This window comes from Nostoc sp. (genome assembly GCF_036917315.1).
Taxonomy (GTDB): domain Bacteria; phylum Cyanobacteriota; class Cyanobacteriia; order Cyanobacteriales; family Nostocaceae; genus Nostoc.
Window position 1 is genome coordinate 230,687 of the sequence record NZ_JBALDR010000064.1, and the last position, 57,671, is coordinate 288,357.

General features: G+C 39.7%; 42 protein-coding genes and 1 pseudogene (1 of these 43 cut by a window edge). 29 read left to right on the plus strand and 14 right to left on the minus strand.

Translation table 11 applies throughout. The features are described from left to right. Window positions 1-1,720 carry the 5' portion of a putative bifunctional diguanylate cyclase/phosphodiesterase gene (locus tag V7K84_RS30280; RefSeq protein WP_334843675.1) on the minus strand. The gene continues 251 nt to the left of window position 1, outside the view, so the window shows 1,720 of its 1,971 coding nt (coding positions 1-1,720); the start codon lies at window positions 1,718-1,720; its stop codon lies off the left edge, out of view. A 235-nt stretch (window positions 1,721-1,955) separates the two neighbouring features. On the opposite strand from V7K84_RS30280, the gene V7K84_RS30285 reads away from it, so the two are divergent. Beyond that, window positions 1,956-3,680: an ABC transporter ATP-binding protein gene (locus tag V7K84_RS30285; RefSeq protein WP_334843677.1), complete on the plus strand. Its 1,725-nt coding sequence runs from the start codon at window positions 1,956-1,958 to the stop codon at window positions 3,678-3,680. Between the two features lie 92 nt (window positions 3,681-3,772). Here V7K84_RS30285 and V7K84_RS30290 read toward each other — a convergent pair whose 3' ends face one another. The 4 genes from V7K84_RS30290 to V7K84_RS30305 all read right to left on the minus strand — a co-directional run bounded on the left by V7K84_RS30290 (window position 3,773) and on the right by V7K84_RS30305 (window position 7,965). Continuing rightward, window positions 3,773-4,303 carry a pentapeptide repeat-containing protein gene (locus tag V7K84_RS30290; RefSeq protein WP_334843679.1) on the minus strand — a complete coding sequence of 177 codons (531 nt, stop codon included), beginning with the start codon at window positions 4,301-4,303 and terminating at the stop codon, window positions 3,773-3,775. 290 nt (window positions 4,304-4,593) lie between these two features. Then, complete coding sequence (locus tag V7K84_RS30295) at window positions 4,594-6,072, minus strand: protein adenylyltransferase SelO (RefSeq protein ID WP_334843681.1); 1,479 nt, start codon at window positions 6,070-6,072, stop codon at window positions 4,594-4,596. 472 nt (window positions 6,073-6,544) lie between these two features. Further along, window positions 6,545-7,000: a hypothetical protein gene (locus tag V7K84_RS30300; protein WP_334843683.1), complete on the minus strand. Its 456-nt coding sequence runs from the start codon at window positions 6,998-7,000 to the stop codon at window positions 6,545-6,547. 389 nt (window positions 7,001-7,389) lie between these two features. Then, a complete protein-coding gene (locus V7K84_RS30305) occupies window positions 7,390-7,965 on the minus strand; it encodes a GNAT family N-acetyltransferase (protein ID WP_334843686.1) in 576 nt (191 codons plus the stop codon). A gap of 561 nt (window positions 7,966-8,526) precedes the next feature. On the opposite strand from V7K84_RS30305, the gene bioB reads away from it, so the two are divergent. Next, window positions 8,527-9,534, plus strand: coding sequence for a biotin synthase BioB (bioB, locus tag V7K84_RS30310; RefSeq protein ID WP_099100553.1), 1,008 nt, complete (start codon window positions 8,527-8,529; stop codon window positions 9,532-9,534). Between the two features lie 70 nt (window positions 9,535-9,604). Here the strand turns inward: bioB and V7K84_RS30315 are convergent, their stop codons facing one another. Beyond that, the gene (locus V7K84_RS30315) at window positions 9,605-10,786 is read right to left on the minus strand and encodes a class I SAM-dependent methyltransferase (protein ID WP_334843688.1); all 1,182 of its coding nucleotides are present in this window, start codon (window positions 10,784-10,786) and stop codon (window positions 9,605-9,607) included. 512 nt (window positions 10,787-11,298) lie between these two features. On the opposite strand from V7K84_RS30315, the gene V7K84_RS30320 reads away from it, so the two are divergent. Both V7K84_RS30320 and V7K84_RS30325 read left to right on the plus strand, forming a co-directional pair. Beyond that, window positions 11,299-11,970, plus strand: coding sequence for a hypothetical protein (locus V7K84_RS30320; protein ID WP_334843691.1), 672 nt, complete (start codon window positions 11,299-11,301; stop codon window positions 11,968-11,970). Between the two features lie 126 nt (window positions 11,971-12,096). Beyond that, window positions 12,097-12,873 (plus strand): 2-phosphosulfolactate phosphatase, encoded by a 777-nt coding sequence (locus tag V7K84_RS30325; protein ID WP_334843693.1) that lies wholly within the window; start codon window positions 12,097-12,099, stop codon window positions 12,871-12,873. Between the two features lie 165 nt (window positions 12,874-13,038). Here V7K84_RS30325 and galE read toward each other — a convergent pair whose 3' ends face one another. Then, a complete protein-coding gene (galE, locus tag V7K84_RS30330) occupies window positions 13,039-14,055 on the minus strand; it encodes a UDP-glucose 4-epimerase GalE (protein ID WP_334843696.1) in 1,017 nt (338 codons plus the stop codon). A gap of 10 nt (window positions 14,056-14,065) precedes the next feature. Continuing rightward, a complete protein-coding gene (locus V7K84_RS30335) occupies window positions 14,066-15,478 on the minus strand; it encodes a sugar transferase (RefSeq protein ID WP_334843699.1) in 1,413 nt (470 codons plus the stop codon). 826 nt (window positions 15,479-16,304) lie between these two features. Between V7K84_RS30335 and V7K84_RS30340 the strand changes: the two genes are divergently transcribed. From V7K84_RS30340 to V7K84_RS30410, 15 genes are all read left to right on the plus strand, one after another. Continuing rightward, window positions 16,305-18,485, plus strand: a complete 2,181-nt coding sequence (locus V7K84_RS30340; protein WP_334843701.1) for a GumC family protein — start codon at window positions 16,305-16,307, stop codon at window positions 18,483-18,485. A gap of 48 nt (window positions 18,486-18,533) precedes the next feature. Beyond that, a complete protein-coding gene (locus V7K84_RS30345; protein ID WP_334843703.1) occupies window positions 18,534-19,379 on the plus strand; it encodes an ABC transporter permease in 846 nt (281 codons plus the stop codon). A gap of 41 nt (window positions 19,380-19,420) precedes the next feature. Next, complete coding sequence (locus tag V7K84_RS30350) at window positions 19,421-20,746, plus strand: ABC transporter ATP-binding protein (protein ID WP_334843705.1); 1,326 nt, start codon at window positions 19,421-19,423, stop codon at window positions 20,744-20,746. A gap of 97 nt (window positions 20,747-20,843) precedes the next feature. Continuing rightward, the gene (locus V7K84_RS30355; protein WP_334843707.1) at window positions 20,844-22,079 is read left to right on the plus strand and encodes a glycosyltransferase family 4 protein; all 1,236 of its coding nucleotides are present in this window, start codon (window positions 20,844-20,846) and stop codon (window positions 22,077-22,079) included. Between the two features lie 92 nt (window positions 22,080-22,171). Continuing rightward, window positions 22,172-23,107: an NAD-dependent epimerase/dehydratase family protein gene (locus tag V7K84_RS30360; protein WP_334843710.1), complete on the plus strand. Its 936-nt coding sequence runs from the start codon at window positions 22,172-22,174 to the stop codon at window positions 23,105-23,107. A gap of 42 nt (window positions 23,108-23,149) precedes the next feature. Next, on the plus strand, window positions 23,150-23,881 hold the full coding sequence (locus tag V7K84_RS30365; RefSeq protein WP_334843712.1) for a methyltransferase domain-containing protein: 732 nt from the start codon (window positions 23,150-23,152) through the stop codon (window positions 23,879-23,881). After that, a complete protein-coding gene (locus tag V7K84_RS30370; RefSeq protein WP_334843714.1) occupies window positions 23,878-24,915 on the plus strand; it encodes a polysaccharide deacetylase family protein in 1,038 nt (345 codons plus the stop codon). Before V7K84_RS30365 ends, V7K84_RS30370 begins: the two co-directional genes overlap by 4 nt. After that, complete coding sequence (locus V7K84_RS30375; RefSeq protein ID WP_334843717.1) at window positions 24,908-25,870, plus strand: glycosyltransferase family 2 protein; 963 nt, start codon at window positions 24,908-24,910, stop codon at window positions 25,868-25,870. The genes V7K84_RS30370 and V7K84_RS30375 overlap by 8 nt, the downstream gene beginning before the upstream one ends. 128 nt (window positions 25,871-25,998) lie before the next feature. Further along, entirely contained in the window at window positions 25,999-27,012 is a 1,014-nt protein-coding gene (locus V7K84_RS30380) for a glycosyltransferase family 2 protein (RefSeq protein ID WP_334843719.1), read from the plus strand. A 158-nt stretch (window positions 27,013-27,170) separates the two neighbouring features. Continuing rightward, window positions 27,171-28,088 (plus strand): glycosyltransferase family 2 protein, encoded by a 918-nt coding sequence (locus V7K84_RS30385; protein WP_334843720.1) that lies wholly within the window; start codon window positions 27,171-27,173, stop codon window positions 28,086-28,088. 38 nt (window positions 28,089-28,126) lie between these two features. Further along, on the plus strand, window positions 28,127-29,383 hold the full coding sequence (locus V7K84_RS30390; protein ID WP_334843722.1) for a glycosyltransferase family 4 protein: 1,257 nt from the start codon (window positions 28,127-28,129) through the stop codon (window positions 29,381-29,383). 178 nt (window positions 29,384-29,561) lie between these two features. After that, on the plus strand, window positions 29,562-30,920 hold the full coding sequence (locus tag V7K84_RS30395; RefSeq protein ID WP_334843723.1) for a hypothetical protein: 1,359 nt from the start codon (window positions 29,562-29,564) through the stop codon (window positions 30,918-30,920). A gap of 25 nt (window positions 30,921-30,945) precedes the next feature. Next, complete coding sequence (locus V7K84_RS30400) at window positions 30,946-31,686, plus strand: glycosyltransferase family 2 protein (RefSeq protein ID WP_334843724.1); 741 nt, start codon at window positions 30,946-30,948, stop codon at window positions 31,684-31,686. A 164-nt stretch (window positions 31,687-31,850) separates the two neighbouring features. Further along, window positions 31,851-32,831, plus strand: coding sequence for a glycosyltransferase (locus tag V7K84_RS30405; RefSeq protein WP_334843725.1), 981 nt, complete (start codon window positions 31,851-31,853; stop codon window positions 32,829-32,831). 50 nt (window positions 32,832-32,881) lie between these two features. After that, window positions 32,882-33,757, plus strand: coding sequence for a glycosyltransferase (locus tag V7K84_RS30410; protein ID WP_334843727.1), 876 nt, complete (start codon window positions 32,882-32,884; stop codon window positions 33,755-33,757). A gap of 268 nt (window positions 33,758-34,025) precedes the next feature. Here the strand turns inward: V7K84_RS30410 and V7K84_RS30415 are convergent, their stop codons facing one another. After that, on the minus strand, window positions 34,026-35,150 hold the full coding sequence (locus V7K84_RS30415; protein WP_334843729.1) for a glycoside hydrolase family 2 TIM barrel-domain containing protein: 1,125 nt from the start codon (window positions 35,148-35,150) through the stop codon (window positions 34,026-34,028). A 1,109-nt stretch (window positions 35,151-36,259) separates the two neighbouring features. On the opposite strand from V7K84_RS30415, the pseudogene V7K84_RS30420 reads away from it, so the two are divergent. The 4 genes and pseudogenes from V7K84_RS30420 to V7K84_RS30435 all read left to right on the plus strand — a co-directional run. After that, a pseudogene (locus V7K84_RS30420) lies at window positions 36,260-39,553 on the plus strand (phycobilisome rod-core linker polypeptide); the annotation flags it as partial. A gap of 397 nt (window positions 39,554-39,950) precedes the next feature. After that, window positions 39,951-40,439 carry an allophycocyanin subunit alpha gene (gene apcA, locus V7K84_RS30425; RefSeq protein ID WP_099100538.1) on the plus strand — a complete coding sequence of 163 codons (489 nt, stop codon included), beginning with the start codon at window positions 39,951-39,953 and terminating at the stop codon, window positions 40,437-40,439. 65 nt (window positions 40,440-40,504) lie between these two features. Continuing rightward, window positions 40,505-40,993, plus strand: a complete 489-nt coding sequence (apcB, locus tag V7K84_RS30430) for an allophycocyanin subunit beta (protein ID WP_069068902.1) — start codon at window positions 40,505-40,507, stop codon at window positions 40,991-40,993. A 222-nt stretch (window positions 40,994-41,215) separates the two neighbouring features. Continuing rightward, a complete protein-coding gene (locus V7K84_RS30435; RefSeq protein ID WP_094349821.1) occupies window positions 41,216-41,422 on the plus strand; it encodes a phycobilisome linker polypeptide in 207 nt (68 codons plus the stop codon). Window positions 41,423-41,502: 80 nt separating this feature from the next. Here the strand turns inward: V7K84_RS30435 and V7K84_RS30440 are convergent, their stop codons facing one another. Beyond that, on the minus strand, window positions 41,503-42,507 hold the full coding sequence (locus V7K84_RS30440) for a hypothetical protein (protein ID WP_334843732.1): 1,005 nt from the start codon (window positions 42,505-42,507) through the stop codon (window positions 41,503-41,505). A 499-nt stretch (window positions 42,508-43,006) separates the two neighbouring features. On the opposite strand from V7K84_RS30440, the gene V7K84_RS30445 reads away from it, so the two are divergent. The 5 genes from V7K84_RS30445 to V7K84_RS30465 all read left to right on the plus strand — a co-directional run bounded on the left by V7K84_RS30445 (window position 43,007) and on the right by V7K84_RS30465 (window position 48,266). Then, on the plus strand, window positions 43,007-43,777 hold the full coding sequence (locus tag V7K84_RS30445; RefSeq protein WP_334843734.1) for a class I SAM-dependent methyltransferase: 771 nt from the start codon (window positions 43,007-43,009) through the stop codon (window positions 43,775-43,777). Then, window positions 43,774-44,508, plus strand: a complete 735-nt coding sequence (locus tag V7K84_RS30450; RefSeq protein WP_334843736.1) for a TenA family transcriptional regulator — start codon at window positions 43,774-43,776, stop codon at window positions 44,506-44,508. The genes V7K84_RS30445 and V7K84_RS30450 overlap by 4 nt, the downstream gene beginning before the upstream one ends. Window positions 44,509-44,812: 304 nt before the next feature. Further along, window positions 44,813-45,364: a heme NO-binding domain-containing protein gene (locus V7K84_RS30455; protein WP_334843737.1), complete on the plus strand. Its 552-nt coding sequence runs from the start codon at window positions 44,813-44,815 to the stop codon at window positions 45,362-45,364. A gap of 10 nt (window positions 45,365-45,374) precedes the next feature. Beyond that, the gene (locus V7K84_RS30460; protein WP_334843738.1) at window positions 45,375-46,823 is read left to right on the plus strand and encodes a sensor histidine kinase; all 1,449 of its coding nucleotides are present in this window, start codon (window positions 45,375-45,377) and stop codon (window positions 46,821-46,823) included. 240 nt (window positions 46,824-47,063) lie between these two features. Next, window positions 47,064-48,266 (plus strand): FtsW/RodA/SpoVE family cell cycle protein, encoded by a 1,203-nt coding sequence (locus V7K84_RS30465; RefSeq protein WP_334843739.1) that lies wholly within the window; start codon window positions 47,064-47,066, stop codon window positions 48,264-48,266. A gap of 20 nt (window positions 48,267-48,286) precedes the next feature. On the opposite strand, the gene V7K84_RS30470 is transcribed toward V7K84_RS30465, so the two are convergent. From V7K84_RS30470 to V7K84_RS30480, 3 genes are all read right to left on the minus strand, one after another. Further along, window positions 48,287-50,599, minus strand: a complete 2,313-nt coding sequence (locus V7K84_RS30470; protein ID WP_334843740.1) for a COG1470 family protein — start codon at window positions 50,597-50,599, stop codon at window positions 48,287-48,289. A gap of 13 nt (window positions 50,600-50,612) precedes the next feature. Next, window positions 50,613-52,847 (minus strand): hypothetical protein, encoded by a 2,235-nt coding sequence (locus V7K84_RS30475; RefSeq protein ID WP_334843741.1) that lies wholly within the window; start codon window positions 52,845-52,847, stop codon window positions 50,613-50,615. Window positions 52,848-53,139: 292 nt separating this feature from the next. After that, window positions 53,140-55,215 carry an outer membrane protein assembly factor gene (locus tag V7K84_RS30480; protein WP_334843743.1) on the minus strand — a complete coding sequence of 692 codons (2,076 nt, stop codon included), beginning with the start codon at window positions 55,213-55,215 and terminating at the stop codon, window positions 53,140-53,142. A gap of 139 nt (window positions 55,216-55,354) precedes the next feature. Between V7K84_RS30480 and V7K84_RS30485 the strand changes: the two genes are divergently transcribed. Then, the gene (locus V7K84_RS30485; protein ID WP_334843746.1) at window positions 55,355-56,719 is read left to right on the plus strand and encodes a lipid-A-disaccharide synthase-related protein; all 1,365 of its coding nucleotides are present in this window, start codon (window positions 55,355-55,357) and stop codon (window positions 56,717-56,719) included. 79 nt (window positions 56,720-56,798) lie between these two features. Here V7K84_RS30485 and V7K84_RS30490 read toward each other — a convergent pair whose 3' ends face one another. Then, window positions 56,799-57,524, minus strand: coding sequence for a response regulator transcription factor (locus tag V7K84_RS30490; RefSeq protein WP_094349814.1), 726 nt, complete (start codon window positions 57,522-57,524; stop codon window positions 56,799-56,801). Window positions 57,525-57,671: the final 147 nt, after the last annotated feature.

Genomic DNA, 57,671 nt, shown 5'->3' on the forward strand with positions numbered 1-57,671 from the left:
TAATTGGAAAGTGGTGGAGACGACCTAATGAGGAATAGCCCGTACCAAAGTCGTCAATTGCCAACTTAATTCCTAAATTTCTCAGTTGCTTTAGCCTGATGATAGCTTTATCGTTGTTTTCCATAATTACGCTTTCTGTAATCTCCAGTGTCAAACTCGGTGCGTCTAGTCCAGTGTCTTGTAAAACTTTATTGATGTGCGACAGCAAGTTTTCTTCACTGAACCTAGTACTACAAAGATTGATACTAATGCTCAAGGGAGACTCAGGCAGATCGTCCCCACAGCTAGAGGATAATTGCTCTTGCCACTGCTGTATCTGACCACATGCTTCATATAAGACCCACTGCTCAATAAGGATTATTAGCCCGGTTTCTTGGGCAGTTGACATGAAATACTCTGGCAAAACAATGCCGTGTTTTGGATGTAGCCAGCGCACAAGCGCTTCAAAACCAGTTATTCTACCGCGACTGAGTGACACTATCGGTTGATAATAAACCCGAAACTCTTGAAGCTCAATGGCTCGGCGTAGCTCGTTAACCAACTCCAAGTGTGCCATTGCTTGAATATGCATATCAGTGTTAAAAATCTCATAGCACGCCCTGCCTTGTGCCTTAGCTCGGTACATCGCTATATCGGCGTCACGCAAGTAATCTTCTGGTTGTTTATAAACTGTTGTGCTTAAAGCAATGCCAATACTCGCTGTAGTAGAAACTTCGTGCCCGTCTAGAACCACAGGAAGTGCCAGATTCTTTTGTATTCGCTCAACAACCCCTATCACTTCTAATACATCTTTAATTCCCACCAGCAAGATGATAAACTCGTCTCCTCCCAGCCGTGCAGCTATATCTGTAGAGCGCAAGCATTCTTGAAGCCTTTGAGCAACGATAAGCAGTAATTGATCTCCAAATGTGTGTCCCAGGCTGTCATTGATCGTCTTGAAGCGATCTAGGTCTAGAAACAAGACAGCAAATAGATAATCTGGATGCCGTTTAGAATAATTGACCGCATCTTCTAAGCGGTTCATAAATAAAGCGCGGTTTGGGAGTCCCGTCAGTATATCGTGAAATGCAAGATGTACCAGTTGTGACTTGGCTCGTTTATGTTCTGTAATTTCACTCAGCAACTGCTGATTTGCTTCTGCCAGTTCCACTGTGCGTTTTGTCACTCGTTCTTCAGCTTGTTTTGCTTCGCTGATATTACGCAGCAACCAACGCCAGCCGATCAACTTTTCTTGTGAGTCATACACTGGAGATACCCTGATACTTGCAGGAAAGGGTGTACCCAAGCGTGGCTTTAGCTCAATTATGCAGTCCTGTATCTGCTGTGAATTATTGATTAGGGAGCGAAATATCTGACGGTCTTGTTGAGCAATAAATACAATTAATGGTTTACCTATAAGATATTTTTGTTGCATAGAGAGCATAATTGCTGCTGCATAGTTAGCCTCTAGGATCTTCCCTACGGTATCAGTTACTAAGTAACCATCCGGCGCAAAATCGAATAATTCTTGGTAACGCTGGCGTTCTCTCTCTGCTCCCGCTCTTGTTACCTCTAACTCCTCGGAGGCAGCCAATAGTTCTTCCACTGCCATTTGGAGTTCATCGAAAGCTTCTATTATTAGATCGTGTTGTGAGTTTGGTTGAGTTGCGGTGCGCTGCCATATTCCTCTTACCCGCGATCGCAATTCCTCTATCTGCTGGCTAAAGTTATCTACATCCATGTTGCTCGAGCTGCAAAACTATGAAGCGTGGGTGTAAGCAATACAAGTATCAAGAAATACTAATATACTGTCATCTATAGCAGGGTATACTTTTAATACTTAATATTAATTATCTGTGTGCATATCATTTTGACTTGAACGCTAAAACAGTTTGTAACTAATTAGTGAACTAGTCAGAAACTCCGCAAAACTGCTAGCGTCAAACAAAGTAAAATAGCGTTGTGGATCTTCAAGCTTGAAAACCCGTTCTAATTACTGGCAACTGCTGCCTTATATCCGACTCCAGTGGCAAACCATTACCAAGGGACTTATTGGTATCTTGGGATACGTGCTGGCGACTTTAATATTAATTAATCTTGCGGGTAAATTGGCAATTCCCTTTGCTGAAGGTAATGTAGTCGCGATCGCTCAAATAACTGGCAGTTGTGCTTTAGTATTTCTTGTTAGAGGCTTGTTTCAGTCTATACAAGATATGTACATGGCGAAAGCTGCTTTAAGAGTTGCTTTTCATCTCCGCCAGCAAGTCTACGCACATCTTCAAAAGCTAAATCTCAGCTATTTTGAAACGGCAAAAGCTGGTGATTTATCTTACCGCCTCACCGAAGATGTTGACCGCGTTGGCGAAGTGGTAAATAAAGTATTTCACGACTTTATCCCCTGTATTTTACAGTTGCTAGCAATTCCGATTTACATGATTTATCTGAATTGGCAACTGACATTAGCAACAGTGATAGTTGCACCACTCATGGGTATTTTAGTTGGCTGGTTTGGCGAACGTTTACGCAAGTATTCCTTAAAAAGTCAAAATCGCGTGTCGGGTTTATCAGCCATTCTCGCGGAAGTTTTCAACGGTATTCGTTTAGTACAGGCTTTTGCTGCCGAAAATTACGAAATTGCCCGCTTTGGCCATGAAGCAGAACGCAGTCTCAAAGCAAAATACTCAGCCGAACGCCTGAAAGCGATTCAGATTCCTATTATCGGATTTCTGGAAGCCTTAAGTGCGTTATCGTTACTAATTGTGGGAGCTTGGCAAATTTCCCAAGGTAACTTGACAGTGGCGAATTTTTTCAGTTATCTGGCGGCGGCGGCGCTGTTAATCGATCCCATTGGTCATACTACTAACAACTACAACGAATTTAAGCAGGGTGAAGCATCTGTTGACCGCGTTTTTGAATTGATGGCAATTCAGCCGACGGTAATCGAAAAGATAAATGCGATCGCTCTGCCTCCAGTCAATGGCAAGGTAGAATATCGTCATATTTCCTTCGCCTATAAACCAGGTGAACCTGTATTAAAAGATATCAGTTTATTAGTATCGCCAGGTGAAGCGATCGCTCTTGTGGGTGCTTCTGGTGCTGGTAAAACCACATTTGTGAATCTTTTACCCCGTTTTTACGATCCTGAAGTTGGTCAAATATTCATTGACGATGTTGATATTCGGGATGTGAAACTGCATAGTCTGCGGCGACAAATTGGGATTGTTCCTCAAGAAACCATCATGTTTTCCGGGACGATTGCTCAAAATATCGCTTTTGGACAATATATTTTTGACATCAAAGCAGTTAAAGAGGCGGCAAAAATTGCTAATGCCCATCAATTTATTAGCCAACTACCAGAAGGTTATAAGACTTGGGTAGGCGAACGTGGGGTAAACTTATCAGGAGGACAAAGACAAAGAATTGCGATCGCTCGTGCTGTTTTGCTCAATCCCCAAATCTTGATTCTCGATGAGGCGACATCAGCATTAGATTCTGAGTCAGAAGCACTGGTACAGGAAGCGCTGGAAAGATTGATGGAAAAACGGACAGTATTTATTATTGCTCACCGTTTATCGACAGTTAGAAAGTGCGATCGTATTTTAGTTCTCGAACAAGGACAAATTGTCGAATCGGGAACCCATGAAGAATTATTAGCCCTAGAGCGTCGCTATGCGCGGTTTTATGCTCAACAGTTTAGTTAGATGTAGGGGAAGTTTGAGGTTTTGAGACAACCGAATTAGTTTTTGAGTTCATAAAATCGGTTTTTAAGGTAGAAGAATGAGTATCTATGTATTCAATACCCAATACTGTCGTACCAAATATTTCCATCTTCCATAATGGTATTACTAAAAATAGCCTTACGAATGTTATAAAAGCCTTCGACCGAACGCAAATCGGCATTGCTGAAGTTAGCACCATCGAAAGAGGAGTGGTTCACGAAAGCATCCCTGAGAATAGCATGGCTGAAATTAGCGCCATCAAAAATACATTGGTACATTTCGGCTCTGCTCAGGTTGGCGTTGACAAAGGAAGTATTGATGAAGTTAGCTTGACCACCTCTAGCCTCACTTAAATTAGCATCGTTAAGGATGGCTTCATTCAACTGCGTTCCTTCCATATAAGCTCCCCTGAGATTAGCCCCAGTGAGATTGGTATTGTCCAGGTGAGCAGCTTCCAAAAAGGCTCCTTCCAAGTTGATCCCACTCAGGTCAGCCCCACTCAGATCGACCGCTCTCATGAACAAACTAGTTCTGCTGCAATTTACACTCCAAGCGAAGTTTCTTTCTCCCGCTTCATACCTATCCAACATTTCTTCAATATCCATAAGGGATTTCCAAGAAATAAATTATCCATCTTGTGGAGTGGGCATCTTGCCCGCCCTAATTATGCAAATTAAAGGTGGAACAGCTTACCACTGACCAAGCACAAAAACTCATAATATAGCGGTTCTCAATTGTATGGAATACAGACCTAACCCCAGCCCCTTCCCTGCTAGCGTTGGGGAGTAAGTATCAAAGCCTCTCTCCTAAAAGGAGAGAGGAATGGAAGTGAGGTCAGAGTGTATTGCATACAAATGAGAAGTACTATCTTAAAAAGAAAGTAGCTGGAAATTGACTACCTTCTAGACTGAATTGCCTTGATTAAGTCATAAAAAGGTTGCCAATTATCTTCTTGGGCAATTGATTCCCAAATAGATTCAATTACAGGTCTTAATAATACCGTTTTGGGATTATTAACAGCTAGAGTTTGGGCAATTATATCGGTGCGTAGGCGTAGCCCGTCGTAGACATCGCTATCAAAATCATTCAAGATTTTGTGGTATAGTATGCACCAATCATCAAAAATTGCTGATGCGCCCGGTACTGGTACAATATCTGAACTATTCATTACAAAACCTGGTTCATCTCGCCATTTAGATGAAAAAGTGCGAGCCATCTCATAAAAGAATTGATGATAACCAACTTGGCTTGCTTTCAAGAATTCAATCGTGAGATTTAAGAGTTCTTCAGCTTGTGGATGTTGCAACTCCACAAAACCCAACTTTTTCAACATCAAAGAACTGTATTCAGCTTGATAATATTCATCAAACCTAGCTAAACTAGTCTCCATATTGCCTTTATCAATAATCGCCTTTAAAGGTTGCTGGAGCATTTCTAAATTCAGCTTGCAAATAATTGGTTGATTACTGTAACAGTAGCGTCCAGAATAGTCAAAATATGCAGCTATAAAGTATGGGTCATAAGTAGGGATAAATGCATAAGGCCCATAATCAAAGCTTTCTCCTGTAATCGACATATTGTCAGTATTCAGGACTGCATGACAAAAGCCAGCCGCCATCCACTGCGCTACTAGTTGTGCAACCCGTTTAACTAATTCGGCGTAAAACAAGCCATATTTATCTTGTTCAGCACTTAAGTGTCGATAATACTGCTCAATTACGTGGTCTAATAACTTCTGAGTTAAATCTGGACGCTGGAAATAGTGCAGTCGCTCAAAAGTGCCAAACCGAATATGAGAGCTGCTCATCCTAACCATCACAGATGAACGTGTAGGCGAAGGTTCATCGCCCCGCCAGAGTGGTAAACCTGTTTCAATCATGCTTAGACAGCGCGAGGTACGTACACCCAAGTAGTGCAGTGCTTCCGCAGCCAGAACTTCCCGCACGCCACCTTTGAGCGTCAGCATACCATCGCCACCACGGGAGTAGGGCGTTCTCCCAGAACCTTTCGTACCAAAATCGTACAATTCGCCATCATTGGCGCGTACTTGCCCGTAGAGAAAGCCTCTACCATCCCCCAACTGTCCGTTATATTCACCAAATTGGTAGCCGTGGTAACGCAGCGCTAACAAGGGTTTGCGCCCTTGAAATTGACCAAAAGCTGTGATGAAATCTTCGTCTTTGACTACTTGGGGGTCTAGACCAAAACGGGGTAATAGTTCATCGTTACGCCAACGCAGGAGGTGTTGAGGAAATTCCTCTGCTGCAACCTCATCGTAGTAGTCGCCGCCTAGAGATTCTAAAGCGCTTTCGTAGTTGAGGGAGAGAAAAGGATTGCTAGAATTTTTGTAGTTCGGAGTTTCAGCCAGAGTCATTACAAGCAAAGCTTAATTCATTCTTCCTTTAATACTACCTCTGGCTTCAGCATCATCAGCATAGACGCAAAAAGCAACCCATCTCTAAAATATGGCAGCGCCACCCTCAAAATCTGGAACGCTTCAGAAAGCAGGAGTAACCCACGTTTAAAAGCGTGGAATTAGAAACAAGTACGAAGCCCTTCGGACATCCTACGACAAGCGTCTTCCCTTCTCCCAAAAGGAGAGGCTAGCGCTAAAGAAGAAGACTGCACTGACTCTTTTGTATCTTATGACACTTTCAGATCGAGACAATTCTTATTTTAAAGCGAATGATTCAAAATTCAAGTTTTCATTTATAATCCCTTGCTCCTACCTTTTTTTAGAAGAAATAAAGTTTTGCAATTAAAAAAAATAAGACTGGCTCAACCGAAGTTTGGATAAAATCCGCCAGTCTTCCGAAACTTAATCTTAATTAAATAAAGCTGATTTTTTATTTTTTAATTGGTTCTGATGGTGGTGCAGCTATTCCTACTGGCTTTGATGTTGTTTGTGATACCTGTGAAGCTAGAATTTTTTTCACTTGCAGGTTATAAGCTTGCAAAATTGATTGAACCTGCTTCTGTTGATCTTGATTCAGATCCAAAGATTTTAACACTATTCTGATTCTCTGACGGGATTGCAGTGCCGCCTTAAATTTAGTATCTTGGGACGGGTTTAATAGAGCCTCAATATCTTTATCTCTTTGCTGGCGAGCAACTTGGATTTGTAGGCGCTGTTGCTGTGTGAGTTTGATTGGCTGGTGTGATGCAGCACTAGTCTGAGTTTTTAAGGCTGGTGTAGTGGCAGAATTTGGGCCTGGTGCTGCCAAGACAACTCCGTTTAAGATGGTAGCAAAAGCGAAGATAGTCGAAAAGACAGATAAGCACTTTCTAGAATTAATGAGCATTTTAAAAAACTCCTCAACTATTTAAGAAAATTGGACACATCGGCTAAAGCTAACCTTAATAACTAAGCCTAGTAGTCAACAAATATTACTATTGCATTTGCTTGTGGAGTTGTTGTGTAATTCTTATGAATTTAATATGAATTTGTCGATATTCTCAATTGATATATTAAATTCCTTTTAATATAAATATTATAGTATTGCAAATAGCTATAATGTGGGTATAAACCACCAATTCAAAATAAGTTTTAAGTGACATTTAAACCCTGGTTAATCATTAATTAAGATTGACTAAATAAGTTTTTTAAATAGCAATTATAAATGAATTAATTGCCTCAACAAGTATAGTTGATAAAATAAAACAAAAACCTTGATAAAATTCTCGGGATGTTTTAAAAATTAGGTATTTTCCAATCAGGATTTGTCAGACTTGTCAAAATATGATCTTCCCATTGCCCATTAATTAACAAATAGTCTCTAGCGTATCCTTCAACGACAAAACCGAGTCTTTTTAGTACATTACCGCTGCGCCGATTGTGAGGCATATAATTAGCCATGACTCGGTGAAAATTTAACTCTTGAAATAGATATTGAGTTGCGGATTTTAGTCCTTCTGTCATATATCCTTTACCTTGTTTATTTTCGGCAAGGCTATATCCCACATAGCAAAAATGGGCGGCTCCTCGAACAAAATTACTAAAATTTACCGTTCCAATAACTACAGTGGGATTTTTTTTGGAAAAAATAAATAGTTTTAACGATTGACCATTGATAAATTCCAGAAAACTATTCTCTATCTGATACTGCCAATATTCTTCAGTGAAAAAACCATCAGCCCAAAGAGGGTAAAATGGAGTGAGATAACTTTTGTTATCAATGAAGTATTTGAGAATTTTGGGTATATCTTCATGGATCGCTGCTCGTAATAATAGGCGATCGCTTGCAATTATTGGCAGTTCTGATATCATAAATTACTTAATCGGCGGGATCTCTTCTCAGAATATTCTCTAAATTTTATAAATTCTCTCATAGTCTGCGGTTTAGCAGCAGTTAGATTAGCTGTCTTATAACGTTTCTCTACCCTTGTGAGGTACAGCAACCCCACCCCCAACCCCCTCCCCGCAAGCGATGAGGGGGCTATGATGTACCTAATGTGATTAGGAAACGCTATATTATCAGCACTTACGCAAGTTTCATAGTTTTTTCATAAAGTTTGTCAAGAGTCAGGGGTCAATTAACTGATTTTATATAGACTTTGAACTCTTGACCAGCATCACAAAAGATATATGTATGCCCAATGCCTTTACACAAAGATAGAGTGAGTATTTTTGCTCTTAATCTGCCATTCAACCAAAATCTTGATAAGCTGATGTCTAATATCTAGAGCGGAAGGATTGAGAGCCAATGGGTGATAAAGCACAGTCCAGGGTACAACTTCGATAAAATAGCTTTGCCCAAAGGCTGTACCGCAGCAGATTTAAGCAAAAGACAGCTCAAGATTTAACCCAGTCTACAAGAAGGATAGTGATGTGGTGGGAATACGCTACGATTGGCAGGAATTAGAGATTCGGGCGATTTACAATACGCCATTGCTAGAGCTTATTTATCAAGCTGCTAGCGTGCATCGCCAATATCATGACCCAACAAAAATACAAGTTTGCAAGCTTATATCTATCAAAACCGGAGGTTGTCCAGAAGATTGCAGCTACTGCGCCCAATCTTCCCGTTATAAAACAGAGGTAAAGGCGCAAGCACTCCTAGAAAAAGAAACGGTAGTTAACATCGCCCAGAAAGCTAAAGAAACTGGTGTTAGTCGCATTTGTATGGGTGCTGCTTGGCGCGAAGTCCGGGATAACTCACAATTTGAAGAAGTCCTGGAAATGGTCAAGGATGTGACTGCAATGGGTTTAGAAGTGTGCTGCACTCTGGGTATGTTGACGGCAAATCAAGCCAGGAAATTGGAAGAAGCGGGACTTTATGCCTACAACCATAACTTAGATACCTCGCAGGAATATTACAGCACAATTATTACCACGAGAACATATAGCGATCGCTTGAACACAATTGAGAATGTCCGCCAGACAAATGTTACTGTCTGTTCCGGCGGTATCCTGGGCTTAGGCGAAACAGTCGATGACCGGGTTGGGATGTTACAAACTTTGGCAAACTTACATCCCCATCCAGAGTCCGTGCCAATTAATATTCTTTCACAAGTACCGGGAACACCCTTAGAAAATCAGCCTGATGTCCCCATTTGGGATATTGTGCGGATGATTGCCACAGCCAGAATTTTAATGCCAGCTTCCGATGTGCGTCTTAGTGCCGGTAGGGCGAGACTTTCTCAAGTTGAGCAAGCTTTCTGCTTTATGGCAGGAGCCAATTCTATCTTTTCCAGCGACGATAACAAGATGTTGACGGTGACAACTCCCTGTCCAGATTACGATACTGACCGAGAAATGCTGAATTTACTTGGTTTGGGAATGCGTCCGCCTTCCCAAAGACAGGAGAAAGTAGCAAGTTCGGCTGTTGTAGGGTAAATATCTAATTGTGGGATAGCCGAAAGGCCCATCCCACAATAAATAATTAGATATTTTTTACTTGAATTTCCTAAGCAGGTGTCAATAAAATCAACTGCTGTTGCAAAAGGCTTCTTACCCCATCCAATCCCAGTTCTACATTTGTCAATATCTCTGCAATTGTGGAATTTTGATCGCATCTTTGCATAAACTCAAACTCTGCTACAGATAAATTAACTATCTGGTAATCGTAATTAAAGAAACATTGACTGGGAAATCCCTCAAGACAAGGATTCAGTTCGGGAATCGCTGCTAGTAGAGCGTTATTATCTGACCAGTCGGCTTTGATTAAGGGAGGACGACCGAGGAAAAACTCGTAATGAGTTACTTCTGGGTCTAATAATTCTATCAGGCGATAAAGCTGGCGATCGCTCAATTCTTTTGCCCGTTCTACTAACTCTGGTGCTTTACCCAAAAGTCTTTCCAAATCCCAGAAACTCGGATTCGAGAAACCAATAAATTCCAATCCCGAAGCATCTATTAATTCAAACAGCGTTTCAATGTTGTAGTCAATTTCTTGAGGATGAACGTACATATCAGCAAAGTATTCATCCTTATTGTTTTCTAGCGACCAACGTTGTTTATCGTATTTGACAATTCGGTTATTTTCTGGTAAGGAAGCGAATATTTGTCGCCCAACTTTGACACCATCGCGGTAGTCGCCTTTTTTGTCACCTTGAATAAGTGCGATCGCTTTTTGCATGAGTTGAATTTCCCAACGTCCCAACTCCCCGTACACAAAAATGTGCATTAAGCCACCTGGGGCTAACTTCTTCGCCAAAGCTTGAATCCCGCCAATGGGATCGGGGGTATGATGCAAAACGCCAACACAGTTAATTAAATCAAACTCACCCGGTAACTGTTCTACATCAAACAAACTGAGGTGATGAAATTCAACGCGGTTAGCCCCTGAACGCTGACAACGTTCTTTGGCTACAGCTAAAGCGCCAGTACTGAGGTCAATTCCCACAACAGAAGCTTGGGGATTGAGGTGAACTAGGTACTCTGTACCCACACCAGTACCGCAACCTGCATCTAAAATCCGAATATCTTGCTTTTGGGGTTTTTGACCTGTGCAGAAGTTATGAGCAGCTAGCCAATTCCAGCGCCAGTTATAGCCTGGAGGTGGTTCATCCAACAGGGCTTCCGGCGGAAAGGGGTAAGTATTGTAGAGTTTGGCAACAGCAGCACTAACAGTTTGGGAATCGGACATGATGAGGAATAACGCAGCATTTCTGAGTTTAGCGGATAGTGGCTGGTTAGAGCAAAGATTACTATTGCTTATTTTCTACTACTTATCCAACAGCAAAGTCAGTAAATTGGCGTTTATAAGGAGCATAAAATTTGTTTTTGTGCTGCTAATAGTCTGTATGTTCCTATCTACAAAGTAATATCTTTGCTCAAGCTTAACCAACACACTGAAAATTTTTACAACTAGATTTATGAGATTTTTGTTCTTAAATTTTTATCTAATTTACAATTACCAGCCTTAGATTAGAGCTTTATCTTTAAGTTTTTTCCAGATTATATTTGATAGTAGGGGTTTTAGCCATGAAAGTAACAAGCAAGCTAAAATAAATGAGATACGCAGTTATATACATAACAACAAGCATTTGTTGTACTAAGATGAAAAGACCTTTTAGAAAACTGTTAAAATTGTAAAAATGTTCTATTAATTGGTCTTTGAACATTTTTAATTATTTGAAATTTGAGTGATAATCGCTAATGTTTCAATATTATGCAGAACTCTCCGAAGATGATTTAAATATTTTAAGAAAACTAAAACATTCTATTGAATCCAGTTTTCAAAATACATCTGAATATTGTCATAGCCTAAATGAATATTATGATGAATTAAGTGAAATCTTCCAATTGATAACTGACCCACTTCCTCCCGATTGTGAGTTGCAAGAATCGCTATTACCTAAATACTACCTTGACTTCAAAAAAGAATATCAAAGTTCAGGCCCATACACTTTTTTGAATGATTGCCACTCTGCAAAATTGATCGCTTTTGTACAAGTCATATCTGTGAAAAATAGAGGTGCAAAGATCGCTGCAAAACCTCTAGCCATCTTGAAAGGACAAAAGGATGAATTTGAATCAGATTGCTTTGGAAATATCAAATTTAATGTGTATACAGCTTGGTCATATGCATGTTTTGAAAAAGGAGAGAACGCATTAATTTTACTAGAAAAAGTATCATATAAGACTGTAATTATATGGTCTTCAAGCAAAAAATTTGAAGTTATCAATAGAGATGGCATTGAAATAGTAATAGCAAAAAGAGCAACAAAGTCATATTGGCATGATATTAATGTAGATAAAATTAATGAAAACAACCTTGTAATAATCCCTTGGAAACAATTAGAGACATGGATAAGAAATAATCTATGATTATTATTTCAATATGAGTTTCACAGGTTCAAATTGTATGGATATCTTATACTAAGATAAGCACGCTTTTTGCTGAGTATAAACCTTTAATTATTTACACTGCCTTACTTAATCTATGGTTTAATTTTGATCGTATTGTCTTTTGCGATCGCACCAATGATTTACAACCAATCAGAATTTAATTTACGCTGTGAATGGGGATCGCAAGGAGTTGCTGAACTCGCTCCCATCAGTGATGTAGTTGTGATAGTTGACGTTCTCTCTTTTTCTACTTGTGTAGAAATTGCCACCAACAACAGCGCGATAATTTTTCCCTACGCATATAGAGATGAATCTGTCATAGATTATGCCAAGTCAGTGCAAGCAGAATTGGCAAGTCATAGACAACGTTGGACTACAACTGGATATTCTCTCTCGCCAAAATCGGTGACTCAGATTCCTGCTGGAACCAGACTAGTTTTACCATCACCTAATGGTTCCTTTTTAACTTTACATACAGGAAATACACCAACTTTGGCTGGTTGCTTGCGAAATTGCCAAGCTGTGGCGCAGTTTGCTCAAAAGTATGGTGATAAAATCGCTGTGATTCCTGCTGGTGAGAGGTGGAAAGATGATGGTAGCCTCCGCCCTGCATTTGAAGATTTAATTGGTGCTGGGGCAATTCTCAGTTATTTAGATGGCAGTTTATCACCAGAAGCCGAAGTTGCTGTGACAACATTTCAAGCTTTCCAGCAGGATTTATTAGAGTACTTGAAAAAATGCAGTTCGGGTAAAGAGTTGATTGAAAAAGGTTTTGAGTTAGATGTTGAACTATCCGCCGCCTTTAACATCAGTAATTGCGTGCCTTTATTTAAAGATAATGCTTATGTCAACGTAAGTTCGATGAACCTCTCTCTGCCTTGAACTTTAATTCAAGTCTGTGCTTATCCAATTCCAAGAAGGACGGTTTTGTGTAGTAAAACCTCTAAGAAATTTTTTGATTGAGTCAATTATAGGGACACTATATGAGCCGTCGAATTCACGTTATCTAAATTCCAAAAACAAGGTTAATTAGGTGCCAAGTTTTAATTATGCATATGCCATATTGATATGCTTTTGACTTGCCAAATTACTCTTCTGTTTTTCCCAAGCAATGGTTGTGTTGATAATCTCGTCTAAATCATTGTGTTTTGGTTGCCAACCCAAAACCCTATGGATTTTATCAGCACAAGCTGCAACACACGCAGGATCGCCTGGACGACGTGGTGCGGCAATAACGGGAAAATCTACACCAGAAATAGCCTTGACTCTTTCAATAACTTGTCGCACGCTGTATCCTTGCCCATAACCGCAGTTGAAAATTTGGCTTTCCCCTCCTTTTTCTAAGTAATCCAAAGCATCTAAGTGAGCAGTCGCCAAATCTTCAACATGGATATAGTCTCGAATTGCGGTTCCGTCGGGCGTAGGAAAATCAGTACCAAAAATTCGGACTTCTGGCTTGCGCTTGAGTGCTGCATCACAAGCAGCTCGAATCAAATGAGTGGCATTCGGTGACATTTGCCCCAATAGTCCACTTGGTTCGGAACCTGCTACATTAAAGTAACGTAAAATTACGTAGTTTAGTGAAGATACTGCTGCATAGTCCTGGATCAGCCACTCACTCATCAACTTTGAACGACCGTAAGGATTAATGGGCTGTGTAGGATTCGACTCAGTAACAGGATTGTCTTTTACTTCCCCATAGACTGCGGCTGTGCTGGAAAAAATGAACTTGTTAACACCCATAACGCTACAGCAGCGCAGTAAATTTAAGGTGTTGCGGGTGTTGTTGGCGTAGTAGTCAAGGGGATGAGCTACTGATTCTGGAACAATCAGACTAGCGGCAAAGTGTAAGACTGCGCTGAATTTATGCTGGGCAAAAACTTGATAAAGATGTCCACTGTCTACTAAATCGCCAATAATTAGTTTCCCGTGTAGTACTGATGCTGGTGAACTTGTAGAGCAGTTGTCGTAGACAACGACATCATAACCAGCTTCTCCTAGTTGACGAACTACATGGGAGCCAATGTAACCAGCACCGCCAGTTACCAATATTTTCTTTTTCATTTCTTTTTCCTTATCTACCTTTACCTAACAAAACAACTCGAATCGTTTTGAAGGCGATCGCTAAATCCAACCAAATGGAATAATTTTTGATGTAGTACAGATCGTATGACAGCTTTTCGTAAGCATCTTCTATAGATGCTCCATAGGGATACATAACCTGTGCCCAGCCTGTAATTCCAGGTTTGACCAAATAGCGAACTTCATAGTAGGGAATCGCTTCTTTGAGTTTGACATCAAATTCTGGTCGTTCTGGACGAGGCCCAATCAGACTCATTTCACCCCGTAAGACGTTCCATATTTGAGGTAATTCATCAATACGCAACAAACGTAGCCAGTATCCGACTCTGGTGATTCGTGGATCGCGTTGACTAGCCCACTGCGCCCCCAACTTTTCTGCATCCTGATACATGGAGCGAAACTTATAAACTCTAAATGGTTTACCGTGTAACCCACTTCGCTGCTGACTGTACAATACTGGGCCAGGGCTATCTAGCCTAACTAGTAATGCAACCAACAACAGAAGTGGTGCAACTAATACTAGTAAAAAGAGGATCAAGATGAGATCGATACCTCGCTTCAGTTTCATGCTGAAGTAACCAGGCATTAGGTTAAAACCATCACTAAAAGCCAACCATTTATCTTGTAACAACGAAGAAGGTAGTTTATACCAAAATGTTTCGTAAACATCTGGCAATGTATAAACCGGAATGCCTCGCAATCGCATCTGCATTAACTGTTGTGCTTGTGACTTGGAAAAGTTTATCTGCGCTGTAACTATTACCCCAGACCAGGATTCTTGACTCCATTGCAACAAATCGCTCAGGCTTCCCTGATAACTCAGATTTCTTTTTGGTAAATCTATAGTTTTTTGGTTTTCCTCTGCTAGAACAGTCAATTTCCCTAAAGGATTCAGTCCTAGCAATTTTTGTGCAAATTTGATGGCATTATCCCCGCCTCCTAGTATTAGCCAACGACTTTTCAGAGCGTGCGATCGCACCCATCTCACTGCTACCACGCGCAAGATTATTGCCCAGATAGTAAAGATTCCCAAGCTAGGTAAAAAGACACTCCGCCACGTTACCGGATTCTGTTGGGCAATACCTGACAAGTAAATTAGGGCAGAAATAAAGAATGCGATCGCAATGCTACAAATAATAATTCGAGCAGGCGCTCTTAAACCTGAAATTTGCCGATCTGGATGGTAAGCATCTGCTAAATAAAATGCTGCAAGTATCATGCAGACAAATGTATAAGGTAACGGATTTAGCCAATGTAAGGGTTGATCTAAACGCAACCATTGTGCGATCGCTAAACAAATTAGCAATCCAAAAATATCCCCTAACAAAAGCAATATCGGTAGGCTGCGGACTATATTTGGCAGCCTAGTATTGGTAGATAAACTAACATAACTTGTGGAAGTCATTGGTTTTTATTATTCTTCAGTATCCCGATCTCAATTTCTTTGTTAAAACCAGCAACAGATTCAAAGAAGGGAACATTAAAGACTAGCCGTATTGTGCCAAAGCATACAAAAATAAGAAATTTACTATGCTCTGTTTTTCAAAGAAATTGGAGATTGGGTATTACAAACTAGGAGGGGAACTATCTGTGCGTCGGTATAGCATATCTGTAGGATATACATCCTAACTTGCATTGGCTGTACGAACTACACTACGAGTTCAAGGTTGTTCTTTTGACATTTGCATTATGCCATGAGTGTAGTCAATCTGAACTTTATATTTAATTTATTTATTAACGTATATTTACTGCTAAAGTAAGTGTTTACAGAGTAACAAAATGAGGAAAAATCTTATACAAGCTGTTGAAATGCTGTTAGTAAATTAATATAAAGAAAGGAAGTGGGTGAGAAAAAACATCATCATGTTAACAAAGATAAATGAGGCTCAAAGCTTCTTCCCTTCTATATCTTGCCTTCTATCTCCTATCCGATCTCAACTACAAATATTTACCTCTTTCTACTTAATGAGTTGAAATAAATGCTTTTCAATGTAATCTAAAATTCTAGAAAAAAAATTAAAAACACCTTGACATTCAGATAATATTTCTGGGATAAATCTAAGGAAATCTAATAAAAAGCAAACACTTTAGATAATACGGGCACTTGTATTATGACTTTTTATACAGATAATTAGTAATTAATCCTAATTATGTCCAAAAAACTATCTTGGACTACCAAAATTGTGAAGCAAAATTAGTAAAAACAATTTCAGGTATTCGTAACATACTCCATGCCCTCTAACCAAGAAGACCAAAACTCCTTAGATTTGCAGCAATACTCGCTACTTCTGAAAAGGCGTTGGCTAATTATAGCTGCGGTGACTGCCTCTATTTTTGGGCTTTCAGCTTTAAATGCTATCAAGCAAAAACCAATTTATGAAGCAGAGGGTAAGTTGCTTTTCAGTAAAACTGACCGCGTTTCTTCGCTGACAAGTCCCTCGGCACAAGTTGGGGAGTTGAGAAGTGTGACTGAAATCAACAGTCCGTTGGATACAGAAGCAGAGGTCATTCGTTCTAATCCAATAGTTGAGAAAACTATTGCTAGTCTCAGGTTGGTAGATAAGCAAGGAACACCCTTGGAAATAAATGAGTTTCTCCAAAAAGTCAAAATTAAAAGTGTTCGAGGTACAGATATTTTGGCGATTTCGTACAGCAGCAGCAATCCGGAAGAAGCCGCAGATGTTGTGAATTCGCTGATGAAATATTACCTGGAGAACAATATTCAGATTAACCAAGCCCAAGCGACAGTGGCAAAGAAGTTTTTACGCAAGCAATTGCCTGAAGTTGAAGCAAGGGTAGCCAGATCGGAAGCAGCTTTGCGTCGATTTAAAGAAGGAAATCGGGTAATCGCTTTAGAGCAAGAAGCAACAAAAGGAGTGGACAAACTCGCGAATTTATCAGACCAGATTACCCAAGCCCAGGCAAATTTAACGGATGCTGAGACTCGCTCAAAACTTCTGCAACGTCAATTGAGGTTGAATTCGCAGCAGGCTGTGGATATGGGGAATTTAAGTCAATCAAAAGCTGTGCAGGAAGTATTAACACAATACCAACAGGTGCAAAACCAGTTAGCAGTAGAAAAGACTCGCTATACAGACAAACATCCGACGATCTCTAATTTGTTAGCAAAAGAAGCAGCCCTCAAAAAGCAGCTAGAGACGCGAATTTTTGAGAATGCAGATAGAGAAAAATCTGTACCAGCCCAGAATTTAGGGATGGGAGAACTCAAGCAGACTCTACTGGCCCAACTGGTACAGTCGGATGTAGAACGTTCAGCATTAGCTAACCGAATTACAGTTTTGCAGAATGCATACACACTTTCCCAAAGACGATTGAGTGTTTTACCTCAACTGCAAGAAAAACAGCAACAGCTAGAGCGACAGTTGCAAGTTGCTACATCTACTTATGAAGAACTGCTAAAGCGATCGCAAGAAGTCGATGTAGTAGTAAATCAGAATGTCGGTAATGCCAGAGTAATATCTGCGGCTTTACTTCCTAAAAATGCTCTTCCTTCCAAAATTGCCTTTCACCTAGCGCTGGGTGGATTTTTGGGAATTTTGCTGGGTGTAGGGGTAGCTTCGATCTTAGAAGCTATGGATCGATCCCTCAAAACTCTTGAGCAAGCCCAGCAGTTATTAGGTTATTCTTTACTCGGTACGATTCCTCATTTGGCTCAAAAAGCTAAAAACAGTGGGGAAAGTTTAGTCGTAGCAGTCAAAGATAATTCATATTCGGAAGCAAGTTCAGCCTTTGAGATGCTTCAAACGAGCCTGGATTTTACTATCTCCGATCGACCATTAAAAGTAATTGCCGTAGTTAGTTCAGCTCCAGGTGAAGGTAAATCATTTGTGGCTGCAAATTTGGCAGTAGCTCAGGCACACATGGGGCGCAGAATCCTATTAGTAGATGCGGATATGCGTCACTCTTCCCAACAGGAAATCTGGAAACGATCTAATCCAGTCGGACTAAGTAATGTTTTAGTTGGTCAAGTAGAGTTTCGCAACGCCACCCAAGAAGTATTAGTTAACTTGGATTTATTAACAGCTGGGACAATCCTGGCGAAACCCGCAGCATTGCTAGATTCGCAGCGCATGGCTTTGTTAATTCAAGAGGCAATTAAAGACTATGATTGCGTGATTATTGATACTCCTGCCTTGAGTTTGTTTGGTGATGCACTCATGCTGGGCAAGATGGCAGATGGGATATTGCTAGTTGTACATCCTGGAGTGCTTGATCGTGCTGTTGCTAAGAGTACGAAAATCATGCTAGAGCAAGCGCGATCGCATGTTTTAGGAATGGTGGTAAATGGGGTTACTGCTGAAAAGGCGTCTGGTTACTATCACTCTAAGGGGTCTTACGGTGGAAAAAAGTCTGCTTTGAGTCAGATAAATTTGCCTGGGATAAGAGCTTGATGAAGTTTATTGACTTGACTATAGGTTAATGGGGATAGGGGTATTTTCATGATCGAAAAACAGACAATCGAACCTCGGCAGAAATTAGTCATTAAGGCAGGGCAAACCGAGCAGCAGTACTGGCAGGATATTTGGAAGTATCGGGAGTTGTTTTACTTCTTGGCTTGGCGAGACATCTTGGTGCGCTATAAGCAAACGGCCATCGGGCTGGCTTGGGCATTGCTGCGACCTTTTTTAACAACAGTTGTGTTTACGCTGGTATTTGGTGTTTTACTCAAGGCTCCGTCGGCAGGTGCGCCTTACCCGATTGTGGTCTTTTCGGCGATGCTACCTTGGCAGTTCTTTTCCAATGCCTTGAGTGAGTGTAGTAATAGCTTAATTAGTAATTCTAATTTAATTTCTAAAGTTTATTTTCCGCGTTTGATTGTGCCAACGAGTGCGGTGATTGTGAGTTTTGTGGATTTTATGATTTCTGCGATCATCCTGTTGGGCTTTATGGCGTGGTATAACTTTGTGCCGGATTGGCGAATTTTAACGCTGCCGTTGTTTATTGCGATCGCATTTGCGGCGGCGATCGGGGCGGGATTATGGCTGGCGGCATTAAACGTGGAATATCGAGATTTCCGGTATATTGTGCCGTTTATTGTACAGTTTGGACTCTATATCTCGCCGGTGGGTTTTAGTAGTAGTGTGGTGCCGGAACAGTGGCGACTACTTTACTCCTTAAATCCAATGGTGGGTGTGATTGATGGGTTCCGGTGGGCAATTTTGGGTAAAGACTTTGCTATTTATTTACCCGGATTTCTCTTGTCCGTAGGGTTAGTCATCTTAGTCCTGATTACCGGAATTTACTATTTCCGCCGAATGGAGCGCAAGTTTGCGGACATTATTTAGACACAGCGTTTCAGGAACTGTTAGCAGAGGTTGGAGGATATATGGCAGATACGGTGGTTAAGGTTGAGAACTTAAGTAAGAGCTATGTGTTGAGCCATCAGCAGGAGGGATATCGCTATAAGGCGTTGCGCGATGTGATGGTGGATGGGGCGAAATCGCTCGCGAAGACGTTTAACCCCTTTAATCAAAACGCAAAACGCAAAACGCAAAACTCGAATCATGAGGAATTTTGGGCAGTCAAGGATCTGTCGTTTGAGATTAAGCAGGGCGATCGGGTTGGAATTATTGGGCGGAATGGAGCGGGCAAATCGACGCTGCTGAAGCTTTTGAGCCGGATTACGGAACCTACTCATGGCAGTATTGAGATTACGGGGCGAGTGGCGAGTTTGCTAGAGGTGGGGACAGGCTTTCATCCTGAGCTGACAGGGCGGGAAAATATTTACCTCAATGGCGCGATTTTGGGCATGAGTCGGGAACAGATCAAACGCAAGTTTGATGAAATTGTTGATTTTGCAGAGATTGAAAAATTTTTAGATACGCCTGTTAAACGCTACTCCTCTGGGATGTATGTACGCCTCGCATTCTCGGTTGCGGCACATTTAGAGCCAGATGTTTTGATTGTGGATGAGGTTTTAGCAGTTGGAGATGCAAATTTTCAGAAAAAATGTCTTGGCAAAATGCAGGAAGTATCCAACAATCAAGCTCGAACAGTTCTATTTGTAAGTCACAATATTGAAGCAATTCAACGGCTATGTTCTAAATGTTTGTTACTAAATAAGGGGCAGCTAATTAATTACGGGAATACAAACAACGTGATGACTCAATATTTATCTAGTAACTATTATTCTTGTCAAGCTTTCCCCAAAAAGTGGATAAGTTTAAGCGATGCACATCGAAATGGCAATGGACAAGCTCGTTTTCTCGCTGTTCAATATAGTAGTTCAAAAAAAGATATTTCTTTTAATGCTTATTCAAATGGTGAACTTGAATTTCTACTGAAGATTGAATCAGATTCCTCAAGAAATATTGGAAGTCTTGCAGTTGTTGTGTATAACCAGTACGGTATAAAATTAGTCAATGCGGATATTGTATCACTTGGACAAATAATATCCCTTCAGCAGGGAGAGAATATAGTTAAATTAAATATTGAAAAGCTACATTTAAAATCAGGTACTTATGTAATTGGTCTTTGGCTTTCCGATTCTTCCTTTAATACTATCTTTGATTTTATTGAGTCGGCATTTGAAATAGAGGTAGTTGAACTTCCATCCGAAGAGTTTGCTATAACATGTGATGGTTTAGTAACCTGTAACTTTCAAGCATTCTCAGCGCCAATCGCCGATTCAAATCTAAATTACAACACATAGAAGTCTTTCAATGAGAGATTTATGGAAATAGTTTGATGTTTATTTTATACAACGAAAAGACATCTATTCTGATACAAGATAGATAAGGTAACAAGGTATGGAAAAGCAAAATATTCTTTATTTCACGAGTTATCCTTTAGACCCTAATAATGGTTGTGGGATGGCACTTTTAAATGATATTTATCAATTATCTCAGATAGAAAATATCAACCTTTATGTTGCCGCTACTTGTAACGAAAGTAGTCAAGTAGAAACCAAAATACAATTAGAAAAACTTAAAGTTAAATATTACTTAACTACTCGATTAAATCCTTGTGAAAAAAAAGAAAGTTTCTTAAAAGAAGTAGTAAAAACATATAAAAGGTTAGCGTACAAATTACGATCGACTTTTAGCTTCCAAAATGTAACGTACTACAATTGGGAGCGAGCAAAAGATATTTCTGAATATTTAACTGAACTCTGCGATCGACTCTCAATCAAAGTTGTTATTGTTGAACAGCTATATAGTATTTTATGGTTTAAAAATTTCCTTAAACTTAAACAAAAAAAGATATATCTTGCTACTGATAAAGAAGCAGAATTTTTTAAAGCCCTTGCTCCCTATAATTGGTTCAATTACAAATCTAAATTTAGTATTTTTATTAGTTATTTAAGACTAAAAGTTTTTGAAAAAAAAGTCTGTGAATTGGCTGATAAATGTATATTTATGTCCGAAGCAGATATTCCCAACTATTTACTAGCTAATGAAAAAGCATCGATCAATTCACAAATACTCCCACCTAAACTCGTCGGCTGGCATTATACAAATTCAAAAACAGTTTTCTTTGCTGGTAATATTAATTTTCATTTCAATTTCTTAGCGGTAAAATGGTTAATCTGTGAATTATCTCCGAGATTATTAAAACTAAATAATAAAATAAAAATTGTTATTACTGGTACAGATTTTCATAATATGCCTAAAGATTGGACTATAGAAAGTAACGTTCATATTCCTGGCTTTATTCCTAAAGAACAGCTTGAGATTTTGTTTCAGACTTCCGATATTTTTATATGTCCTATTGATAATGATTTTTCCGTGAAAATGAAATTAGTTGAATGTGTTTCTTATGGAATGCCTTTCTTTGCAACTGAGCCTTGTCTTAAAGCATTACCATATTTATCTGGTTTGCCAATTTTAGATATTAATAGCCCTGACGAAGCAGCAGCTTATATTTGTGATACTTTATCGAGGAGAGAAGTCTTAGAGGAATTAAGTCACCGAATCTTCGAAGATGCTTTTAATTTTGCTAATACTCGAAAAGATTGGTGGATAAAAACTGTTTTAGACATATAAATATTCAATTTTAAATATTGAGATAACTATCAAAATTTATTTATCTCAATTTATAAAAATTGTCAAACACTAGTTATTACAACATAACCAAAATGACTACTTTCCATCAATCAGTTTTAGTTACTGGGGTAGCGGGATTTATTGGTCGTTACGTTGCTCGGTATTTCTCAGAGCAAGGTTGGTCGGTAATAGGCGTTGATAATTCGCCTCCTGAAAATGCTCCTCTTCACAACTTAACAGCCTATCATCGTCTCAAATTACCCGACCTCTCCTTAAATAACTTATTAAAGGAATATTCTCCTAACATTTGCATTCATTGTGCAGGACGTGCCTCTGTTGGCTTATCGCTTATAGAACCCGATGTTGACTTTCAATCTAACACAGCTTTAACTTTTGAAATTTTAAATGCGTTGCGAATTAATGCCCCTAGATGTCGATTTATTTTTCTTTCTAGTGCAGCTATTTATGGAAATCCAGAGTCATTACCTATTGGAGAAACTCAACGCTGTAACCCCATTTCCCCTTATGGATTTCATAAGTTACAAAGCGAACAACTATGTTTAGAATTTAGCAAAGTTTATGATTTACCAACTGCAAGTGTACGAATTTTTTCTGCTTATGGTCCGGGTTTACGCCGTCAAGTCCTTTGGGATATTTGCCGACAAGCAATTTATCAACCCATAGTTAAGTTACAAGGAACTGGCAAAGAAAGCCGTGATTTTATTCATGTACTCGACATTGCCAAAGCTTTATTAGTAGTAGCAACTTCTGCACCAATGCAAGGAGAAACATATAATTTTGCAAGTGGAAGAGAAGTTACAATTTCAGAACTAGCGGAGATGGTGTTTAAATCCTTAGACTACAAAGGTAGTGTTGAGTTTGATGGAATGGTTCCTGTTGGAACCCCCATTAATTGGCAAGCTGATGTTACAAAATTAGGAAGTCTAGGAATAACCGATTTTTTATCTTTAGAACGGGGTGTCCGTGTTTATGCAAATTGGAGTTATGCAGAACTGTTGGGCATATAGTTCTTCTTTAAAAAAGCCATACTCATTAAAAGAATTTTTATCATGAACACAGAACAGTTAAAAATAATCATCCAAAAGATATTACCATCTCCTACCCACCACTGGCTAAAATCTCAATATAATAAGGTACGCCTGGGTACTCTGCAAAGCTTAAAACCTATAAATTCAGGTTGGGGTTTTGAACAAGGAAAACCAATTGACCGCTACTATATTGAGAATTTTTTGGGTCGCCATTCAAATGATATTTATGGACACGTATTAGAAATTGGAGATAACTATTATACTCAGCAATTTGGAGGCGATCGCGTTACTAAAAGCGATGTATTGCACGTTCAAGATAACCCCAATGCAACAATCATCGCAGACCTAACAGATGCGGGACATATACCATCAAATACATTTGACAGCTTTGTTTTGGTTCAGACGCTTCAGCTAATTTACGAAGTGCGACTAGCGCTGAAAACAACCTACAGAATTATGAAACCAGGAGGTGTTGTTCTGGCTACGTTTCCGGGAATCACACCACTCAAAGATGAGGAATGGAACAATTGCTGGTGTTGGAATTTTACAGCCCTATCTGCACAGCGACTGTTTGAGGAGGTTTTTCCTAAAGAGAATATTCAAGTCGAAACCCACGGAAATGCTTTGGCAGCTACAGCTTTTCTTCAAGGATTGGTAGTTCAAGATATACCCAAGGGAAAGCTAGATTATCATGACCGTAGCTACGAGGTAACTATCACCGTCAGAGCAGTGAAACCTGAGGTGATGGAATGAAAATACTTGGAAGTGACAAATTGCAGCGAGCGATTCGACGGCTCCAGAAAAATTTAGCATCCTCTAAGGGGCTTATTTTGATGTACCATCGCGTCGCTGAGGTAGAATTAGACCCCTGGAGTCTGTGCGTAACTCCCCAGTACTTTGCCGAACAACTAGAAGTTTTACAAAAAAAAACCCACCCCATTAGCCTCAAGCAATTCGTGCAAGCGCATCGAGATGGCAAAATTCCAGATAGAGCAGTGGTTGTCACCTTTGATGACGGTTATGCAGACAATCTCCATCATGCCAAACCAATACTTGAGGGCTACAGCATTCCAGCCACGGTTTTCGTGAGTACTGGCTACATAGGAAAAGAGCGTGAGTTTTGGTGGGATGAATTAGAACGGCTACTTTTGCAACCAGGCACATTACCTGAGAAACTTTCTCTGAATATTAATGGTAGCCTTTGTCACTGGGAGCTGGGTCAAGCAGCCAATTACACTGAACAAGACTATCAAAGCGATCGCATTTGTAAAGCCTGGGAAGCTAAACCCGGTTCTCGAATGTCTTTCTATTACTCAATTTGGCAAGTATTACTACCTTTACCGGAACGAGAATGTATAAAAGCTCTAGACGAGTTAGTAATTTGGGCTAATGCCGAATCTACGGTACGCAAGACTCACCGCTCCCTTTTACCGGAAGAAGTGTGTGCTTTGGGGCAAGGGGATTTAGTAGAAATTGGCGCTCACACAGTTACCCATCCATTTCTTTCAGCACAATCAACAGAATTACAAAGGTATGAAATCCAGCAAAGCAAAGCTGCTTTAGAGGAGATGCTCAATTGTCCCGTGACAAGTTTTTCCTATCCATTTGGTAATTACACTCCAGAAACCCTGGAACTGACTCGAACTATTGGATTTGACTGTGCTTGCACTACAACTGAAGACATTGTATGGCGACAGAGCAACAGTTTTCAATTGCCTCGCTTCGGGATTGAAAACTGGAATGGGGAAGAATTTGCCAAGCAATTAGCGAGGTGGTTTCATGGTTGAACAGATAAATAACAAACCGTTAGTTTCCTGCATCATCATCTTTTTGAACGGTATTGAAAAGTTCTTTATAGAAGCAATAGAAAGCATTTTCGCTCAAACCTATGACAATTGGGAACTTTCGTTAGCAGATGACGGCTCAACCGACGAGAGTACAGCTATTGCGTTGCGATATGCCCAACAACACCCTAACAAAGTGCGCTATTTGGAGCATGAAGGTCATCAAAATCGCGGTATGAGTGCAACGCGCAATCTGGGAATTCGCCATGCAAAAGGTGAATATATTGCTTTACTAGATGCAGATGATATCTGGTTGCCACAAAAACTGGAGAAGCAGGTAGCAATATTAGAAGCTCACCCAGAAGCAGGTATGGTTTATGGCTCTACTCTGATGTGGTTTAGCTGGACGGGTAATCCTGAAGATGCGAAGCGCGATCGCCAACGAACTCTAGGTGTAGAACCTGATACCCTACTAAAACCGCCAACACTGCTCAAGTTGTTTTTGAAAGGCAAAGCCGAAACACCAGGCACCTGTAGCGTCCTCATACGTCGCAAACTCGTTCAAGATGTCGGTGGCTTTGAGGAGTCCTTCCGAGGAATGTTTGAAGATCAAGCCTTTTTTGCCAAAGTCTGTGTCAAAGCATCTGTCTTTGTAGAAAGTGGCTGTTGGGATAGGTATCGACAACACACAAAAAGCTCCTGTTATGTTGCACAAGCTTCAGCACAATATAATCCACTCAAACCCAATTCTACCCACTTAATTTTCTTGACCTGGTTAGAGAAATATTTGTGCGAGCAAGGATACCAGGATACTGAGATTTTACAAGCATTAAATAAAGCATTATGGCCTTATCAGCACCCACGAATATTTTACTTGTTGCAATTTTTTCAAGATGTTGCTCAATCTTTTACGAGGAGTATAAAAAAAGCTGTGAAATTCATATTAAGACAGACATAGACTAAACCTAATGACTTGTCAAGAATTAATTGACGGATAGTTTTTCACAATAACTTAAAGAAATTATTTGATTACAGCAATAAAAAACAAATTAACTGAACACCTGAACTAACGAAAAGCCAATTATTATGAATGAGCTATACCCTTTTCGATCTGTTATTCAACCTGTGCCCGATGGAGAACCACGACCTTTATGGTCAGTGATGATTCCCACCTACAACTGTGCAAACTATTTGCGTGAAACATTAGCAAGTGTGTTATCACAAGACCCAGGATCGGAGATAATGCAAATAGAGGTGGTTGATGACCACTCCACCAAGGACGATCCTGAAGCTATTGTTAAAGAATTAGCAGGCGATCGCGTTAGTTTTTATCGCCAACCAGAAAATGTTGGACATGTTAAGAACTTTACCACCTGCCTAGAGCGATCGCGTGGCAAACTCATCCATCTTTTGCATGGTGATGATTGCATTCGGGAAGGCTTTTATCGCAAGATGCAACAAGCATTTGATAACCAGCCAGAAATAGGAGCCGCTTTCTGCCGTCACATTTTTATGGATGAGGCAGGGCACTGGCGACACTTTTCTGAGATATTACAACCTCAAAGCGGTGCGATCGATAATTGGTTGGAAAAAATTATAGTCAAACAATATCTTCAAACTCCTTCTATTGTTGTTCGCCGACAAGTATATGAAAAGTTAGGTAGTTTTGATCGTCGATTTTGTTTTTATTATGAAGACTGGGAAATGTGGGTACGAATTGCCGCACAATACCCTGTATGGTATGAAATTGAACCACTAGCTATTTATCGGCTACATTCTGTATCTAACACTGGACAAACTGTGCGTACAGGTAAAAACATGCAAGAGGTACGCCGTGGGTTGGAAATTGTACAGTCCTATTTGCCTGCTTATCTGCCACAATCAACAATCGATCGCCTGATCGATGCCAATAAAAAACACTCGGCAATCTGTGCTCTCAGAACAGCCCAAAATATGCTGATGATTGGCGATATACCTGCTGCGATCGCACAAATTCGAGAGGCATTTAAATGCAGTATTTCACCAAAGGTTATGGCATATTTTATTTACTTTGCTACCCAAGCTGGATTGAAACGTTCGCTGTCATTTTATCGAAGTTAAATAAACTAAATAATACCAATCGTCGAAAATAATGAGATAGTTCCTCCAGTCATTGAAATGCTTCCAGGCTTGTTTATTGTTTTACGACTTTAGAACTTACGCACTGTACAAACGCATTATCTCGTGTATCAACTTTCAGAAAGAAAGGTATTGTCAAAATGCAAACTCCAGTTGCGTTCATCATTTTTAATCGCCCAGATAGAACCGCAAAAGTGTTTGAGGCAATTCGCCAAGCGCGTCCACCGATGCTCCTAGTTGCAGCGGATGGGCCTCGTGTAAATCGAACAGGAGAGTCCGAAAAATGTGCTGAAACTCGATCGATAATCGATCGAGTAGACTGGCCCTGCGAAGTCTTAACCAATTATTCTGACATCAATATGGGAATGAAGCAGCGAGAAGCTACTGCTTTTTCTTGGGTATTTGACATCGTTGAAGAAGCTATTCTTCTGGAAGACGACTGTTTACCTCATCCGACATTTTTTCCCTATTGCGAAGAATTATTGAGGTATTACCGTCATGATGAGCGAGTCATGACAATTTCTGGAGATAATACCCCCTTGGGCAATCCTAGAAATCGGCAGATTCAGGATAGCTATTACTTTTCGATTTATGCCCGAACATGGGGATGGGCAACTTGGCGTAGGGCATGGCAACATTACGATCTGGAAATGAAAAAGTGGTCAACCATTCGCGACGAGGGCTGGCTAAAAGACATTCTCAGAGATTCCAGAGAAGTCGAATTTTGGCAAAACCAATTTCAATCTACCTATGATGGTTTTGATACTTGGGACTATCAATGGATGCTTTGTTCCTGGTTACAAAATGCCTTGAGCATTATCCCCACAGTTAATTTGATTAGCAATCTGGGATTCGATCTGGATGGAACCAATACAACAGATCGAGGCGATCCACGCTCCAATGTTCCGACACAAGCCGTGCAATTTCCATTACAACATCCGCCCTTCACGATCCCAGATCGCCAAGCCGATCGCTTCACAAGAGAAAATGTTTATATGCCAAGTCTCTTGAAACGTGTGCAGAGAAAGCTCAGAAAAACATTCAAAAATTTAAAATAATTTGTCGAACTGTTAATGTTTAACTATTGAATCTACTTATGCAAATTATTCATACTAGTTATTCTGATTTATCTGGAGGTGCTGCTCGTGCAGCTTACCGGATTCATCGTTGTCTGTTACAGGCAGATATAGACTCTCGGATGCAAGTTTTGTCAAAGAGTTCTGACGATCCAACAGTTAGAGGTAATTCATTAAAAATCGGAAGAATAACAACAGAAATTCGCACAGGTATTGGTTTATTAGCCAAAAAAACCATCAAAAGTTCCGATCCAACGCGTTATTCAGCAGGGATTCTTCCTTCTAATTGGGTAAAATATTTCCATGCCTCTGATGCAGATGTAATAAATCTTCATTGGGTAGGTGCAGAGACTTTATCCATTCGTGAAATTGGTCAAATTCGTAAACCGATAGTGTGGACGTTTCACGATATGTGGGCTTTTTGTGGAGCAGAACACTATACAAGCGATGGACTTAATGCTCGCTGGCGTGAGGGTTATCGAGCAGACAATCGTCCACAAGACGAGTCTGGTTTCGATTTAAATCGTTGGACTTGGGAACGAAAGCAACGTAACTGGAAATATCCTTTTCATATTGTTTGTCCTAGTAACTGGCTAGCAGATTGCGTTCGCAATAGTGCATTGATGGCAGATTGTCCCGTCTCAGTAATACCATATCCCTTAGATTTAGATAGCTTTCGTCCGATTGAAAAGACATTAGCACGACAGCTTTTGAATTTACCTCAACAGCGATCGTTAATTTTATTTGGGGCTTTGGGCGGAACTAACGATTCCCGCAAAGGTATTGATTTATTATTACAAGCCATCAGTTTTCTTGAAACTCAACAGTTAAAAGATATTGAAATAGTAATTTTTGGACAATCATCTCCGCCACAAGTTCCTAAATTGGGTTTCCCACTTCGATACACAGGACATCTTGCTGATGATATTTCTCTCGCTCTACTCTATTCTGCTGCTGATGTTTTTGTTGCACCTTCTAGACAAGATAATTTACCGAATACAGTTATTGAGGCAATAGCCTGTGGTACTCCTACTGTTGCCTTCAAAATTGGAGGAATGCCTGATTTAATTCAGCATAAGGTGTCAGGCTATTTGGCACAACCATACGAAGCAGAAGATTTAGCAACAGGAATTCAATGGGTCTTACAACAACAAAAAGAAAGTAAATCTCTTAGTTTAGCAGCCCGTCGTCATGCAGAATATATGTTTGATCCAGTTCGGATCGCACAGCAGTACGTTGCGGTTTATAAGGAAGCAATGAATATACAAAAAAAGTGAGTAACTATATAGGGCTTGATGAAAAAGCCCCCACAGTGGATTTAAGAATTCACACAGCTTGATAAATAGTAGCTTCGTAACAGAGTCTCATCAAATTTGTTTAGCAACCTCCCAAAGAAAGTGCAAGAGTTTTGAGTCTATCGAGGTGATAATGTTGCACTTATAATATCTAAAAATTATGCTTCTTAAATTCATCCCAGAAAAGGATAAAATCCATTCAATACATAAAATTTTTTCTTTGTTTGGCAATTTTAAAAATTTTATTTTGATATTTGGTCTAGCTATTTGGGCTATTATTCCGTTATTAGGTGTAGTTTTTATACTTGCATATTGCCAAATTAATGTTTCCCAAAATCAAATAGTAGGAAGCCAAAAACGTGTACTCAATATATTTCCAATCTTACTAGTTTTATTTACAGTAACTACATATATAGCCAGCTTTGAGCCATTTCGAGATACAATTGTATATCTTGATATTTATTCTTCGCTTCAGAAAGAAACAGGGTTGACTATTCCAGATATCGAACTAGAACCAGTCTCTTTCATTTTGCCTAAATATTTGAGTGTATTAATAGGGCCTAGTCAACTGAGTTTTTTATTCCTTCAATCTTTGAGCATGAATACGGCTTTCACCGTTTTATCCATGCTATTTATGCCCAATTTTTATCCATTAATCATATTAATTAATGTAACGACTCAAGGATATTATTTTCAACTATTTTGGATGAGGCAAATTTATTCATGGATATTTATAATACCTGCTATCTATATTGATAATTTTGCGATCGCTTGTCTTTGTATATATGTCGGCTATTGGACACACAAATCTTCTTTAATGTATATTTTTGGCATATTACCTGGACTATTCAAGTATAAATTTATTAATGCATTAAATCCATTCAAATCGTTTTCTAAATATTTTAATAATAGATTTAGTATTATTATTTGTTTTGGCTCGATACTTTTATTTTCATCAGTAATAATGAAATCACTGCTAAATTTGACAAGTTCATTATCATCTTTTGATGGTTCTGTATCTCAGAGAATCGATATTTATGGCGGTGGCGGTGATGATTACAGTTTTGGAGATAAGATTAAAAATCAAATACGCCCTATTCTTGATTATACTATTATCTCTATATTTATCTTGAGATCCGATCTAAGCAAAATAAATAGAGTATATAGCAAAACAAATAGAAGATATATAAGATGGATTACAACATTCTTTTTGCTTTTCTTACTTTATTTTGGGTCTTTAACGTATGGATTTAATTTGAGAATTACCAGTATCTTTTTTTGCATACCTGGTTTTTTTTATATTATCGCTCTCTCTTCCGACAAATTTGATAGTGCCTATAGATATGATACTTTTATATTTATGTTGGCAATTGTTTTCAGGATGATTTACTTTTTTGTTAGTATCACATCTCCTCAAAGCTACCTAACTTTTTGGAATGGTGAACCGCTAACTACACCAATCAGTGAATATTTTTACCTTTTTTATCAGTTTGTATTAAACATAATTAATTATAACTAATATGAATAATTGCCAAGTCTCAATAGTGACGATATCCAAAAATAACTACCAAGGATTACAAAAAACCTTACAATCAGTCAAAGAACAAGACTATAAAATAATAGAGCATATTGTTATTGATGGAGATTCTGATGATGGAAGTAAAGAGTTTTTAGATTCATATACCCATTCTAAAAATTATATTTATTTGTCAGAACTAGATAATGGTATATCTAGCGCATTTAATAAAGGGTTACAAAAAAGTAATGGGGATTTAATTTTCTTCTTAAACTCTGGAGATGTATTCTTTTCCAAAACAGTGATTTCTGAAGTTGTGCAAAGTTATATGCAACATAAATGGAAATGTGCTATTGGTGTCACAGTCACTACAAGTTTTGCTGGAGAAACCATATTTTATCGTCCGCCACAACTGTCATCGAAGTTTCTAAAATACTTTATGTTTTTACCACACCAGGGTTTTTTCTGTGAAACTTCTCTACATAAGAATTACAAATACAATGAATCTCTCAAAATTTCTATGGATTACGAGTTATTTCTACGAATGCTCAAAAATATAACAATCTTTTATTTACCTACAGTAATATCAATACGCGAACCTGGAGGTATTTCTAGCCAAACTCAAAAGAGAATTAGCGAGCATTCACAAATACGTTTGATTTACGCTAATAAAATCCATGAAAAATTGATAATTAGCATTTGGAATAGATTGATTATACTTAAAAATAATCTCAAAATTGACTCACCTTTTGCATCAAAAAATGAATAAATCAAATATTACATTAGCGAATATTTACTAAGACTTCAGTCACCTCAAATATTTATTTTAGAAATAACCGCGTTTTTATCCATTTGTGAATTATGCATATAATATATCTTTTTAGACCGAAAAATCCCAGAGTGCATCATTGTTCAGAATCTTTTTACAAAGCAATGACACTAAATACTGGTTTTGATATAGTTAGTTATTCTGTAAAATACTTGTATTCCGTCACTTTACGAGAAATTTGGTCATTAATCAAACAGTTACTGAGCTTAAATAAGGAAGAAAAAATATCAGTATTTTTCTTTTTAATCCAGTTAGATTATTTAGTATTAGCTTTAATTTTAAAAATAATTACTAAGTTTTTAAATAAGAACTTAGAAATTGTTTATTTAATGCATGAACCTAAGTTTGAAAAAGGAAGAATTAACCCTTTAAAAGCATATATTGTATTTTTATATCATTTAGTCTTTGGTTATATAGGAGATAAAATATTATTGCCTAGCAATGAGGCATATTTGAAAGCAAAAGACTTCGTTAATAATGATAAGCTTTCCAAGTTAAACTTATCATTTATTTCTCTACCAGAAAATATTTTACAAAACAATTTAGCACAACTCAAGTATAGTTGGGATAATGAAAAAACTTTTTTATTGTTAGGTCGATCAGATAGAGATAAAAACCCTCAAGGATTTTTATCTCTAGCAAGTATAATTAACAAAGATTATCCAAAACAAGCGAGATTTATTCGGGGTGGAAGCGAGAGGAACATACAAGTAAACTACGACGAAAAAGTAATAATTAGATTTCCTGGCTTCATTTCAAATAGTGCTAAAAGTTTTCTACTTGGTTTAAGCCACTTTGTTGTGATTCCCTACTCATTCTCAACTCAAAGTGGTGTGGTGACAGAGGCTTTGAGTTATGGAAAGCTTTTAATTATTAATGATATTCCTACTTTTTCATATTTAAAAGGTCTAAGTTTTGTATTTTTTACTGATTTTAATGACGAAAGCTCAATGTCAAAATGTATTCATGATTTATTTAGTATGAACATAAATGATTATGAAACCCGCTATTGGGAAGCAATAAGATACTTCCAAGAAAATCATTCAGAAGCTTATCTTTCAAAAACCTTGCAAGAAATTTTATAAACACATTTTTGTCTTTGAAATATTGAAATATACAGAGGTGAAATACATCCATGTCGAATACAGTACCTACAGTTTCTAGCAACATACAAGCAAGCATTACAGTGGGTATTCCTTTCTACCAAGGTAGCAATATTGCACATCTTCGTGCTGCTATTGACTCTATCCTATGGCAAAGTGTACCAGCAAAGGAAATTCATTTAATTCAGGATGGTTTGATTCCAAAAAATTTGGAAGAAACTGTTAATGAATATACTGCAACTTATCCCCATATAAAACACCTATTAATTTCTAAAAACATGGGTTTAGCTCATGCGCTTAATATCTCCATATTAAACTCGTCATCTAAATACTACGCAAGAATGGACTCTGATGACATTGCACATCCTGAGCGATTAAGTAAACAAATAGATTTTTTAGAAAGTAACTTAGATATTGATGTATTAGGTACTTGGGCTTTTGTATTTGAGGATGAATTTCCAGGAGAAAATTGCTCAATTAGGATAATGCCTGTATGTAATCAGGAGATACATGCACTGTTTCATTATCAAAATCCGTTGATACATCCATCTGTGATGTTTAGAAGTAGCGTTTTTGCTAAAACAGGACTTTATAACATGGAATTTCGTTCTGAATGTGATTTAGAATTGTGGGCAAGAGCATTGAAATTGAGAGTTGGTATTTCAAATTTATCTGAACCTTTACTTTATTATAGAAATACAGGTGTTATAAGTAGAAGGTCTGCGGCTTTAGGACAGCAAATTAAAGCACGATATCAATACAATACTCTTTCACTAAAATTAAATATTCTCAAAATAATGTCTTTACTGTTTCGCATTCTTCCCTATCAAATGCAAGTTTGGGGATACAAAAAATTTAAAAAAGAGATAAATTTGCATCAAAATGCTCGTGAATTTTTAGTTAAATAGAAATTCAAGATTTATAATTAATTATATTCAAAGTACAGGTATTAATTATTATCATAAAAATCGGTTTAATATCATATCTATTTAATCTCTGGTAAAAAATATTTATCATACTGTATCTCTAAGTGAGGCAACCCAATTAAACATAAGATAGATTTAACTACGCCACATAGCTCAAACTTCTTCATCCCCACTTTTCGGAGTTAAGAGATATGGGATAAGAAGTTTGGAGAATTTAGAGGTCTTATATTTAATTACTAAGCTCATTAACTTATCTTACTTGATACAACTTTACTTCATAAGGATTTAAACGAGTACTGAAACTTGTATTAGAAAATAGGTTATTAATAGTTTTTTCATTAAAAGTAACTATTTTACCAGCTAAACTCTGAGTCAGTTTTACTACGAAATTTATTTGAGTCGAAGTGTGATTAACAGCTATTATTAAATATTTTGTAGTATTAGGAATAGGAAATAATTTAACTTCTATATTTGGGTTGTTTACTTGTACTGGATTACTTAAATCTTCTCCTCTAACGATTGCAGGAATGTAATCTCGGAATTCTTTAATAGTAGGATACAAAACTGACTCATTCCAGGAAGGTGAAGAGAGATAGTGTATCCAAAATAGCAGCCCATCAGATCCTGTAAGGACTGATAAATAAAACATATAGCGAAATTCTAACTTTGTTGGTAATCGAAAATCGGTCTGATTTCCTCTATAAGCTTGTATTACGTTCCAAAATTTTTTGTTTTTAACATCAGCAAGGGAAATGACTTCGTAGAGTGCTTTTCGGTAAAATGATACCCATTGAAATTCTACAACTCCGTCTTTGCAAGGATAACAATCCCACATTAGTATATCCATTGCATCACTGTAAGGTTCAATTTTTTCTATTTTGGTAAAAACTAATGCCACTGGCTTTGATCGATCTTCTTCCTTAATAGCTTTGTATACCTTTTTTAACAAATTTGGAGAAATTGGTCTAGGTTTTTTTATTTCTGGTTCATCATAAAGATACCAAGCATAAACGGAGGGATGGTTTTTATAAGTACGAATAAAGTCTTTCACTCCTGAGATATTTTCTGATTCAATTAAACTACGAGGAATCTCAAGCAGGATTTTTATTTGTGTTTTTTTAGAAGCATCCAAAAATGCCTGTATTTTTGCCCTGCTCTCTTTTTCAACATAGGGCATTAATAAGTCAATTCCTTTAGAATATGCTTTGATTGGTACATCCATATTGTTGATATTGTCATACCAACCTAAGAAAAAGGGTAGACTTCGTTTCCGATGAGTTAAATATTTTTTTGGATTGAAACTCACAAGTATGCTGCTACTACTAGCTACTACAAAACCAGGAATTAAAGCTAGAAATTTACGTCGCGTTATCATTATTAAATATTAAATTTAAGAACAAGCTTAATTAAACATCACATTGATTGGTTTGGCAATATTTGGTATTACCTATGAACTATTGCAACTTATTCAAGGATATTATCTGCAATGATGACCCACCTTATACCCCAGTAGCGATGTAAGCAAACTTTTCTCTGTGATAAAACTGGTCACGTCTAACTTGGTGATATATGCTGGGTCTCTGAAATCATTGGCAAGATTTAGAATTATAAATATTTTGTAACAGTTTTACTGCGTTAGCATTTTTTGTGGTGAATTTGAAGCGATCGCTACTACTAACAGTTATGCTTTCTTTAGCCACTGTCCCTTTTTAAGAAGTAACATCAACAAAAAAGTATAAGTTTATACATTTGTATGTATGTCGTCGTAGTGGTGGGCTTCACCGTTGTATATCAGAGTTGGTATTTGAGGTCTAGTCTTTGCTCACTTAACAAGGTGCTGATATTTTCTCTGGAAGTGCATTTGTCGGAGTGACAGCCAAAATGATTGCGATCGCAGATAGGGTAGCATTGAATCGATAGTTAAATTTACAACTTTTTACCTAGTATTTACCCTTAATCTCAATACTGAGTATTTGCAGATTAAACTACCACAAATTAAGAATTATTCCCCCTATGGTGCCATTTTTAACATGCATTTATTAGTAGCAAAAACAACTTAACATCGACGAATAACTACTGTCCAGTGACTAAGTGCAACCTTTAATTAATGCATAGCTAATTCTCTGCGTGCCTCTGCGCTTCCCTCTGCAAGAAAGTGAAGTGCTTATGCGTTTAAATAAAAAAGAAATCAGCAGACAGTTCCCAACCTACTACTTAGTTACAAAACTTAGACTTAATCTCAGACAAACTGGAGTATACACTTTTAAGACTGGAGACATTTAAGATACAGGTTCTACATACTTCTTAATAAATCCGCCTTGAGAACGCAAAACGTTCTAATCTAAAAGCTAACTGGGTTAATTTACTGGCAGTTTTGCAGGCAATACTCTCAAGCTCATAAAGCATAGACACAGCGATGTGTCAAGCCTCAAAACAATCCAGACTTAACATATAAACGCTTATGATGGGAGTTTTACAAATCCGATGAGTGTTAAGGCGAGTGGTGGAAGCTCGGTTGCGCGTCCGCAACTATATCAAACTCTAACTGTATCCACAATTACCCAAGCGGAGCAGCAAGACCGCTTCTTGGGAAATGGTGAACTAAGCGAACTAGCAAGCTATTTTGCATCTGGCGCAAAGCGTCTACAAATTTCTCAGACGCTGACGGACAATGCCGAGATTATTGTGTCTCGCGCTGCCAACCGGATTTTTGTCGGTGGTTCGCCAATGGCTTTTTTAGAAAAGCCCAGAGCAGTAGAAATAGTACCTGTTAGTGCTGGTGCTAATGTTCAGCAAGGGATGCAACTGGGAACCGTAACCTACGTTGAAAGTCGTGGCGGGTTCCTAGAAAATTTACGCTCAATATTTAACTCATCCCCCAGTGGCCCGACACCTCCAGGTTTCAGACCAATTAACATTGCTCGATATGGCCCAAGCAACATGGCCAAGAGCTTGCGGGATTTATCCTGGTTCTTGCGCTACGCTACTTATGCGATCGTTGCTGGCGACCCCAACATCATAGCGGTGAATACAAGGGGTTTGCGGGAAATAATTGAAAATGCCTGCTCTGGTGAAGCAACGCTAGTAGCTTTGCAGGAAATTAAAGCCGGGGCACTTTCATTTTTCCGTAATGATGCTGAGGCTACAGAAATTGTGTCTCAGTACATGGATGTTTTGTTAACAGAATTCAAAGCAGCCACACCTTCAAACAAAGTCCGCCAACGCCCTTCTAGCGACCAGCAAGGGTTACAACTGCCGCAAATTTACTTTAATGCAGCAGAACGGCGTCCCAAGTTTGTGATGAAGACTGGGTTATCAAGTAGCGAAAAAAATGAGGTAATCAAGGCCGCATATAGGCAAATCTTTGAGCGCGACATTACCCGTGCTTATAGCTTATCCATATCTGACCTGGAATCCAAGGTGAAGAATGGCGACATCTCTGTGAAAGAGTTTGTCCGTCGTTTAGCTAAATCTCCTCTTTACCAAAAACAGTTTTACCAGCCTTTTATTAACAGCCGAGTCATCGAACTAGCTTTCCGTCACATTTTAGGACGGGGACCAAGTAGCCGCGAAGAAGTACAGAAATACTTCTCGATTATTTCTAACGGTGGTCTACCAGCCTTAGTAGATGCCTTAGTAGATTCTGCTGAATACAGCGACTATTTTGGCGAAGAAACAGTACCCTACCTGCGGGGTCTGGGTCAAGAAGCACAAGAATGTCGCAACTGGGGACCGCAGCAAGACCTGTTTAACTACAGTGCGCCTTTCCGCAAGATACCTCAGTTCATCACCACATTTGCGGCTTACGAGCAACCGCTACCAGATCAACATCCCTACGGTTCTGGTAACGACCCCTTGGAAATTCAGTTTGGGGCAATTTTCCCGAAAGAAACTCGCAACCCCAGTACCAGTCCGGCTCCTTTTAGCAAGGATACCAAACGCATCCTGATTCACCAAGGGGCAGGGATTAATAACCAAAATAGTAATCCGAGAGCGCGGGGTGAAGCTCCTGGTACCCTTGGGCCCAAGGTGTTCAAGTTAGACCAACTGCCTGGTACTAGAGGTAAAAGGGCTGCCAAAAATTCTAGCGTCAGATACTCCGAAAGCTCCACGCAAGCATTGATTAAAGCTGCTTACCTGCAAGTTTTCGGTCGCGATCTTTACGAAGGCCAGCGCCCGAAGGTATTGGAAATCAAGCTAGAAAACGGTGATATCTCTGTGCGTGAGTTTATCCGTGCTTTGGCTAAGTCGGATGTATTCCGCAATCTTTACTGGTCATCGCTGTATGTTTGTAAAGCGATCGAGTATATTCACCGCCGCTTGTTGGGTCGTCCGACTTATGGTCGTCAAGAAATCAACAAGTACTTTGACATTGCTTCTAAACAGGGCTTTTACGCCGTCGTTGATGCCATTATTAACAGCGTAGAATACAGTGAAGCATTTGGTGAAGATACAATTCCTTACGAACGGTATTTGACTCCTGGCGGTGTATCCGGGCGACAATTACGCGTTGGTAGCATTCGTGATGATATTGCCGCGAAAGTCCAGAAGGAAGTAACACCAAGCTTTGTGACACTGGGTACAGTGACAGAAAAGCGGTCAGAACCAGATATTCAGTTCCGCATTAACCAAGGTGTCAGCAAGCAACGGGAACAGACCAAAATCTTTAAGCTGGTGGCCAATACCAGTGACAAAGTTGCTGTCAAAACTTTGATTAGCGCTGCGTATCGTCAGATATTTGAGCGGGATATTGCACCCTACATCGCCAAAAACGAATTTACCAAATGGGAAAGCAAGCTGGGGAATGGCGAAATTAGCGTGAAGGAATTTATTGAAGGTTTGGGTTACTCTAACCTCTACCTGAAAGAGTTCTACACACCTTACCCCAACACCAAAGTGATTGAGTTGGGAACCAAACACTTCTTGGGACGTGCGCCACTAGATCAAGCAGAAATCCGCAAGTATAACCAGATTTTGGCTACTCAAGGTATTCGTGCCTTTATTGGTGCTTTGGTCGATAGTGTGGAATATAACCAGGTGTTTGGTGAAGATACAGTGCCTTACCGCCGCTTCCCGACCCTCCCAGCGGCAAACTTCCCGAATACGGAGAAGCTTTACAACCAGCTGACCAAGCAAAATGATGACGTGGTTGTACCAAGCTTTAAGCCAGTACAAGCCCGTGTCGGGGTTAGTAACGATACACCGCTTTTGGTACAGGCGATCGCAGATATCGCAGCCCAAACAAATGGTCAGCCATCCTTTGCTGAACTGGGTCGTTCCTACAACGATGCTAGCGGACAAACCGTGGAGATGGGTGTGCGTAAACATGCGCGCATTTACCGTCTAACAGAAAACACCAACCAAGACGAAAAACAACAGGCAATCAACGCCATTTATCGTCAAGTATTGGATGTATTTAGCGGTGAAGTGCCCGATAATTTCCGTCGCACTGACCTAGATAGCAAACTCCAAAATGGTGAAATTTCCGTGCGGGAGTTTGTGCGTGAACTAGCTAGTTCCCAAATCTATCGCCAGCGCTTCTTATCACCTTATCCTCATGCCAAGGTCATTGAGTTCCTCTTCCGTCATCTGTTGGGGCGTACACCCGCAACTCAGGAAGAAATTGGCCAATATAACAAGCTGCTAGTCGATAGTGGTTTGTCAGCTGCTGTAGAAGCAATAGTCGACAGTCCAGAATATAGCCGCTACTTCGGTGAAGATGTTGTACCTTACAACCGCTTCCCATCTTTGCCAGTAGGTAACTACCTCGGCAGTGTTGCGGTTGATTAAGGAGTAGGGAGTCGGGAATAGGGAATAGGGTACAGATTATTTACTGTTCCCTGTTCCCTGTAACCTTTTCCCTGTCCCCTTCTTAACCTTTCGTAATACCGCTCTCAGATTGCAGTTAAAACAGTAAATTCTGAAAAGCAATATTACAAAGTATTAAGAGCAGTCATAAATGCTCAACAGAATGCCGGAAAATGTTTTGCGGAAGGTAACTGAGTTTGAAAGCTTGTGTACTAATGTTGACTCAAGCAAACTCGTAATTTTTTAGCCGTAGCAGTTGTGAAACTGTTGTGTCTAAAAGGACGATAAAACAAACTCAGCAAACCAAACCTAAAGTCGCACCAGTTTAATCAAATCCTGGTTTCATTCGTATTGGAGGAATCCATTAATGAGTATTGTCACGAAAGCTATCGTGAATGCTGATGCAGAAGCCCGCTACCTCAGCCCTGGTGAGTTAGATCGGATCAAGTCCTTTGTTGCAAGTGGCGAGCGCCGCGTGCGGATTGCTCAAGTTTTGTCAGAAAATCGCGAACGGCTCGTTAAGCAAGCTGGCGATCAACTGTTCCAAAAGCGTCCTGATGTTGTATCTCCTGGTGGTAACGCTTACGGTCAAGAATTGACTGCTACTTGTCTGCGTGACCTAGATTATTACCTCCGCCTCGTTACCTACGGTATCGTTGCTGGTGATGTCACCCCCATCGAAGAAATTGGTGTTATTGGTGCCCGTGAACTGTACAAGTCCTTGGGAACTCCGATCGATGGTGTTGCTGAAGGTATCCGTGGGCTGAAGAATGGCTCTACATCATTGCTCTCTGGTGATGACGCTAGTGAAGCTGCTGGCTACTTCGACTACCTAGTTGGTGCCCTTCTAGGATAGGGTAAAGCTGTTTACCTACTTAAACAGAAGTATTGCAATACGGTTGGAAATAAGGAATTAACAACATGGCTCAAGACGCAATTACCGCTGTCATTAACTCCGCAGACGTTCAAGGCAAATACCTTGACTCTTCTGCTTTAGAAAAGCTAAAAGGCTACTTCGCTACTGGCGAACTACGGGTACGTGCTGCTAGCACCATCAGCGCTAACGCTGCTGCGATCGTCAAAGAAGCTGTAGCAAAATCTTTGCTGTACTCTGACATCACCCGTCCAGGCGGCAACATGTACACCACTCGCCGCTATGCTGCTTGCATCCGCGATTTGGACTATTACCTCCGCTATGCCACCTACGCTATGTTGGCTGGCGATCCTTCCATCCTAGATGAGCGTGTGCTCAATGGCTTGAAGGAAACCTACAACTCCTTGGGCGTTCCCGTCGGTGCTACCGTACAAGCTATCCAAGCAATCAAAGAAGTAACCGCCAGTTTGGTAGGTTCTGATGCTGGTAAGGAAATGGGCGTTTATTTAGACTATATCTCCTCTGGCTTAAGCTAAGAACTAGTTTGCGCTTAAGAATTTAGGTGCGGCTTTATTAAGGTCTGGAAATCAGCCGTGAGTGCTAGAACGTTATATTGCTTATCTTGGTAAATTATCAGTGATGAGTGTTGGTGGTCTAGTATTGATGTTTGATTTCCAGCCTTTGAATGATTAAAAGATTTGCACTCAAGATTTTGAGATAAAAAAGTTTTCACAAGGTATACAGGAGATTTTCAAAATATGTCCCGTTTGTTTAAAATTACTGCTCTAGTTCCCAGCCAAACCCGAATTCGTACCCAACGCGAACTGCAAAATACTTACTTCACTAAGCTAGTTCCTTATGAAAACTGGTTCCGCGAACAGCAACGTATTCAAAAAGCAGGTGGCACAATTATCAAGGTAGAACTAGCAACTGGTAAGCAAGGTGCTAATACTGGCTTGTCGTAATTCTGTAAATAGAATATTATTTTAGGGAATTGGTAAGAGGTCGAGAAAGACCTCTTTTTTATGGCTTAGATTTTTGCAAATCAAAAGTTAAACATATTTAAAAGGCGATACCCGCGAGTATAAAGTGGAACTGGAGCGTCAGCATTCTGTTTGTTCTTAGCGTGTTCAACACTTTCATCAAACACAATTAGCGTTTCTTTCCCAACCTTCAGCCACTCTTCATAGGGCACGCTCATATCTTCTTCAATACCACCAATATTAGGTGCGACCATTGCTCGGTAAGCTTCATTGAATTTCCTACGGAAGCGGAAATCTACTGAAATTCTCAGACCTTCACTTTTCCTTCTTACTGTTTGATGCAATCCACGGGCATCATTAAAGTACATTGTGCCGTGTTGTAGTTGTGCTTCTGTGTAGGAGACAACCATCGGAATTTCCCGACCTTCATCAAAGTCTGACATCACCTTCATAGACTGTAATTCCATTTCACGAGGCATTTCACCTGCTTCGATGGTTATATTATCGATGTCGCCAAATAGTGGCAGAACTACTACAGTCGCATCAGCAGCAACACCTGCCCAGACATCGCTATGGCACTTTGAGCTAGCGAAGGGCAAACCCAACTTCTTCGCGTCAGTCTTGCCGTAGACCATGCGGAGATTGACTGGTAAATCCACTGCATCAATCAGTTCATTTGCTCCTAGTTGGCAGAAAGCCTCTGCGATGCTTTTCTGAAAGAGGTTAAATGCCAAAATGTGTTCTCGCTTGGGCATTAAAAGACCAGTGCCGGTGTAGTTAGACAAAGTACTTCTTGCTTCCAGTAGCCGCTCAAGCATTTCAGCTTCCGAAAGAATGATGTGACTATTCAGACACGCTGAAATGTAACCCGCAGCAGCAATTCGGATTTGCTGAAATAGCTCAGGCTTTAATGTGTGTTCAAACAGTAGTCTGTACTGCCGCCTTGTAGCAATTTTATCAGCAAGCTCATCAAAGAGGCGATCGCCAAGCTCAGAAAATGCGATCGCACGCTCATATTGTAAGCGATCGCGCACTGGTGATTCTACTAACAGTTCTTCTAACATCATTTCTTCCAACGTTATTCTAAATTAGCTAAATAACTTATGCATTTAAAGCCATTTCATTTTGAAAACGAATCTGGCTATTACAAATTAACAAGGTTATCCTCTTTATACTTCGTAAAATATACTGTTTTATTTCTCTTAGCTGTCTTGATTAAAAAGGTTAATTTTAACTTATTTAATAAAGCATAGATGAAGTTTGAGTTTAAATAGCCAAACTATTTGCATGTAAAATTTTTGTTAACTACGTAACCAGGCAACTTCATGAAGTTAACTTATATTTAACTATTTATATTTAAAGAAACTAACAAGATGCTAGTTTCCAGGGTAGTTAATTCTTTGAAAAGCCTAGCTATGAAACACAAAATTTACAGACAAAGAAAAATCGGTAAAATCAACCTTATCAGTAAAAGAGATTCATTATTAAATGATATATGTTCAGGTATTTTTGTCCGATCGGACTAAATTCAGTAATCATAAATAAAGTATAAAAACATACTAAAAAATGTCAAATGTGAATCACAAAAACTCAACTAAAAACTTATATAATCGCACAGCATCAGAGTGGATTAGAGGAGAACCTACTTCTTTATCAGACTTTACAGCCCGCCCTTTTGTACTAGACCTTTGTCAGCCTGTTGCTGGGTTACGAGTACTTGATATAGGTTGTGGAGAAGGTTATTGCAGTCGAGAACTAAGCCGACGTGGCGCTGCATGGGTACATGGAATAGACCTTTCCCAAGGCATGATTGCAGCAGCAAACTTGCAAGAACTAGAAGATGGATTGGGTATTAGCTATGAAGTAGGGTGTGCTACCAATCTCAAGCAGTTTGATGATGGCGAAATTGACTTAGTTGTTGCAGTGTTTTTATTTAACTATTTGACAATTGCTCAGACCCAAGAATGCATGGCAGAAGTTGCACGCATTCTTCGTCCAGGTGGTCGATTTGTATTCAGCGTTCCCCATCCATCTTTTCCATATATGCGGGAGGCAGCATATCCGTTTTATTTTCAAGTTGAGGGTACAGGCTATTTCAGCAAGCGAGATCGGCAGTTTCCTGGTCGTATTTGGAAACGAGATGGTTCTTGGTTAAATGTGCAATTGATTCACAAAACTCTTGAGGATTACTTTAATGCTCTTAAATTTGCTGGCTTCAATACGATGCCAATTTTACAGGAATTGCGTGTAACTCCAGAACATATCGCAATAGATGAATCATTTTTTAGCCCGTTACTTGACCAACCCCTTCATCTAGCCCTACAAATATTACGATGACACAGACATCTTCTTTAGTTAGAAATTCCTTCCGTGAAATAACTATTAATCATCCTCTATGGAATCATGAGTTTCTAATGCGCTGTCAGACTGGAAATTTATTTTTACCAGACGTACAGGTACTAGCTGTCCAGATGTACAAATTCTCCAAAGAATTTAATCGTATTTTGGCTAGCATCTTGTCTTGCTGCCAAGATGAAACTAGTCAGTTAGTCATCTTAGAAAACCTATTTGACGAAATGGGACAGGGAGACATAACTCAGTCCCACCCAGAATTATTTCGTCAATTTACCCGTGCACTTGGTATCCACGACGAAACTCTGGCATCACTACCCACTGCACCTGAAACTCGCGCCCTTATTGAAACCTACTTGCAGATGCCACATAAGTACGGCTATTTAGCTGCACTCGGTGCCGTCTGTTATGCTTCCGAAGGGATTGTTAGCTCACTCTATACGCAACTATACAAAGGAATTGTTGGCGCTACTCCTTTACCCAAAGAATCACTGATCTTTTTTGAAGTCCATATTGATGTGGATGATAGTCATGCCGCGAAGCTAGCAGCAGTGATTGAACCTCAGATTACCATGAATGAAGAAGATATTAAGATAAAGCTGGCTATTTCCGAAGCTATGGATGCCCGTCTCCAATTTTTTAACGGTATTCAGCGTCAAATCTCTAAATATAGCTTGTATCCTGATTCATGGCTGCCTTTTGACGAATCCCTGTAGTTAATCTGTCAAGCTTAAATTGATGGGTAAAGAAGTTCGTAGTAAGGACTTTAATCCTTACTACAAAACCTCAAAACTATCTGGGTAAAATGAGTAAGTGAAAATACGGTTGTAATAATGAGTATTTATAGCATTAAAATGCGAACAGTTTTCCCTACTTTTTTCGATTTATAAAGCTGTAATAAAACATTTTAAGATTTGATTACAGAAAGTTTTGTCATTTAAATAAGCCTTTTAAGAAATTAGTTGTCGAGTCTTGGGCGAATTCACAAAGTAAAATTAGGTGCAGCAAGAGGAGGCTTCCATGTACGGATTAGTGAACAAGGCGATTCAAGACATGGTGTGCAGTCGCTTTGGCGAAGATACTTGGAAAACAATCAAGCAGAAAGCAGAGGTGGATGTAGATGTTTTCCTCAGTATGGAAGGCTATCCCGATGACATCACCCACAAGCTGGTAAAAGCTGCTAGTGTCATTCTTGGTTTATCTTCCTCAGAGATTATGCAAGCCTTTGGGGAATTTTGGGTTCAGTACACTGCTCAAGAAGGCTATGGCGAATTGATGGATATGAGTGGAGATGAACTCCCTGAGTTTTTAGAAAACCTTGATAATCTTCATGCTCGTGTAGGAGTTAGTTTTCCTAAACTCCAACCCCCATCATTTGAATGTAGTGATATGGAAGAAAATTCCCTGAGCTTACATTATCGCTCTGATAGAGAAGGGTTAACGCCAATGATTCTTGGACTAGTCAAGGGATTGGGAACCAGGTTTGATACAGAAGTCCATATTACCCAAACCCAAAGTCGAGATGAGGGTGCTGAACATGATGAATTTTTAGTGATTTATAAACCAAATTGAGTGCAGTAGCATGGCTCCTCCTCACCTTACACTTTCGCCAGAGTTGCTGGCGAAAGCTTTTCCTTTCCACTTTGTCTTTAACTGTAATCGGGAAATTGTACAAGCTGGTGATGTCTACGGGCGCATTTGTCCTGAACCATTAGTTGGTAAATTGATTGAGCAGCATTTCCAAATCAATCGTCCAAAAACTTTGGTCGATTTTGATGTTATTAGTAAACAATCTCGTGCCCTGTTTATATTAGAGTTTCTCCACAATGGAATGCATCTCAAGGGTCAGATGATGTATCAACCAGAGGAGGAAGTGATATTTTTTTTAGGTTCTCCCTGGATTACAGATACAACTAGCCTGGCTCCTCTGGGTATAAAACTCAAAGACTTTGCAATCCACGACCCTATTGTTGATTTCTTGTTTCTACTACAATCTCAGAATACTGCTTTAGCTGATGCTAAAAAGTTAACAAATGAACTGAGACAGCAAAGAGCACAACTACGGAGCGCGCTACAAATCAAGGAGAATTTGGCAGAAATTGCTGAGGCTCAGTCTAAAAAATTAGAAAAATCCCTCCGGGAGCTACAACAAACTCAAGCACAATTAGTCCAAGCTGAGAAAATGTCTAGTTTAGGGCAGTTAGTTGCAGGAGTTGCTCACGAAATTAACAACCCGGTTAATTTTATTTATGGGAATTTGAAATATGCAAAGGACTATACACAGTGTTTGCTGAATCTTGTGCATCTTTATGAGCAGTTTTATGCCAATCCGGTGTCAGAAATTCAAGAATACATTAAGAAAATTGAGTTAGATTTTTTAGTAGATGATTTGCCCAAAATCCTAAATTCGATGGAAGTAGGAGCCGAACGGATTTCTGAGATTGTCTTGTCCCTGCGGAATTTCTCTCGCCTTGATGAAGCTGAGAAGAAAAGAGTTGATATTCACCAGGGACTGGATAGTACTTTGCTGATTTTACAGAGTCGCTTCAAGAATAGTCTCGATCGTCCTGGGATCAATGTAGTGAAAAATTATGGAAATTTACCTTTAGTAGATTGCTACCCTGGTCAACTCAATCAAGTATTCATGAATATTATCAGTAATGCAATCGATGCGCTCGATAACTATGATAGTAGACGCGCGATCGCAGAAATTCATGCTAATCCTAATAAAATTACAATTACTACAGAAGTCATCGAAACGAACTGTGTAATCAGAATTGCTGATAATGCTTCAGGAATAACAGAAGCAGTTAAAGAACGGCTATTCGATCCATTTTTCACAACTAAGCCTGTAGGTAAGGGTACAGGATTAGGTTTATCAATTAGCTATCAGATTGTAGTTGAGAAACATGGGGGAACGCTAAAATGCATATCAGAACCTGGACAAGGAACTGAGTTCTGGATTGAAATTCCCTTATCTATGAACAAACAAGCACTTAATTGCATCAAATCATTAAATTTAATAAAATAAATACTTTCAGTCAATTTTTGAGCGATCGCTCTTAACTATAAAACATTAAATCTCGAGTATAAAATACTACTTTCATAGCGCTGAGTAAAGATTGCAATTTGTCAGAAATATTGAACTAGTGGTGTATTGAAGTTAACAACTCTAATATTTATGGTTGTAAAGCCTACTTATGAGTTATAAGTTATGATTTATGAGTTTTATTTTTAACTCCTAATTTCTAACTTTTTACCTGTACCGATCGTGAATCTACGCCGCCTGATTCCAATTTTTGATAGTTCAGTCTCCAACTGGGCATTAGAAGCGCGGTTGTTGCGCTGGTTAACGTTGATTTGGCTGTTCGTCGGCTTGATCATGCTATTTTCAGCATCATATCCTGTCGCTGATGCCCGTCAGAATGATGGTTTGTACTACTTTAAACGTCAACTGCTTTGGGTCTTAGTTTCCTTAATCGGATTCAATATTATTGTTAATTCGCCGTTGCAGAAAATTTTGGGACTATCCCATTGGTTTTTGTTGCTGTTTTTGGGGTTAATTTTTGTCACACTGATCCCAGGATTGGGAAAAAAGGCTTTTGATGCAGCGCGTTGGATTGCGATCGGGCCAATTCCGATTCAACCTTCAGAACTAATTAAACCCTTTTTGGTGTTGCAAAGTGCGCGGCTTTTTGGTCAGTGGGAACGAATTAGTTGGCGAGTTCGCTTTGCATGGTTGGGTGTTTTTGGTCTGGTACTTTTAGGAATTCTTGCCCAGCCGAACTTGAGTACAACGGCACTTTGCGGCATGACTATCTGGCTAATTGCTCTAGCAGCAGGCTTACCTTACAAATACCTGGGAGGAACAGCAATTGGTGGAGTAATGTTGGCACTACTCAGTATTAGTATTAAAGAGTATCAGCGTAGGCGGGTGATGTCATTCCTCAATCCTTGGGAGGATGCTACAGGAGATGGCTACCAGTTGGTGCAAAGTCTACTAGCTGTGGGTTCTGGTAAAACTTGGGGAGCTGGATATGGGCTTTCTCAACAAAAGCTGTTTTATTTACCAATTCAAGATACTGATTTTATTTTTGCGGTGTTCGCCGAAGAGTTTGGCTTTGTTGGCAGTATGGTGTTGTTGGCACTTTTAGCTACATTTGCCACTCTCGGATTAGTTGTGGCGCTGAAGGCTAAAAATATAGTACATCGATTGGTAGCGATCGGTGTGACGACTTTGATGGTGGGACAATCATTGCTCCACATCGGTGTTGCTACAGGTTCTCTACCGACTACTGGCTTACCTTTACCCATGTTTAGTTATGGTGGTAATTCTATGATTGCTAGCTTGATAGCTGCTGGGTTGTTGATTCGGGTAGCACGTGAGAGTAGTGAAGCTGAGGTAGTACCGTTGCGAAAACCTCAGCTGGAAAATGGGCGCAGACGCCGAGCTTTTCATAAAACCAGGAATTGAGCTAGCAAATGCCCAAAAAGTTACCTCTGAGGTAAAGGAGTCTTAAATGGGCTATTGCTAGGTGGCAGAGTAGGTGGAATTGGGTTAATGCCAGGTATAGGTATAGGAGTAGGCTCTACTTTTTTGAGGACTGTGATTGCAAACCCTCTTTGCTGGGATTGTTGCTTACCAGATATATCATTGACTAGCAGTCCGATTTGAGGGGGGAAGGCTTGATTGACTGGAAGCTTCATTGAACCAACTGCTGGAACGTCATTGCCGTATGGTAGAAGTTTAACCTGAATATTTTCTCCCTCTACTCTCCAACTCAGGGTAGCAGATTCACCTTCCTTGAGAACCAGATTTGGTTGTTCGCTACCGTTGATTCTAAAAGAGACAATTTTAAATGGTTTTGGTAATATTCCAATTTTTGATTCAGTCTTTTTAAAACTAGTTTTTTGACTTCCATTGTTAGGAAAGGCTTTAATTTCAAATACAAAATTTCCGGCTTTAGTTGCTGATAAAGGAATATTTGCACATCGCAGTTGTTGATTCTGTTGTGTACATAGCTTTTGAAGTTTCGGGTCGGTAATATTACCTTGATTAAATTTATAAGTAATTGGCTCACTATATAATGTACCATCATCTGCGCTGCCAGCGATTTGAATTTGCGCTAACAATAATGGACGGGCAATTGCCCAGCTTAAAAGAATATTTTGACCTTTTGTATACACTGGTTTATCTGGTTGAAAACTAAGTACTTCAGCAATTTGTTTTTCAGCTATTTCTACTTGGGTGGTTTGGCTAGCTACTTTGTTATTAGGAGAAAAGATTTGTATACCATTGCGATAAAAGGCTTGTAATTCAAAAGTGTAATTACCTTTTGTTTTCACTCCAGTTTTAACGTTGCTACAAATTAACTCTTGTTTATCTTGTACTTGACAAGGAGGAATTTCATTAGTGCTTCCTTTACCCAGTGTTTCAGGAATGCCATTGCTAAAGTCATAAGTAATAGGCTGAATAGGTTGAGAACCTTTAGCCGTTAAAACTAACTTTTTTAACTGTTTATATTGATGAATTTCCCAGTTTAAAGCTACCTCATCACCTTCAGTAATTTGAGAGTCATTTGCACTAAAATTTTCTAATCTCAAAGGATCGGGGTTTAAAATTCGCCAAATTATAAATCCTATCCCTCCCAATAACCCCAAAATTGCCAAAATTAATAGAAGAAATTGCCACCAAGGGCGGGGTTTCCATACCAAAGTTCCTTGAGGCAGTGTGTTCGGTAGGGGTAAATTTTGTTGGTCTTTAATATCGAGTTGAAAGTTGATCGCTAGCCCTGCACCAAACCACGGTCGTCGCCACCAAGGTTTGGGTTTGAACGTCAAATTAGCCACAGCACTTCTATTAGGTAATAATCTGACTTCAGTGGGATCGAATTTGTAAGTATATAGTTCTTCTTCGTCTCGACTTTTTAAGTTTAATATCAGTTCGCGGACAATATTGCCCTGGTTAGCTAGTGATAATTCGTACTTGCCAAGACTACGGCTAACTTGTCCCAATATGGTATGAAGTTCTATATCTAAGCGATAATTTGTCGGAATTTGGATATACACCAAATCGAGGAGTACTAAGTCTGGAGAGTTTTCTGAATACAAGCGGATTGTCGGCGAATAGCTTCCTGCAAGAGTATCCCCAGGTGGGTGAAATTTCAATAATATTTGACCTTGAGTAGCAGGATTGAGTTCTAGTGCAGTCACGTCAGACACTAATCCTGGCCCCTCAAATCCAGTTGCAGGATAATTAATTGTGAACCAGTCATCGTCTAAATCTGGACAACTCAAGCGGAATCTGTCTACGAGATAAGAGCGATTGTCAACTATTACCTCTACTTGCAGAGGCTCACTAGAATTGAAAATTAACGGTTTGTTAGGGTTGGTGTTAGGTCTAATGGAAAATGTCGGGTCGTTCACCCGAATTGCAGTCTGTTCTTTTAGCAGAACCTTAATTTGGTTTGCGAAAGTTATAGGTGTATCTTGTGGATAATGTAGAGGAGAATCAACGACTAGTGTATAGTCATAGGTTCCTGGGAGAGCATTTGCGGCAATTTGAAACTCAAATTTTACTTCATCGCTATTTTGCCCTGGAGCTAATGCTAAACTTTCTCTAGGAGAACTAGACCAGCCAGTTAAATTTTGAAATACTTCATCAAAAACAAAATATAAGTCAATAACCGCACTTTGATTTCCCTGATTGATTACAACAATATAGAGTTCAATCGTATCTCCTGGCATCCCAAATTGAATTCCAGGTGGGTTGATAATAACTTGCAGTGGATTAAATTTAGCTTGCATGTCATTGATTCCCTTATTTGATGCGGTGTAATTTGACCTGAAAATCTTCATCACCACTCACAATCATGGTTCCTTGATTAGTTTTCAAGTCGATACTATTGATTTTTTTAGAGCTTTTGTAAATTTGTTTACCTTCTGCTGCTTTTGTTTTGTCGAGCTTATGTTCGGGAGTTAAGTACCAAACTAAGACTCGTCCATCATCGCCACCACTTACTAAAAGACTACCATCGTCACTAAATGCTAGAGTCCGCACAGATGTTTTTGATGCTGGCCAACGGTCTAGTTGGGAACAATTAAGCTGATTTACTTTTTCTAGCGGATTCGGATTTTTGATAGTTTGACACTGATTTAAATCCCAAATGGTAATAAATCCCGCAGAATCAGAAGTTGCAAGGATTTTTCCTGTTGAGTCAGGAACAAAAGCTAATCCCCAAATAAAGTCTTCAGGCCCAACTAATGGGTCTAGTTTTTCTAGATTTTGTACTGATAAACTTGGCGATTGTTTATCAGATTGAGTTTGATTCCATTGCCACAATATAAAACGCTTAAAGTTTCCAGCAATTACTAGAGTTTTTGCATCTGGGCTGAGATTTAATGCCCGGACTTGGAAACCTGAGAGTTTCAATCTACTTTGTACGTCAATAACTTGCGGTTCTGGCAGAAAATCGCTGTTAGGCGCTGGTCTTGACCATAGTCTCACTTTACCGCTGCCATACCCACTGAATAAGTTAAGTGAGTTTGAGGTGAAAGCTAGGTCAAAAACGCGATCGCCTTTTGCTTTAGGATCTTTAAGGTCTTGAAGTTGGCTAATCTTGGCACCTGAAGGAACATCTCTGAGTTCAATGACACCATTATCTAAACCAACAGCAACACGATTATTTTGTAACGGCATGAAGCGCAAGACTTCTACAGCGTCATCGGTAATCGCCATCAAGCCTTTGGGCTGTTGTGCTTGGTCGCAAGCAAGGGGCTGTCCAGCGTATGTCACCGTATCATCAGGGTCTAAACTATCAGCACCAATTCTCCAAAGTCTTAAGGTGCAATCATCTGAGCCACTGACCACAGATAAACCAATGCCACTAAAACGCACTGAGTTTACAGAACGTGTATGCATTACACCTCTTGGTTGCAGGATTAATGCGAGGAGTGCGGCTAATAGTGCGATCGCAGCCAATTGTAGCCATAAAGGTATAATTGGCAGAGTCTTTACTTCTAATGTCTGCGTGGCTGGATCTGTACTCCCTAAACGTTGATCGGATAATTCCGATTTAGCCTCTAATAATAGAGTTTTGCCGATTCCAATCCAAGGACGTTTTGTTTTAACATCGAGGATGACTTTACTTGTCTCTCCTAGATGAAGATTGGCAGTTTCGGGAAGCTTTTTAAAACTACATTTTCGCCAGTCTCTACCCTGCACCTGCACATTAAGTTGTTGATTGAGATTGCTAGCGTTTTTAAATAGTAATTCAAAGGAAGCTGTATCAGATTTCCAGTCAGGCAACCATGCCGATTTACTGGGGATTTTCAGGTGTTTTTCTGTGGTAGAAAAGTCTATAAAACCCACTGGCAAAACTTCAATATTGCCTTCAGCATTAGTTGGATAACCATTATTGCTAACAGCTTCAATAGTAAAAGGATAATTTTGACTGGGCGCTTGCACTACAGAAGGAGGTTGGCATTGGAATGTAGCTTCTGCTAAACCACCTGGATCTAAGGGTAATCGCCGTTCTGCACTGCCTGCCAGCCAAGACGGATCGACGCCTGTAAAACGTAGCATTACCTCAGTTGGTTGTTGCCCCAAGTTCCGCACCCGTACTGGTATATCGACAGAATTGCGGGGATAAACTTGGAACTCTCGTACAGGTAATTCTACACTTAAATGTGTTGGTCTGTTGTCTCGCTCGATTTTTAGGCGCAGCACAAGTCTGGACTGTTGTGCTAATTGCGGTGAAAAAATGTTTACCATCAGATTGACAGTACCAACAAATCCCGGAATGGGTGTATTGAATACGAGAACTTGGAAGATGGTACTACTGCCCGGTGGTTTGGCTGCCGCTACCTCTGGTTCGAGTCTATACCAGCGATATCCTGTGTTGCGGATTTCTCCGGCTGCGGTAATTTCTATTTGAAAATTGACGAAGCGATCGCTGTCATTATTGACAGTTACCTCAAATGATACAGGAGTATCACCTGGACGAAAGGTTAGGTTCTGAGTAGAAAGGCTGGCATTAATAACACTTTTTTCCATGTTATTACTTATAATATTTTTTTATATTCTGCATGACTAGCACTATTAAAAAATTAATGTCTCGTGAAAACGTGACAATAGCTTTTTTCCTTTGATTATTGAAATTTATATACTATTAAATATTGTGTAATAAATTGGCCAATTTATAAAAGTCATTTTCAAAGGCGATCGCTAATAGAGATATGAGCTAAAAAGAATGTAGAGACATAGCACTGCTACGTCTCTACAAGGGTTTCGGATAACGCATATTTAGTTTTTGGATATGACTTTCTCAGCAATACCTAAACTCAAACTAAAATCGTTGCCCAATTCCCAGATGCACTTTGCTTTCTCCCTGGTCGTTAATGCCATAGTCAGCCCGAATTAAGCCTAGTGGTGAATTTAGTCGCACTCCGGCCCCATAACCAAAACCATAACCTGGTTTATCTCGTACACCCGCCGGATCTCCTAATACAGTATCACCAGAACCTAAATCTGAGGCGAAGTCGGCAAACAATACACCACCTACGATTGGTAAAACGGGAAAACGGTATTCTGCCGAAGCCAACACATAACTGCGCCCACTGCCAACTTCTCCAGAATCGTAACCGCGCACTGAGTTGGAACCACCCAAGTTAAAACTTTCGTAGGGCGGTAAATTTCCAAGGACGGTACCAGCTTGGACATTCACTGCAAATACTTGTGGCTGTTTGCTGTTAAATAACTGCACTGGTAAATACTGGCTGTAGTTAGCTTTGAGACGATTGAGGGAAATATTACCTTCGCCGATGGGCACAGATTGTTCTGTACTCAGACTTAGAACGGAACCTTGAGTTGGATTGAGGGGATTATCTCGTTTATCTTTGGTGGCGGTGAAGGATACGGTAGTTAGGTCGTCAATACCAGTTCCACTCGCAGAGAGGGGATTGCCCTGAACGTCAGTTGGGGTAATATTACCTTGGCGATCGCGAATACTAGTTCGAGTATAGTTTAATCCTAATGATGTATTCCAGTCGTCAATTGGTCGCTGCAAACTGACACCACCGCCAATTTGACCTTCTCGCACTTTGTCGCCGTTAGCTAGCTTAATCTTGTCATCAAAGGTTTCCGAAAGTTCTTGACTACGAAAACCATTTACAGTGTAGCCGAAGCGATCGGGGTTAGTTATCCGATAGGGGCTAGTAAATTTGGTATTAAACTGCAAGTCTCGGCTACTTACACCAACATTCACACCTAAAGTATCATTCACACCGCCGACATTCTGATCTTGATAGCTGATTGTACCTACCAATCCCTGATCGGCATTGTAACTACCACCCAAGTTAACACCACGCGCCCCAGTTTCTTTGAGTTGGTAGACTAGATCGAGTTTTGTCGCATCTCCTTCTAAGGCAACATTCACACTTTCAAATAAACCAGTACGATATAGCTGTTGAATGTCTTGTTTAACGACATTTTCTTGGAAAATTTGACCGGTTTTTAACTTGAGTTGTTGTTGTAAGAAATCTGCTTTGGTGCGTCCTCCAACGGTATTACCCTTGCTATCAATGGTTTTACCTTCATCGTTGACAAAGCGGAATTTGATATCACTCACCAAACCTTCAGCAACATTCACAGTGAGAATGCCTTGAGAACTGGGTTTAATTGATAACACCCGTGCTAAGTTATAACCATTGTCGGCGTACCACTTGTTAATTTGTGCTACTGCTTCTTGCAATCCACTGGGACTAATGGTGGTTCCAAGCTGAGATTGCAAACGTTGTTGGGCGACTTGATAGGTAAGTACTTTAGCACCAGATAGTTGCAGCGATCGCACAATCACTGGTTGGACTTGGTATACTACATTCAATCCAGCCTGTGTGCTAAAGCTATTCACACTGACATTGCTAAATAAACCTGTATCCAAAATTGCAGTTACATCTCTTTGTAGCTGGCTTTGACTGGTTTCTCCACCAGCCTGAGTTTTGATTACCTGGCGAATGATTTGCTGTAATTCTTGATTGGCTCCCACCACCTGTACATCTGTAGCTCTAACTACCAAATCACCTTCAGTCGCAGGAGTTTTGGGAGATGAAGGAGAAAAAGAGGGAGTGGGAAGAAGCGTTACTGATGAATTTCCCTTGTCTGTTGATTTTAAGACTACTGGGGAATTTTTGTTTGCACCTGTTTGCACGGTGACGGGATTTTGGGAAAATTGTTGTGCAACTATAGTTTCTGGGGAAGCAATTGTCTCTACCCGTGCGGGAGTGTCTTCAATTATCGGCACCACCAAGTTACCAGCTTTTACAGTTGGCGTAACGGTTTTAGCAGGTGCAGCCGTTGCTTGCTGAGTAACATTGCCAGCAGCTAAAGTAGCTAAAGTAAAAATAGCAGTAGTAGAAACTCGCATAATATTTAACCTAATTAACTGGGAGTTAGTTGTAGAGACGCTAGCGAATAGGGATAATACTAACTTCCAGCTTCTTCGTCGATTTCCCTATTTATACCTCTTACCCAAACAGACAGTTAATTTTGATATTTTGTTTCTTATGAGTAATCTATCTCGGTCATCCCTAGCTTCTAACTCTCAATCTGCAACTTCTCCTTTGCGGTTACTTGTATTAAGTAATGGTCATGGGGAAGATGCGATCGCAGTTCGGATTTTGGAAGAACTCCAACGACAACCAAACCCACCAGAGATATTTGCTTTGCCTCTGGTGGGTGAAGGACGTGCTTACGAACAGTTGGATGTCCCCTTTATCGGTTCAGTCCTGAATATGCCTTCTGGCGGCTTTATTTATATGGATGGCCGCCAATTCGCGCGGGATGTACGCGGTGGTTTATTGAAACTTACCCTCAGCCAAATTAAAGCTATCCGCCGTTGGGTGAGTTCTCAAAAAAAATTAGGTAATAGAAGAGCGATTTTAGCAGTGGGAGATATTTTGCCGCTGTTGTTTGCAACATTCAGTGGCGCTAATTATGCTTTTATCGGTACGGCAAAATCTGAATATTATGTGCGAGATGAAGCTGGATTATTACCACGAAAAGCTAAAGACGCAGGTTGGGAAAACTTTTCTGGTTCAGTTTACCATCCTTGGGAACGTTGGTTAATGAGTCGTCGCCGTTGTAAGGCTGTATTTCTTAGAGACGCGCTGACAACGGAAACATTAAAACAATGGCCAATTCCAGCTTTCCATTTGGGTAATCCCATGATGGATGGTCTAGAACCGACGTTTTCACGCCAACAATTTTATAGTCAGAATGTCCAACAGCAAGAGACAGTTCGACCTTTTGTAGTGACTCTTCTTCCTGGTTCTCGTCCGCCAGAAGCATACAGCAACTGGGAAACAATTATGATTGCTGTATCTGCATTGATGACAAGTTTTCAACAGCGAGATTCAATCTTTTATACTTCTAACACAGTAGTATTTTTAGGTGCGATCGCTCCTGGTTTAGACTCTAATATTTTATCCAAAAGTGTGCAATCCCAAGGCTGGCGCGCTGAATCAGCATCTCCTATCCAACTTCGCGATCCAAATGTCTTGACATTTAAACAGAGAAATGCGTATATGCTATTGACCCAAAAAGCCTATAATGATTGCTTGCATTTGGGAGATATAGCGATCGCAATGGCAGGTACAGCCACAGAACAGTTTATCGGTTTAGGCAAACCTGCGATCGCAATTCCCGGTAATGGCCCACAATATAACCCTGGCTTTGCTGAATCTCAAAGTCGTCTTCTCGGATCGTCTTTGATTTTAATCGATCGACCAGCAGAAGTAGCGAAGGTTGTACAATCCCTATTCAAAAATCCTGATAATTTGCAAATTATTGCTGAAAATGGTGGGCGACGTATGGGCAAACCGGGAGCAGCACTACGTATTGCTAATTGCTTGCGGGAAAAATTGGGATAATGGGGCAGTGGGTATGGGGCATTGTGGCAGGTTATTCTCCTTATCCCCTTGTCCCCTCATCTCCCTTGTCCCTAATCCCTTACGCCACCAACCCCGAACGTAAGGCCCTCACAGCAGCTTGGGTACGGTCATCAGCACATAGTTTATTTAGAATATTACGAACATGCGTTTTGACAGTACCAACTGTAATGTAGAGTTTTTCGGCAATTTGCCCATTGCTACACCCAGCTACAATCAACTCTAGGATTTCCAGTTCCCGTTGAGTCAGAGGGTATGTTTCCAAAACTTGCTCGTATTCTGTCGCCAGCGCCTCAATTTTTACAGTCTTCGGCTTGTCAGAACCTTGACTTTCTCCAGGAATACCTTGGCGCATCTTCCGCAATACCACGTTGGCAATTGCCGGATCGATCCAAGAGTTACCGCCGTGAGTTGCTTGAATTGCCTCAGTTAATTTACTGATGCTGGTTTCTTTCATATAATAAGAATCAGCGCCAGCTGCGAAGGCTGCAAGTACAGCATCCTCTGTATGATCCATTGTCAAGATGAGAATCTTTGTAGTAGATTGCCCACCATTTTCAGCCTGGGAGCGTTTGAATTTGCGAGTGAGTTCGATGCCATCCATGTCAGGCAAGCCGATATCTACTACCGCTACATCTGGCTTTGCCGTTTCTAAAAGTTTTAACCCTTGGGTAGCATTTGCCGCTTCCCCAATTACTTTCAATGCACTATGAGACTGTAATGCTGCTCGTAGCCCCATTCGCGTTAAGTCATGATCTTCAATTAAAATAATACTAATTTCATTCATCGCTACACTCACTCTTGCGCTGTTTGCATCTTTCAAAGTATTGCCTTTCGTAACTATTATCTATTATTTTCCCAAACTCAAGATAGATGATATTTCAGCCTGTCTGCATCCACCGATAGAAATAACAAATAGCCAAAATTTTTACAT

Bases quoted from the DNA above. Each gene is read 5' to 3' on its own strand.
- V7K84_RS30290 (WP_334843679.1), bottom strand. From the start codon at position 4,303: ATGGATATTGAAGAAATGTTGGATAGGTATGAAGCGGGAGAAAGAAAC.
- V7K84_RS30295 (WP_334843681.1), bottom strand. From the start codon at position 6,072: ATGACTCTGGCTGAAACTCCGAACTACAAAAATTCTAGCAATCCTTTT.
- V7K84_RS30300 (WP_334843683.1), bottom strand. From the start codon at position 7,000: ATGCTCATTAATTCTAGAAAGTGCTTATCTGTCTTTTCGACTATCTTC.
- V7K84_RS30305 (WP_334843686.1), bottom strand. From the start codon at position 7,965: ATGATATCAGAACTGCCAATAATTGCAAGCGATCGCCTATTATTACGA.
- V7K84_RS30315 (WP_334843688.1), bottom strand. From the start codon at position 10,786: ATGTCCGATTCCCAAACTGTTAGTGCTGCTGTTGCCAAACTCTACAAT.
- V7K84_RS30320 (WP_334843691.1), top strand. From the start codon at position 11,299: ATGTTTCAATATTATGCAGAACTCTCCGAAGATGATTTAAATATTTTA.
- galE (WP_334843696.1), bottom strand. From the start codon at position 14,055: ATGAAAAAGAAAATATTGGTAACTGGCGGTGCTGGTTACATTGGCTCC.
- V7K84_RS30335 (WP_334843699.1), bottom strand. From the start codon at position 15,478: ATGACTTCCACAAGTTATGTTAGTTTATCTACCAATACTAGGCTGCCA.
- V7K84_RS30340 (WP_334843701.1), top strand. From the start codon at position 16,305: ATGCCCTCTAACCAAGAAGACCAAAACTCCTTAGATTTGCAGCAATAC.
- V7K84_RS30345 (WP_334843703.1), top strand. From the start codon at position 18,534: ATGATCGAAAAACAGACAATCGAACCTCGGCAGAAATTAGTCATTAAG.
- V7K84_RS30350 (WP_334843705.1), top strand. From the start codon at position 19,421: ATGGCAGATACGGTGGTTAAGGTTGAGAACTTAAGTAAGAGCTATGTG.
- V7K84_RS30355 (WP_334843707.1), top strand. From the start codon at position 20,844: ATGGAAAAGCAAAATATTCTTTATTTCACGAGTTATCCTTTAGACCCT.
- V7K84_RS30360 (WP_334843710.1), top strand. From the start codon at position 22,172: ATGACTACTTTCCATCAATCAGTTTTAGTTACTGGGGTAGCGGGATTT.
- V7K84_RS30365 (WP_334843712.1), top strand. From the start codon at position 23,150: ATGAACACAGAACAGTTAAAAATAATCATCCAAAAGATATTACCATCT.
- V7K84_RS30370 (WP_334843714.1), top strand. From the start codon at position 23,878: ATGAAAATACTTGGAAGTGACAAATTGCAGCGAGCGATTCGACGGCTC.
- V7K84_RS30375 (WP_334843717.1), top strand. From the start codon at position 24,908: ATGGTTGAACAGATAAATAACAAACCGTTAGTTTCCTGCATCATCATC.
- V7K84_RS30380 (WP_334843719.1), top strand. From the start codon at position 25,999: ATGAATGAGCTATACCCTTTTCGATCTGTTATTCAACCTGTGCCCGAT.
- V7K84_RS30385 (WP_334843720.1), top strand. From the start codon at position 27,171: ATGCAAACTCCAGTTGCGTTCATCATTTTTAATCGCCCAGATAGAACC.
- V7K84_RS30390 (WP_334843722.1), top strand. From the start codon at position 28,127: ATGCAAATTATTCATACTAGTTATTCTGATTTATCTGGAGGTGCTGCT.
- V7K84_RS30395 (WP_334843723.1), top strand. From the start codon at position 29,562: ATGCTTCTTAAATTCATCCCAGAAAAGGATAAAATCCATTCAATACAT.
- V7K84_RS30405 (WP_334843725.1), top strand. From the start codon at position 31,851: ATGACACTAAATACTGGTTTTGATATAGTTAGTTATTCTGTAAAATAC.
- V7K84_RS30410 (WP_334843727.1), top strand. From the start codon at position 32,882: ATGTCGAATACAGTACCTACAGTTTCTAGCAACATACAAGCAAGCATT.
- V7K84_RS30415 (WP_334843729.1), bottom strand. From the start codon at position 35,150: ATGATAACGCGACGTAAATTTCTAGCTTTAATTCCTGGTTTTGTAGTA.
- apcA (WP_099100538.1), top strand. From the start codon at position 39,951: ATGAGTATTGTCACGAAAGCTATCGTGAATGCTGATGCAGAAGCCCGC.
- apcB (WP_069068902.1), top strand. From the start codon at position 40,505: ATGGCTCAAGACGCAATTACCGCTGTCATTAACTCCGCAGACGTTCAA.
- V7K84_RS30435 (WP_094349821.1), top strand. From the start codon at position 41,216: ATGTCCCGTTTGTTTAAAATTACTGCTCTAGTTCCCAGCCAAACCCGA.
- V7K84_RS30440 (WP_334843732.1), bottom strand. From the start codon at position 42,507: ATGATGTTAGAAGAACTGTTAGTAGAATCACCAGTGCGCGATCGCTTA.
- V7K84_RS30445 (WP_334843734.1), top strand. From the start codon at position 43,007: ATGTCAAATGTGAATCACAAAAACTCAACTAAAAACTTATATAATCGC.
- V7K84_RS30450 (WP_334843736.1), top strand. From the start codon at position 43,774: ATGACACAGACATCTTCTTTAGTTAGAAATTCCTTCCGTGAAATAACT.
- V7K84_RS30455 (WP_334843737.1), top strand. From the start codon at position 44,813: ATGTACGGATTAGTGAACAAGGCGATTCAAGACATGGTGTGCAGTCGC.
- V7K84_RS30460 (WP_334843738.1), top strand. From the start codon at position 45,375: ATGGCTCCTCCTCACCTTACACTTTCGCCAGAGTTGCTGGCGAAAGCT.
- V7K84_RS30470 (WP_334843740.1), bottom strand. From the start codon at position 50,599: ATGCAAGCTAAATTTAATCCACTGCAAGTTATTATCAACCCACCTGGA.
- V7K84_RS30475 (WP_334843741.1), bottom strand. From the start codon at position 52,847: ATGGAAAAAAGTGTTATTAATGCCAGCCTTTCTACTCAGAACCTAACC.
- V7K84_RS30480 (WP_334843743.1), bottom strand. From the start codon at position 55,215: ATGCGAGTTTCTACTACTGCTATTTTTACTTTAGCTACTTTAGCTGCT.
- V7K84_RS30485 (WP_334843746.1), top strand. From the start codon at position 55,355: ATGAGTAATCTATCTCGGTCATCCCTAGCTTCTAACTCTCAATCTGCA.
- V7K84_RS30490 (WP_094349814.1), bottom strand. From the start codon at position 57,524: ATGAATGAAATTAGTATTATTTTAATTGAAGATCATGACTTAACGCGA.